This is a genomic window from Enterobacter cloacae complex sp. AR_0002 (genome assembly GCF_001922365.1).
GTDB lineage: Bacteria > Pseudomonadota > Gammaproteobacteria > Enterobacterales > Enterobacteriaceae > Enterobacter > Enterobacter hormaechei_C.
In genome coordinates this window covers 1,438,257-1,495,253 of record NZ_CP018814.1, presented here as the reverse complement: position 1 = coordinate 1,495,253, position 56,997 = coordinate 1,438,257, and the positions used below count along the sequence as shown (strand labels likewise).

At 55.3% G+C, this 56,997-nt stretch carries 54 protein-coding genes and 2 pseudogenes (2 of these 56 running past the window's edge); 19 read left to right on the top strand and 37 right to left on the bottom strand.

Annotation, left to right across the window (positions count from 1 at the left end; genetic code table 11):
* On the top strand, window positions 1–973 hold the 3' portion of the coding sequence (fumC, locus tag AM329_RS07305) for a class II fumarate hydratase (protein ID WP_023324555.1). It extends 422 nt beyond the left edge of the window; 973 of the gene's 1,395 nt are visible here — the last part of the coding sequence; the start codon falls outside the window, past its left edge; its stop codon occupies window positions 971–973.
* Here the strand turns inward: fumC and tus are convergent, their stop codons facing one another.
* The 4 genes from tus to rstA form a co-directional block, all read right to left on the bottom strand.
* Complete coding sequence (tus, locus tag AM329_RS07300; protein ID WP_023314048.1) at window positions 974–1,903, bottom strand: DNA replication terminus site-binding protein; 930 nt, start codon at window positions 1,901–1,903, stop codon at window positions 974–976.
* Window positions 1,904–1,977: 74 nt separating this feature from the next.
* The gene (gene rstB, locus AM329_RS07295; protein WP_032609073.1) at window positions 1,978–3,276 is read right to left on the bottom strand and encodes a two-component system sensor histidine kinase RstB; all 1,299 of its coding nucleotides are present in this window, start codon (window positions 3,274–3,276) and stop codon (window positions 1,978–1,980) included.
* A 324-nt stretch (window positions 3,277–3,600) separates the two neighbouring features.
* On the bottom strand, window positions 3,601–3,972 hold the full coding sequence (iraM, locus tag AM329_RS07290) for an anti-adapter protein IraM (RefSeq protein ID WP_003857554.1): 372 nt from the start codon (window positions 3,970–3,972) through the stop codon (window positions 3,601–3,603).
* Window positions 3,973–4,412: 440 nt separating this feature from the next.
* Entirely contained in the window at window positions 4,413–5,132 is a 720-nt protein-coding gene (gene rstA, locus AM329_RS07285) for a two-component system response regulator RstA (protein WP_003857553.1), read from the bottom strand.
* Between the two features lie 127 nt (window positions 5,133–5,259).
* Here rstA and AM329_RS07280 point away from each other — a divergent pair, with 127 nt between their 5' ends.
* Complete coding sequence (locus AM329_RS07280; RefSeq protein ID WP_003857551.1) at window positions 5,260–5,595, top strand: GlpM family protein; 336 nt, start codon at window positions 5,260–5,262, stop codon at window positions 5,593–5,595.
* Here AM329_RS07280 and folM read toward each other — a convergent pair.
* The 3 genes from folM to ydgH all read right to left on the bottom strand — a co-directional run bounded on the left by folM (window position 5,592) and on the right by ydgH (window position 8,866).
* On the bottom strand, window positions 5,592–6,314 hold the full coding sequence (folM, locus tag AM329_RS07275) for a dihydromonapterin reductase (protein ID WP_003857550.1): 723 nt from the start codon (window positions 6,312–6,314) through the stop codon (window positions 5,592–5,594). The genes AM329_RS07280 and folM overlap by 4 nt on opposite strands.
* A 39-nt stretch (window positions 6,315–6,353) precedes the next feature.
* Window positions 6,354–7,736, bottom strand: coding sequence for an amino acid permease (locus tag AM329_RS07270; protein ID WP_003857548.1), 1,383 nt, complete (start codon window positions 7,734–7,736; stop codon window positions 6,354–6,356).
* A gap of 185 nt (window positions 7,737–7,921) precedes the next feature.
* Window positions 7,922–8,866, bottom strand: a complete 945-nt coding sequence (gene ydgH / locus AM329_RS07265; RefSeq protein WP_000769339.1) for a DUF1471 family protein YdgH — start codon at window positions 8,864–8,866, stop codon at window positions 7,922–7,924.
* A 535-nt stretch (window positions 8,867–9,401) separates the two neighbouring features.
* On the opposite strand from ydgH, the gene pntA reads away from it, so the two are divergent.
* The 3 genes from pntA (at window position 9,402) to AM329_RS07250 (ending at window position 13,550) form a co-directional block, all read left to right on the top strand.
* Window positions 9,402–10,931, top strand: a complete 1,530-nt coding sequence (pntA, locus tag AM329_RS07260; RefSeq protein ID WP_003857543.1) for a Re/Si-specific NAD(P)(+) transhydrogenase subunit alpha — start codon at window positions 9,402–9,404, stop codon at window positions 10,929–10,931.
* Window positions 10,932–10,941: 10 nt separating this feature from the next.
* Complete coding sequence (gene pntB, locus AM329_RS07255; RefSeq protein WP_003857541.1) at window positions 10,942–12,330, top strand: Re/Si-specific NAD(P)(+) transhydrogenase subunit beta; 1,389 nt, start codon at window positions 10,942–10,944, stop codon at window positions 12,328–12,330.
* Window positions 12,331–12,437: 107 nt separating this feature from the next.
* Window positions 12,438–13,550, top strand: a complete 1,113-nt coding sequence (locus AM329_RS07250) for a mechanosensitive ion channel family protein (RefSeq protein WP_003857538.1) — start codon at window positions 12,438–12,440, stop codon at window positions 13,548–13,550.
* Between the two features lie 38 nt (window positions 13,551–13,588).
* Here AM329_RS07250 and uspE read toward each other — a convergent pair whose 3' ends face one another.
* The 6 genes from uspE to AM329_RS07220 form a co-directional block, all read right to left on the bottom strand.
* On the bottom strand, window positions 13,589–14,539 hold the full coding sequence (uspE, locus tag AM329_RS07245) for a universal stress protein UspE (protein ID WP_003857535.1): 951 nt from the start codon (window positions 14,537–14,539) through the stop codon (window positions 13,589–13,591).
* Between the two features lie 137 nt (window positions 14,540–14,676).
* Window positions 14,677–15,429 (bottom strand): fumarate/nitrate reduction transcriptional regulator Fnr, encoded by a 753-nt coding sequence (fnr, locus tag AM329_RS07240; protein ID WP_000611906.1) that lies wholly within the window; start codon window positions 15,427–15,429, stop codon window positions 14,677–14,679.
* Between the two features lie 183 nt (window positions 15,430–15,612).
* Window positions 15,613–16,128, bottom strand: a complete 516-nt coding sequence (ogt, locus tag AM329_RS07235; RefSeq protein WP_003857532.1) for a methylated-DNA--[protein]-cysteine S-methyltransferase — start codon at window positions 16,126–16,128, stop codon at window positions 15,613–15,615.
* A 9-nt stretch (window positions 16,129–16,137) separates the two neighbouring features.
* Window positions 16,138–17,664, bottom strand: coding sequence for a p-aminobenzoyl-glutamate transporter (abgT, locus tag AM329_RS07230; RefSeq protein ID WP_022651040.1), 1,527 nt, complete (start codon window positions 17,662–17,664; stop codon window positions 16,138–16,140).
* Window positions 17,665–17,708: 44 nt separating this feature from the next.
* Window positions 17,709–19,154 carry a M20 family metallopeptidase gene (locus AM329_RS07225; protein WP_023324559.1) on the bottom strand — a complete coding sequence of 482 codons (1,446 nt, stop codon included), beginning with the start codon at window positions 19,152–19,154 and terminating at the stop codon, window positions 17,709–17,711.
* The gene (locus tag AM329_RS07220; RefSeq protein ID WP_032609074.1) at window positions 19,154–20,464 is read right to left on the bottom strand and encodes a M20 family metallo-hydrolase; all 1,311 of its coding nucleotides are present in this window, start codon (window positions 20,462–20,464) and stop codon (window positions 19,154–19,156) included. Before AM329_RS07220 ends, AM329_RS07225 begins: the two co-directional genes overlap by 1 nt.
* Before the next feature lie 175 nt (window positions 20,465–20,639).
* On the opposite strand from AM329_RS07220, the gene AM329_RS07215 reads away from it, so the two are divergent.
* Window positions 20,640–21,545 (top strand): LysR family transcriptional regulator, encoded by a 906-nt coding sequence (locus tag AM329_RS07215; RefSeq protein ID WP_003857524.1) that lies wholly within the window; start codon window positions 20,640–20,642, stop codon window positions 21,543–21,545.
* Between the two features lie 348 nt (window positions 21,546–21,893).
* Window positions 21,894–22,457, top strand: coding sequence for a DNA endonuclease SmrA (gene smrA, locus AM329_RS07210; RefSeq protein ID WP_032609076.1), 564 nt, complete (start codon window positions 21,894–21,896; stop codon window positions 22,455–22,457).
* 32 nt (window positions 22,458–22,489) lie between these two features.
* Here smrA and AM329_RS07205 read toward each other — a convergent pair whose 3' ends face one another.
* Window positions 22,490–24,151: a methyl-accepting chemotaxis protein gene (locus AM329_RS07205; RefSeq protein WP_023314051.1), complete on the bottom strand. Its 1,662-nt coding sequence runs from the start codon at window positions 24,149–24,151 to the stop codon at window positions 22,490–22,492.
* Window positions 24,152–24,296: 145 nt separating this feature from the next.
* Here AM329_RS07205 and AM329_RS07200 point away from each other — a divergent pair, with 145 nt between their 5' ends.
* Entirely contained in the window at window positions 24,297–25,163 is an 867-nt protein-coding gene (locus AM329_RS07200) for an aldo/keto reductase family oxidoreductase (RefSeq protein ID WP_022651043.1), read from the top strand.
* A gap of 46 nt (window positions 25,164–25,209) precedes the next feature.
* Here the strand turns inward: AM329_RS07200 and AM329_RS07195 are convergent, their stop codons facing one another.
* Window positions 25,210–25,410, bottom strand: a complete 201-nt coding sequence (locus AM329_RS07195) for a hypothetical protein (RefSeq protein WP_003857516.1) — start codon at window positions 25,408–25,410, stop codon at window positions 25,210–25,212.
* A gap of 325 nt (window positions 25,411–25,735) precedes the next feature.
* On the opposite strand from AM329_RS07195, the gene AM329_RS07190 reads away from it, so the two are divergent.
* Together AM329_RS07190 and AM329_RS07185 are read left to right on the top strand one after the other, a co-directional pair.
* The gene (locus AM329_RS07190) at window positions 25,736–26,155 is read left to right on the top strand and encodes a translesion error-prone DNA polymerase V autoproteolytic subunit (RefSeq protein WP_003857514.1); all 420 of its coding nucleotides are present in this window, start codon (window positions 25,736–25,738) and stop codon (window positions 26,153–26,155) included.
* Between the two features lie 347 nt (window positions 26,156–26,502).
* Window positions 26,503–28,932, top strand: a complete 2,430-nt coding sequence (locus AM329_RS07185) for a glucose/quinate/shikimate family membrane-bound PQQ-dependent dehydrogenase (RefSeq protein ID WP_032609077.1) — start codon at window positions 26,503–26,505, stop codon at window positions 28,930–28,932.
* Window positions 28,933–29,018: 86 nt separating this feature from the next.
* On the opposite strand, the gene pqqF is transcribed toward AM329_RS07185, so the two are convergent.
* From pqqF to yajD, 9 genes are all read right to left on the bottom strand, one after another.
* On the bottom strand, window positions 29,019–31,295 hold the full coding sequence (gene pqqF / locus AM329_RS07180) for a pyrroloquinoline quinone biosynthesis protein PqqF (protein ID WP_032609078.1): 2,277 nt from the start codon (window positions 31,293–31,295) through the stop codon (window positions 29,019–29,021).
* Window positions 31,296–31,300: 5 nt separating this feature from the next.
* A complete protein-coding gene (pqqE, locus tag AM329_RS07175; RefSeq protein ID WP_023324563.1) occupies window positions 31,301–32,443 on the bottom strand; it encodes a pyrroloquinoline quinone biosynthesis protein PqqE in 1,143 nt (380 codons plus the stop codon).
* Window positions 32,430–32,708, bottom strand: a complete 279-nt coding sequence (gene pqqD, locus AM329_RS07170; protein ID WP_022651047.1) for a pyrroloquinoline quinone biosynthesis peptide chaperone PqqD — start codon at window positions 32,706–32,708, stop codon at window positions 32,430–32,432. The genes pqqE and pqqD overlap by 14 nt, the downstream gene beginning before the upstream one ends.
* A 2-nt stretch (window positions 32,709–32,710) precedes the next feature.
* The gene (gene pqqC / locus AM329_RS07165; RefSeq protein WP_032609079.1) at window positions 32,711–33,466 is read right to left on the bottom strand and encodes a pyrroloquinoline-quinone synthase PqqC; all 756 of its coding nucleotides are present in this window, start codon (window positions 33,464–33,466) and stop codon (window positions 32,711–32,713) included.
* Window positions 33,467–33,468: 2 nt separating this feature from the next.
* Complete coding sequence (gene pqqB, locus AM329_RS07160; RefSeq protein WP_003857504.1) at window positions 33,469–34,386, bottom strand: pyrroloquinoline quinone biosynthesis protein PqqB; 918 nt, start codon at window positions 34,384–34,386, stop codon at window positions 33,469–33,471.
* Between the two features lie 55 nt (window positions 34,387–34,441).
* The gene (gene pqqA / locus AM329_RS07155) at window positions 34,442–34,513 is read right to left on the bottom strand and encodes a pyrroloquinoline quinone precursor peptide PqqA (protein ID WP_002905689.1); all 72 of its coding nucleotides are present in this window, start codon (window positions 34,511–34,513) and stop codon (window positions 34,442–34,444) included.
* Between the two features lie 138 nt (window positions 34,514–34,651).
* The gene (locus AM329_RS07150; protein ID WP_032609081.1) at window positions 34,652–35,671 is read right to left on the bottom strand and encodes a dipeptidase; all 1,020 of its coding nucleotides are present in this window, start codon (window positions 35,669–35,671) and stop codon (window positions 34,652–34,654) included.
* Window positions 35,672–35,775: 104 nt separating this feature from the next.
* Complete coding sequence (locus AM329_RS07145; protein WP_032609083.1) at window positions 35,776–37,041, bottom strand: Y-family DNA polymerase; 1,266 nt, start codon at window positions 37,039–37,041, stop codon at window positions 35,776–35,778.
* A gap of 259 nt (window positions 37,042–37,300) precedes the next feature.
* On the bottom strand, window positions 37,301–37,648 hold the full coding sequence (gene yajD, locus AM329_RS07140) for an HNH nuclease YajD (protein WP_006808895.1): 348 nt from the start codon (window positions 37,646–37,648) through the stop codon (window positions 37,301–37,303).
* Between the two features lie 207 nt (window positions 37,649–37,855).
* On the opposite strand from yajD, the gene AM329_RS07135 reads away from it, so the two are divergent.
* Both AM329_RS07135 and AM329_RS07130 read left to right on the top strand, forming a co-directional pair.
* Window positions 37,856–38,890: an LLM class flavin-dependent oxidoreductase gene (locus tag AM329_RS07135; protein WP_032609085.1), complete on the top strand. Its 1,035-nt coding sequence runs from the start codon at window positions 37,856–37,858 to the stop codon at window positions 38,888–38,890.
* Window positions 38,883–39,830 (top strand): zinc-dependent alcohol dehydrogenase family protein, encoded by a 948-nt coding sequence (locus tag AM329_RS07130; protein WP_017384558.1) that lies wholly within the window; start codon window positions 38,883–38,885, stop codon window positions 39,828–39,830. Before AM329_RS07135 ends, AM329_RS07130 begins: the two co-directional genes overlap by 8 nt.
* On the opposite strand, the gene AM329_RS07125 is transcribed toward AM329_RS07130, so the two are convergent.
* Complete coding sequence (locus AM329_RS07125) at window positions 39,827–40,867, bottom strand: AI-2E family transporter (protein ID WP_032609090.1); 1,041 nt, start codon at window positions 40,865–40,867, stop codon at window positions 39,827–39,829. The two genes, AM329_RS07130 and AM329_RS07125, sit on opposite strands and share 4 nt — an antisense overlap.
* 421 nt (window positions 40,868–41,288) lie before the next feature.
* Between AM329_RS07125 and mdtJ the strand changes: the two genes are divergently transcribed.
* On the top strand, window positions 41,289–41,651 hold the full coding sequence (mdtJ, locus tag AM329_RS07120) for a multidrug/spermidine efflux SMR transporter subunit MdtJ (RefSeq protein WP_003857465.1): 363 nt from the start codon (window positions 41,289–41,291) through the stop codon (window positions 41,649–41,651).
* A complete protein-coding gene (gene mdtI, locus AM329_RS07115; protein ID WP_003857463.1) occupies window positions 41,638–41,967 on the top strand; it encodes a multidrug/spermidine efflux SMR transporter subunit MdtI in 330 nt (109 codons plus the stop codon). Before mdtJ ends, mdtI begins: the two co-directional genes overlap by 14 nt.
* A 5-nt stretch (window positions 41,968–41,972) precedes the next feature.
* Here the strand turns inward: mdtI and AM329_RS07110 are convergent, their stop codons facing one another.
* The 4 genes from AM329_RS07110 to AM329_RS07100 form a co-directional block, all read right to left on the bottom strand.
* Window positions 41,973–42,794: a serine protease gene (locus tag AM329_RS07110; RefSeq protein ID WP_003857461.1), complete on the bottom strand. Its 822-nt coding sequence runs from the start codon at window positions 42,792–42,794 to the stop codon at window positions 41,973–41,975.
* A gap of 102 nt (window positions 42,795–42,896) precedes the next feature.
* Window positions 42,897–42,980 (bottom strand): hypothetical protein, encoded by an 84-nt coding sequence (locus AM329_RS26330; RefSeq protein WP_057979992.1) that lies wholly within the window; start codon window positions 42,978–42,980, stop codon window positions 42,897–42,899.
* Between the two features lie 92 nt (window positions 42,981–43,072).
* Entirely contained in the window at window positions 43,073–43,378 is a 306-nt protein-coding gene (gene asr, locus AM329_RS07105) for an acid resistance repetitive basic protein Asr (RefSeq protein WP_003857459.1), read from the bottom strand.
* Window positions 43,379–43,527: 149 nt separating this feature from the next.
* Window positions 43,528–45,015, bottom strand: a complete 1,488-nt coding sequence (locus AM329_RS07100; RefSeq protein WP_032609092.1) for a carboxypeptidase M32 — start codon at window positions 45,013–45,015, stop codon at window positions 43,528–43,530.
* 264 nt (window positions 45,016–45,279) lie between these two features.
* Between AM329_RS07100 and AM329_RS25780 the strand changes: the two genes are divergently transcribed.
* On the top strand, window positions 45,280–45,870 hold the full coding sequence (locus tag AM329_RS25780; RefSeq protein ID WP_123922060.1) for a hypothetical protein: 591 nt from the start codon (window positions 45,280–45,282) through the stop codon (window positions 45,868–45,870).
* A 73-nt stretch (window positions 45,871–45,943) separates the two neighbouring features.
* Here the strand turns inward: AM329_RS25780 and AM329_RS07095 are convergent, their stop codons facing one another.
* Window positions 45,944–47,197, bottom strand: a complete 1,254-nt coding sequence (locus tag AM329_RS07095) for an MFS transporter (protein ID WP_017384556.1) — start codon at window positions 47,195–47,197, stop codon at window positions 45,944–45,946.
* Window positions 47,198–47,318: 121 nt separating this feature from the next.
* Here AM329_RS07095 and AM329_RS07090 point away from each other — a divergent pair, with 121 nt between their 5' ends.
* From AM329_RS07090 to bioD, 3 genes are all read left to right on the top strand, one after another.
* A complete protein-coding gene (locus AM329_RS07090; protein WP_017694088.1) occupies window positions 47,319–48,224 on the top strand; it encodes a LysR family transcriptional regulator in 906 nt (301 codons plus the stop codon).
* 121 nt (window positions 48,225–48,345) lie between these two features.
* Window positions 48,346–49,566, top strand: a complete 1,221-nt coding sequence (gene mlc / locus AM329_RS07085) for a sugar metabolism global transcriptional regulator Mlc (RefSeq protein ID WP_003857451.1) — start codon at window positions 48,346–48,348, stop codon at window positions 49,564–49,566.
* A 129-nt stretch (window positions 49,567–49,695) separates the two neighbouring features.
* The gene (gene bioD / locus AM329_RS07080) at window positions 49,696–50,391 is read left to right on the top strand and encodes a dethiobiotin synthase (protein WP_022651051.1); all 696 of its coding nucleotides are present in this window, start codon (window positions 49,696–49,698) and stop codon (window positions 50,389–50,391) included.
* Here the strand turns inward: bioD and clcB are convergent.
* The 7 genes and pseudogenes from clcB to AM329_RS26325 form a co-directional block, all read right to left on the bottom strand.
* Entirely contained in the window at window positions 50,326–51,636 is a 1,311-nt protein-coding gene (gene clcB / locus AM329_RS07075) for a voltage-gated ClC-type chloride channel ClcB (protein ID WP_003857448.1), read from the bottom strand. The two genes, bioD and clcB, sit on opposite strands and share 66 nt — an antisense overlap.
* 105 nt (window positions 51,637–51,741) lie before the next feature.
* The gene (osmV, locus tag AM329_RS07070) at window positions 51,742–52,890 is read right to left on the bottom strand and encodes an osmoprotectant ABC transporter ATP-binding protein OsmV (protein WP_003857446.1); all 1,149 of its coding nucleotides are present in this window, start codon (window positions 52,888–52,890) and stop codon (window positions 51,742–51,744) included.
* Window positions 52,890–53,537: an osmoprotectant ABC transporter permease OsmW gene (gene osmW, locus AM329_RS07065; protein ID WP_006808875.1), complete on the bottom strand. Its 648-nt coding sequence runs from the start codon at window positions 53,535–53,537 to the stop codon at window positions 52,890–52,892. The genes osmV and osmW overlap by 1 nt, the downstream gene beginning before the upstream one ends.
* Before the next feature lie 8 nt (window positions 53,538–53,545).
* Window positions 53,546–54,445 (bottom strand): osmoprotectant ABC transporter substrate-binding protein OsmX, encoded by a 900-nt coding sequence (gene osmX, locus AM329_RS07060; RefSeq protein WP_003857443.1) that lies wholly within the window; start codon window positions 54,443–54,445, stop codon window positions 53,546–53,548.
* 18 nt (window positions 54,446–54,463) lie between these two features.
* Window positions 54,464–55,174 carry an osmoprotectant ABC transporter permease OsmY gene (osmY, locus tag AM329_RS07055; RefSeq protein WP_003857442.1) on the bottom strand — a complete coding sequence of 237 codons (711 nt, stop codon included), beginning with the start codon at window positions 55,172–55,174 and terminating at the stop codon, window positions 54,464–54,466.
* 250 nt (window positions 55,175–55,424) lie between these two features.
* The gene (locus AM329_RS07050; protein WP_032609098.1) at window positions 55,425–56,174 is read right to left on the bottom strand and encodes a YoaK family protein; all 750 of its coding nucleotides are present in this window, start codon (window positions 56,172–56,174) and stop codon (window positions 55,425–55,427) included.
* A gap of 257 nt (window positions 56,175–56,431) precedes the next feature.
* A pseudogene (locus AM329_RS26325) lies at window positions 56,432–56,581 on the bottom strand (alpha/beta hydrolase); the annotation flags it as partial.
* 105 nt (window positions 56,582–56,686) lie between these two features.
* On the opposite strand from AM329_RS26325, the pseudogene AM329_RS25435 reads away from it, so the two are divergent.
* Window positions 56,687–56,997, top strand: a pseudogene (locus tag AM329_RS25435) (LysR substrate-binding domain-containing protein); its annotated part runs 137 nt beyond the window's last position; the annotation flags it as partial.

The following is a 56,997-nucleotide window of genomic DNA, read 5'->3' as shown; positions in this document are numbered from 1 at the left end:
CGACGTGTTTCCGACGGCCATGCACGTGGCGGCCGTCATCGCAATCCGCGAGCAGCTTATCCCGCAGCTCAACGTGCTTAAATCTACGCTTAACGAGAAAGCGCAGGCCTTCCGCGACATTGTTAAAATTGGTCGTACGCACCTTCAGGACGCCACGCCGCTGACGCTCGGCCAGGAGATCTCCGGCTGGGTGGCGATGCTGGAGCACAACCTTAAGCATATCGACAACAGCCTGCCGCATCTGGCGGAGCTGGCGCTCGGCGGAACGGCGGTGGGCACTGGGTTAAACACCCATCCCGAGTACGCGGTGCGCGTGGCCGAAGAGCTGGCGAAGATTACCGGGCAGCCGTTTGTTACCGCTCCGAATAAATTCGAAGCGCTGGCGACCTGTGATGCCCTGGTGCATACCCATGGCGCGCTGAAAGGGCTGGCGGCCTCGCTGATGAAAATCGCCAACGACGTGCGCTGGCTGGCCTCCGGCCCGCGCTGCGGCATCGGCGAAATCAGCATTCCGGAAAACGAGCCGGGCAGCTCCATTATGCCGGGCAAAGTGAACCCGACCCAGTGCGAAGCCATGACCATGCTGTGCTGTCAGGTGATGGGTAATGACGTGGCGGTTAACATGGGCGGCGCGTCGGGTAACTTCGAGCTTAACGTCTATCGACCGATGGTGATCCACAACGTACTGCAATCGATTCGTCTGCTGGCCGATGGCATGGAGAGCTTTAACGAGCACTGCGCGGTGGGCATTGAGCCTAATCGCGAGCGAATCAGCCAGCTGCTGAATGAGTCTCTGATGCTGGTAACGGCGCTAAACACCCATATCGGTTATGACAAAGCGGCCGAAATCGCTAAAAAAGCGCACAAAGAGGGGCTTACCCTGAAAGCCTCTGCGCTGGCGCTGGGCTACCTGACGGACGCCGAGTTTGATGCCTGGGTCCGACCGGAAGCGATGGTGGGCAGCCTCAGATAATCACTGCGCCACATACAGGTGCAGCCGCGGAATAATCAGCTGTAGCGGCTGCGCCTGGGGTTTATAGCGATGCTGAACGTTTTCAGCATCGTAGTTCAGCAGTTCCCCGATATCCGGCACCACCGCACCCTGATCGGCATCATAGAGCGCAATCAGCGGCGTCGGGCAGGCGTATTGCACCTGCTTTTGTTGACCGGCATACCAGACACGGGCGATAGGCTGCACCTTCACCGGACGCTTTATTTTAAGACGGGTATCAGCTGGCAGGGAGGCAATGCTGTGGTACTCCTGCTCCAGCCGTTCAATCCACTGTTCCCGCGACCACGGGGCGACCGTTCGCGGCGATTTCAGGCTTTTTTCCAGCTGCGCCAGGATCTCGTCCCGCGCGAAATTTTTAATGATGTGCTTGTTGGCCCAGCCGAAGCGCAGCGTGGCGGGATGGCGCAGTACCGTCAGCGTGCGGTAGGCATTCAGGGTGATCAGCCCCGGAAGCTGGCGATGCACCCATTCAAAACGGGCAGCCGGTGCCAGCCCGGACTCAACGGTTACAATCTTCTCAAAGGCGGCTTTCAGCGTATTGATATGCGTAATCTGCGCCTCAATTCCTTCACGCGTTGCGGCATCCGTTTGCAGGCAGATGACGCCAGGCAGGCGAACGGCGGCCTTACTGCTGCGATTTTCGGACTGCTGCTGGATGAAAAGGCGACGATAGTGCTGCAACGTCATTTCCAGCGCCGCCTTGCCAACATGCTGCGTCACCTCAATGGTGTTCAGCGGGTCGTGCTCTGCGCCTTTTGCCACCTCGGGCAGGGAAAAGACGCGGGCGGCCAGCAGGCGGCAGTCCTGAAGTTGCCCCGTGAGGGTCAGTAACGCCTGCTCTATTTCCCGAAACGTGGTGTTAAGCCTTTCGATGAGATCGTAAGTTGTCATGGCAGCCCTTAATTAGTTACAACATACTATTGATATAGCACAACACGCCGGGTCAGGCCAGCGTGCGGTTTAGGTCAGGCAGGTACGGGAAGGGGAATGTTGTGATAGATCGGCCAGCTAAAGACGAACCGGGCCCCACCCAGCTCGCTCGCTTCGCAGCGAACCGAACCGCCCATCGCCTGGGCAATAGAACGGACAATAGCCAGCCCCAGACCACAGCCGCCGGTAGCCCGGTCGCGGCTGGGATCGAGGCGCACAAACGGCTCAAAAACTTTTTCACGCTCCGCCGGCTCAATGCCGGGGCCATCGTCTTCCACACACAGAATCGCCTGGCTTCCCTGCAAATCTAAACCTATGCGCAGCGTCGTTTCGCTGTAGCGCATGGCGTTGTTCATCAGATTATCCAGCACGCGTTCCATCAGGCGCATGTCCAGTGCGCCGTACGTGCCGGGGGTAATGGCTGTCAGCAGTTTTCGCTGAGGGTTAACGCTCTGCACATCGTTAATATGCGTCTGTAGCCAGACGGGGAGATCCGGTGTACTGAGGTGCAACTCCGTCTGAGGCCGATCGAGGCGGGCATAGGTCAGCAGCTCTTCAATTAGCGCTTCAAGCTGGCCAATATCCCGATTGAGCGCCTGCGATTCCGCCCCGGTGAGGTTCTCGCTCATCTCCAGGCGATAACGCAGGCGTACCAGCGGAGTGCGCAGTTCATGCGCAATGCCATCGATCAGCTGCTTCTTGCTGGCAATCAGGGCGTTGATGTTATCGGCCATCTGGTTAAAGGCAATACCGAGCCGGTCAAAACTGGAACCACTGTCGAAATGTATGCGTTCAGTTAAATGACCCTCCCCAAAACGCTGTGCGGCGGATTCCAGTTTCAGCATGTCCTGCCAGTGCGGTCGCATCCAGATGAATACAGGGAAAGCGAGCGAGATGGCAATAAAGCCCAGCAGGGCGAGATCCAGCAGGCGCATCTGGTGCAGGTAATAGAGATAGGGCACCGGCCCGACGGCCAGGACATAATGGCTGCGCGGAATACGCTGAATGAAGGTATATTTCTCGTCCAGCGCGACGATGTCTCCATCGCGCAGACGCTGCATCGCAGGCGGCGCTAAGTCAAAATCCTTCATGGGTTCGATACGCAGATCAAACGACAGATTCAGATCCAGCTCTTTTAACGTGCGCGCCCAGTCATGAGGTGGTATTTCTCGCAACTCGCTACGCATCAGGTAGAGCGAGCTTTTCATCAGATCGTCGAGGGATTGTCTGCCCGCGCGCTCTGCGGTGAATTTGTAGACCAGCCCGACCAGCATGGTCATCACCAGAAAGCAGACAAACAGCAGAAGGTAAAACTGCACAAACAGCTTTTTCATTAATCTCACCGAAACAGGGGCTTCACTACACGTCTTTTACCAGCAGGGTCGCCATGGGCGCAAGTCAGGCATGATGAGTTGAAAAGGGTAATTGTCGAGAGGTATTTCAGCGCGGCATCGCTTTATTCCATCAATGCCCGGAAAATCCGTTTACGTTTCAGTTAAACGAGTTTATTTACGATTGCGTATTATTGATCCGTAATAACAATGACAAAGGCCACCTGCGGGTGGCTTTATTTAATGGCGTTAACCAGCGAGAGGGATCCGGCACAAACGGTGCGACAGAGATAATTAGCGTTGTAACCTGAGCATTATCGATTTTCGTTAATGTCTGGATTTAGCTGTGCTGACAATCAGTGGATTCGTGGTAAACCCATGCGGGCATTTCCGCGCGTTGCAATGCACCGCGTATGTGCATATCTCTTCTTGCTGGTTTCGGTTGTATGGGCATGCCATCTTGTTTTTAATTTCACTCCACAACATCTCGTTATAAGGTGATATGTTATATATCGATATAGGCTTGAACACACCATTAATGAAGACGCCATTTTTTGTCGGATATATTCTGTCACCGGGGTACAAATAGACATCGCTTTCATACCAAATAATGAGTTTCAAGAACTTGAGTCCCAAGATGCTTGAATAAACGATTCCCGTGTTAGGACAAATTACCGAGCTAATGACTCTCCATGACATTGCTATACCTCTTTCATTAAATAATTGAGAGAGTATAAGGTTTAGCATGAGAATTAGATATCTGCAAACACGTAAGCTATTGAAAAAGATCGATATTATTTATACGTTCGCCACTATCCCCTTTGTTTTCAAAAGGATAAGATAATGATTAAAGCAATTGTAAAGATTATTTTTAGCCCAATGTGCTTTTAAGTGACGGATTTTTGATCGATGATGGCGCCTGCACTGCTGAATATATATTGTACTACAGCACTGAAATACATTAGGAATACTTTTGTTTAGGCGAAAAATGCCCAGAGAAATAGCATACAAGGAAGGAATGAGAACAAGGGGTATTTTATAACTGACGATGCATATAATCGATAACTTTCGACGGGTACTGATAAAAATTCCGATGCATCGTGAGTTATTTTTCGAATATTCCTGTTTTGTTCCTTTTTTCAGGTTTCCCAGGCGTGCGGTGCAAACAGATAGCCCTTATTGCGTACGGTTTTAATGCGGTAAGGTTCCGTGGCGTTATCCAGCAGTTTTTTACGCAGACGCGAAATCGCCACATCAACGCTACGATCCATTCCGTCGTAACTTACGCCGCGCAGATTTTTCAGTAATGCATCCCGGTCCATAATTTGACCTGCATGGGTTGCCAGCTCCCACAGCAGGTCAAAATCTGCGGTTGAGAGCGCAATCAGCTCCCCGGAAAGCATAACCTGTCGGTTGACCGGGTCGATAGAAAGCGTGCCGAAGCGCATCGCTTTGTGCGGCGTTAAAGAGGGGGCAGACGCTTCACGCTCCGCGCCGCTGGCACGCTGACGCAGATGGAGGCGCAAACGGGCAAGCAGGACTGCCGGCGGCGTGGTTTTCAGGATGTAGTCATTCGCGCCCATCTCAAGCGACAGAATATGATTCATATCGCTGTCGAGAGAGGTCAGCAGCACGATCGGACCGTCCCACTTCGTGCGCAGATCCCGGCATAGCGTCATACCATCTTTTCCGGGCAGCATGATGTCCAGCAACACCAGGTCCGGATTTTCGCGGGTCACGACGTCTTCAGCGCGATCGCCACGAGGCTCGACAACCACTTCCATATCATGTTTACCCAGATAAGCGGCGATCAGTTGCCCCACCTCGGGTTCATCTTCAACATAAACAATCTTATTCATACAACGTCTGTCATCGCAAAAAACGTCAACATACACCGCGCAATCTTAACCTTCCATTAATCTTTCAAAATTAGCCGGACTTCCGTTATCCTGCACGGGAATGTTATTTGATTGTTAAGGGAAAAGAATGGGGCTGGTGATAAAAGCCACGCTGGGTGCGCTGGTCGTGCTGCTGATTGGGGTGCTGGCTAAAACGAAGAACTACTACATTGCCGGGCTGATCCCGCTGTTTCCCACCTTTGCGTTAATCGCGCACTATATTGTGGCCTCTGAGCGGGGTATTGAGGCGCTGCGCGCCACCATTGTGTTCGGGATGTGGTCGATCATCCCGTATTTTATCTATCTGCTGTCGCTGTGGTACTTCACCGGTTTTCTGCGTCTGCCCCTGGCGCTGGGCGGGGCGGTGGTCTGTTGGAGCCTCAGCGCCTGGGTGCTTATCTTCTTCTGGAGCCGCTTTCACTAGCGCAGCGGGCGGCCACCGTCCACGGCAAACGTTCGGCCCGTGACGTAACAGCTGGTCAGCAGATAATCGATCAGGTCGATCACCTCTTTCTCACCGGGCGCAATTTTCATTAACGACTTGTTGAGCGCCTGCTGACGATACTCGGCATCATCGCCTTCGTTAAATAAAATCATCGCCGGAGCAATCGCGTTGACCTTTACCTCGGGCGCCAGCTTGCGTGCGAAAGAGCGGGTCATATTATCCAGGGCGGCTTTGCTGGCCGCATAGGCGATGTGTTTGTCGCTTCCTCGCTCTACCACGTAATCGGTGAAATGGATAATGTCGCCTGCGGCATGACCGTGTCCGCGCAGCAGATCCTGTAGGGCATGGTTGAGCAGATAAGGCGCATTAACGTGGATCTGCATCATGCAGGCGAGCGTTTCGCTGAGCGAATGTCCTGCTTTTTCGGGAAGCCAGGTACTGGCGTTGTGAATAACCGCCCGCAGCCCGTGGGTGGTCGATTTCACTTTGTCCGCGAAGGCGAGTATACCTTCATCCGTGGAGAAATCCGCCTGAATGCAGACTGCTCCGGCATTTCGTAGACCTTCAATGGAGGGATATTCCGTGCGGTAACTGACGATAACCGGATGGCGAAGGTTGAGAAAGTGATGGGCGAGGGCGAGGCCGATGCGACGGCCTGCGCCAGTGATCAATATTGGGCGTTGCTGCGTGTGTCCCATCGTAATCTCCTTTTCAGTTCAACAATGGGACAGGCGACGCTATCCCATTAACATCCACGTTGCCGGTACGGCAGCGACTAACAGCAAACCTATCAACGCCATTTCGCGGCGCTTAAGGGCATTATCAAGCTGATGCGTACGGCGAGCGTAGATAAACACCAGCAGGCCCGGTGCGTAGAGCACCACGGACAGCAGCAGATGCATCGGTCCGGAAGCATACAACAACCATAGACCGTAAATACAGGCGCCGACACCTACCGCATAGTGTGCCGGGCGGGTCGCAATTTTTAACAGATATGCGCCCACTAAGAAATAGGGTACCAGAATCATCTCGGAGGCGATGGTCAGCAGCGTGTTATAGTCCGATCCTGTGAGCCAGATCAGCACCAGACAGACCTGCACGCTGATGTTGGTGAGCCACAAAGAGGCCGATGGCGCACTGTTTTTGTTCTGACGGGCAAACAGGCGCGGGAACGCTTTATGCGTGGCGGCCAGGAACGGCACTTCCGCTGCCATAATGGTCCAGCTCAGATAGGCGCCGCAAACGGAGACAATCAGACCCGCCGCGATAATCACGTCTCCCCAGGGACCCAACATTTTCACCATCAGCCCGGCCATGGACGGGTTACGCATCTCCGCCAGTTCAGGGCGTGCCACCACGCCGAGCGACAACAGCGTCACCAGCAGATAAACGCCCAGCGCCGCCAGTACGGCCAGCAGCGTGGCGCGTCCCACATCGCGCTTGTTACGCGCGCGGGCAGAGACCACGACGGCACCTTCAACGCCGATGAACACCCACAGGGTGATCAGCATGGTATTTTTCACCTGTTCCCAGACGGGAACGCCCAGCGCAATGCCGCTGAAATCGAGCGTAAAGACATCGAGACGGAAGGCGAGGAAGGCCAGCACGACGAACAGGCCAAGCGGCACCAGCTTGGCCAGCGTTGCCACGAGGTTAATGCTGGCCGCGGTCTGGACGCCGCGCAAAATCAGCCAGTGAACAATCCACAGCAGGACCGAGGCGCCGACGATGGACTGCCAGGTATTACCGTCGCCAAACAGGCGCAGTTCGGGCGTATCGGTAAAGAAGCTGAGCGCTGAGAAGACGATAACCAGATAGGATACGTTGGCGATCACCGCGCACAGCCAGTAACCCCAGGCGGAGCAGAAGCCGATCAGCTCGCCGAAACCTTCCCGGGCGTAAGTGAATATTCCGCCGTCCAGATCCGGTCGGATACGGGTCAGCAGCAGCATGGCGAATGCCAGCAGCAAAATCCCGACACCGGTAATGCCCCAGCCAATCAGTAATGCGGCCGGGCTGGCGACGGCCGCCATGTTCTGCGGCAAACTGAATACGCCCGCGCCCAGCATTGAGCTTAATACAAGTGCAGTTAACGCACTCAGGCCAAGTTTCTTTTCCATTGGCTTCCTGTTATGAAAAGTCCAAATCCAGAATAATTATTTCGCTAAGGCGCATAAAAATGGTGGATCACGCTAAGGCGCGGGATTTTACGGAGTGTGAAGGATGCATGCAATGACGTGTGGCAGAAATCAGAAAAAAAGTAACAAAAAAGGCGGCACTGCGCCGCCTTTATGAAACCGTTTTGTTACTTGTACAGATCGGCGCTGATGGTCAGGTTGTTACCACGTTCCTGCCACTGACGGGTGATGTGGTAATACTTCGCGCCTTTCTTCGCAGCACGCTTCGCCACCTGATAGGAGATTTCCGTCATGTTGCCATAGTTGCCCGTAAACTTGATGCTGTCGAACGGCACCATCTGCGCGGCAGTGGCTTTGTTCAGCTCTTCAATTTTCGTGCCGTCTGGTAACGTAACGGTATAACGACCGCCTTTGGTGGATTGGGTTTCAAAGAAACGGCCCACTTCAGCGCTTGGTGCCGCAGACGTTGCTACGCCCGGAATTTCCACTTTCTTCGCTTCTTCACCGCCTTTCGCTAACGCGGCACGTCCCGCATCTGAATCCGCTGGAATGGCATCCGGGCTTTGCACTACGCGTTTTTTCGCATCTTGCTTATAGATGAAAGCGGTGATGCGCTGGTTTCCGCCCTGGTTGGCATCAACCTGACGCACGATATAGAACGCGTAAGCGCCTTTTTCTCTCGCGGCTTTGGTGATGGCATCGTTAACTTCAGGCTGGCTGCGGTAGAAGCCCTGAACGGTCACGGTGTCATACGGTTCCAGCTGAACAGCCTGATCTTTCGGCAATTCAACAATGCCGTTAATCACGCGGTTTTTCTGTTCATCTGCTTTTGGGGCATTCTCTTTGTACAGCGCAATCGTCACGCGCTGGTTGCCGCTGTTGCCTTGATCGGACTGGTCAACAACGTAAAACGAGGCAGCGCCGTTTTTATCGGCGGCTTTTGATGCGGCGGCGACGGCATCGCCAATAGAGTTATAGCGACCCACAATGACCGTATGGTCAAAAGGTTTTAACGCTGCCGCTTGCTCCGGCGTCAACTCTGTCGCGGCATTCGCAGACAGGGCGGTCGCGGAAAGAAGTGCGGACGCCAGGAGTGTGTTCTTAAGCTTCATAAAAATAATCCTTCGCCTTGCGCAAACCATGTACTGGTGTTGTTGTTAATTTGAGACGGTCCCGATTATGGCATTTAACACCCATCGCTGTCTGCGGCATTTTTCACAGCCTGTGCTCACCAAAGGACCTGATTCGATAACATTTTGTGATATGTGGAAAAAACAGGCGTTTCACAAGAAAAACTGATTAAGCATATGACTTTTACAAGTTAATTTAATGTTAATGAGTTGTTCTATTATGGCGCTATATCATGTTTTTACCGCTTCGCTTGCGCGATTTATCGGTCCTGAAGGCGAATTTAAGGTAAATATCTCTGTCAGTAACCCCGATCGCTTATTTTTCACAGATAAAGTAAGAAATAGTGTTTTCTGGCTGTAGATCACGGGCGCTATTTTCAGTAGGTTATAGAAAGTTTGTTACTGTTTTATTTTCCGGGGTTAATCATTCTCCGTCGTTATCTCGATGGTGAAAATTGATACAAACCGCGGGCAATTATCGACAAACCATCATCAAAAACCGATGGAAGGGAAAACTATGCGTATTGGGGTACCAAAAGAACGGTTAGCCAATGAAACCCGCGTAGCGGCAACACCAAAAACGGTGGAGCAACTGCTTAAACTGGGTTTTACCGTCGCGATTGAAAGCGGCGCGGGCACACTGGCGAGTTTCGATGACGAGGCCTTTACTCAGGCTGGCGCGGACGTCGTGGACGGTGCTGAGGTCTGGCAATCGCCCATCATTCTGAAGGTAAACGCACCGGAAGAGAGTGAAATTGAACTGCTGAACGCGGGCACTACGCTGGTGAGCTTTGTCTGGCCAGCCCAAAACCCGGAGTTGATGGAGAAGCTGGCGGCACGCGGTGTCACCGTGATGGCGATGGACTCCGTGCCGCGTATTTCGCGCGCGCAGTCTCTGGATGCGCTGAGCTCCATGGCGAACATTGCCGGCTATCGCGCCATTGTCGAAGCTGCGCATGAGTTTGGTCGCTTCTTTACCGGTCAGATTACGGCGGCAGGTAAAGTTCCACCCGCGAAGGTGATGGTGATTGGTGCCGGTGTGGCAGGTCTTGCCGCTATCGGGGCCGCAAACAGCCTGGGCGCTATTGTTCGCGCGTTTGATACCCGGCCGGAAGTGAAGGAGCAGGTGCAGAGTATGGGCGCCGAATTCCTTGAGCTGGACTTCAAGGAAGAAGCGGGCAGCGGTGATGGTTACGCGAAGGTCATGTCTGAAGCCTTTATCAAGGCGGAAATGGCGCTCTTTGCGGCGCAGGCAAAAGAGGTAGACATCATTGTCACCACCGCGCTTATTCCGGGTAAACCGGCGCCGAAGCTGATCACCCGTGAGATGGTGGATTCCATGCAGCCGGGCAGCGTTATAGTCGATCTGGCGGCGCAAAACGGCGGTAACTGTGAGTATACCGTGCCAAATCAGGTCACGACGACCGCGAACGGCGTGAAGGTGATCGGTTATACCGACCTGCCAGGGCGTCTGCCAACCCAGTCCTCTCAGCTGTACGGTACGAACCTCGTTAACCTGCTGAAGCTGCTCTGCAAAGAGAAAGACGGCAACATTACCGTTGATTTTGATGATGTGGTGGTGCGTGGCGTTACCGTGGTGCGTGAAGGGGAAATCACCTGGCCTGCACCGCCGATTCAGGTTTCCGCTCAACCTCAGGCTGCGCCGAAAGCGGCACCAGAGCCCGCGGAGCCAGCAAAACCTGCGTCGCCGTGGCGCAAATACGCCATCATGGCGCTGGTCATAATCCTGTTTGGCTGGCTGGCGGACGTCGCGCCAAAAGAGTTCCTTGGCCACTTCACCGTCTTCGCGCTCTCCTGCGTGGTGGGTTACTACGTCGTGTGGAACGTTTCCCATGCGCTGCATACCCCGCTGATGTCGGTCACCAATGCCATCTCCGGGATTATCGTGGTCGGGGCATTGCTGCAAATTGGTCATGGCGGCTGGATCAGCTTCCTGAGCTTCATTGCGGTGCTGATCGCCAGTATCAATATTTTCGGTGGTTTCACCGTGACTCAGCGCATGCTGAAAATGTTTCGTAAAGGCTAAGGGGTAGCATATGTCTGGAGGATTAGTTACAGCCGCATACATTGTTGCTGCAATCCTGTTTATTTTCAGTCTGGCGGGGCTTTCCAAACACGAAACGTCTCAGCAGGGAAATAACTTTGGTATCGCCGGTATGGCGATTGCGCTGATTGCCACCATCTTTGGGCCGGACACCGGCAACGTGGCGTGGATCCTGGTGGCGATGATCATCGGCGGCGCGATTGGTATTCGTCTGGCGAAACGCGTTGAAATGACCGAGATGCCGGAGCTGGTTGCTATTTTGCACAGCTTCGTGGGTCTGGCGGCGGTGCTGGTGGGCTTCAACAGCTACCTGTACCACGAACCGGGCCTGGAGCCGATTCTGGTGAACATCCATCTGACCGAAGTGTTCCTCGGCATCTTCATCGGTGCGGTGACCTTCACCGGGTCGATTGTGGCGTTCGGCAAGCTGCGCGGGAAGATCTCTTCCAAACCGCTGATGCTGCCTAACCGCCACAAGCTGAATCTGGCGGCGCTGGTCGTTTCCTTTGTGCTGCTGGTGGTCTTCGTGCGTACCGAAAGCGTAGGCTTGCAGGTGCTGGCGTTACTGGTGATGACCATCATCGCGCTGGCGTTCGGCTGGCATCTGGTGGCGTCTATCGGCGGAGCAGATATGCCGGTAGTCGTTTCCATGCTGAACTCCTACTCCGGTTGGGCGGCGGCGGCGGCAGGCTTTATGCTGAGCAACGACCTGCTGATTGTCACCGGTGCGCTGGTCGGTTCTTCCGGTGCGATCCTGTCTTACATCATGTGTAAGGCGATGAACCGTTCGTTTATCAGCGTCATCGCGGGTGGCTTCGGTTCTGACGGCTCATCAACCGGTTCTGATGAGGAAGTGGGTGAACACCGTGAAATCAGCGCGGAAGACACCGCAGAGATGCTGAAAAACTCGCATTCCGTCATCATCACCCCAGGCTATGGCATGGCGGTGGCGCAGGCGCAGTATCCGGTGGCGGAAATCACCGAGAAACTCCGCGCGCGCGGTATCAAGGTTCGCTTTGGTATTCACCCGGTGGCGGGGCGTCTGCCAGGCCACATGAACGTGCTGCTGGCGGAAGCGAAGGTGCCTTACGACATCGTGCTGGAAATGGACGAGATCAACGATGATTTCGCCGACACCGACACCGTGCTGGTGATTGGCGCCAACGACACCGTTAACCCGGCGGCGCAGGACGATCCGCGTAGTCCGATTGCGGGTATGCCTGTTCTCGAAGTGTGGAAGGCGCAGAACGTTATTGTCTTCAAACGCTCTATGAACACCGGCTATGCTGGCGTGCAGAACCCGCTGTTCTTTAAAGATAACACCCACATGCTGTTTGGCGACGCCAAGGCCAGCGTGGATGCGATCCTGAAAGCGCTGTAATTTCGCTTCATCCTGACAAACCGCCCCCTGGGGCGGTTTTCTTATTTCTGCGGCCAGCTTTTCTCCTCTGTCTATACTTTACCCTTTGTGTAATACGAGGAGGTGTAATGCGATTTTTGTCCCGCTTCGACATCATCGAGCTGATGATGACGCCGTCTTTCTGGATCGGCGTCGCCACGGTGGTCTTTGTGACTCTGCTGGTGTACTGGCTGCTGACGCGCCTGATCGCCTTCGTTAAGAAAGGGATCACCACCTGGGGCGACAAGCACCCCAGCACCAACCGGATGCGCTTTATCCTGACGGATATGCTTAACCGCACCAGCCGCGTCCTGCTTTTTGTCGTGGCGCTGTTGTTCAGCCTGCGTTTCGTCGACTTACCGGATCATCTCTTTGGTACCGTGAGCCACGCCTGGTTCCTGGTCTTCGCTATCCAGGTGGCGCTGTGGATGGATCAGGGGGTGGTGTCGTGGCTTCGTCACGTCATGCTGGCGCCGGGAAGCCATAAAAACCCGGTGACGCTGGTGATCACGGGGCTTATCCTCCGTGCCATTGTCTGGTCAGTGATGCTGCTGTCTATTCTTGCTAACGCGGGCGTCAACATCACTGCTCTGGTTGCCAGCCTTGGGGTAGGGGGTATTGCTATCGCCCTCGCGGTGCAAACGATCCTGAGCGACGTGTTTGCATCGCTCTCCATCGGTTTTGATAAGCCGTTCGAAATCGGCGATTTTGTGGTGTTTAACGATGTCGCCGGGACGGTAGAGCACATTGGTCTGAAAACCACCCGTATCCGCAGCCTGAGCGGGGAGCAGATTGTCTGCGGGAACGCCATCCTGCTGCAACAGACGCTGCATAACTATAAGCGGATGCAAACGCGGCGGATTGTTTTTACCTTCGGAGTCGCCAGCGACACGGCGCCGGAAAAACTGCGTTCAGTGGGTGAGATGGTCAAACAGATCATTACCGACGTCGGGGAAACGAAGTTTGACCGCGCCCATTTCCTGGGCTTCGATCGCGATCGCCTGACCTTCGAGGTGGTTCATATTGTTAATACGGCGGATTACAACAAGTACATGGATATTCAGCAGGAGATCAATATTCGTATCCTGGAGGGGCTGAACCAGCAGGAGATCAAGCTGGCGCTACCGAGCATGGTTCTGCACGCGCCCTGGATGAATGCCGGCGACGAGGCATCTGCGCAACGGTTGAGCGAAGCGCAATAAAAAAAGCCCGCCGTTACCGGCGGGCTTTCATTTTGGGGTCAATCGTCTTCCTCATCGTCCAGCTCAACCGGCGTCTGATATTGATCCGGTTTGATGACCAGAAGGTCGCAGCGCAGATGGTCGATCACCTGCTCGGCGGTATTTCCCAGGAACGCGGCAGAAATACCGGTCCGGCCGATGGTGCCCAGCACCACAATCCCGGCCTGCAAATGCTCCGCCAGATCCGGAATAACCTCTTCCGGTAACCCTTTTTCTACGTGGGTCATGTTCTCATCGATACTGAATTTTTGGCGCAGCGCTTTCATGGCCAGCAGATGCTGACCGCGAATCGCGTCGTTATACACGCTCGGGTCAAATTCAGGCAGCTCGATGGCGATATTGATTGGCGTAACCGGATAGGCGCCCACCAGATGGACTTCAGTATGGTTAACCTGGTCTGCAAGCTGAAGCGTCTCTTTCACCAGTTTCTCGTTCAGCGAATTGTGATAATCCTCTTCGCTGGCCAGATTGACCGCCACGACGGCTTTCCCGCCCTCAGGCCACGGCTGATCTTTCACCATCCATACCGGACAAGGGCATTTGCGCAGCAGGTGCCAGTCTGTTGGAGTGAAAATCACGGATTCCAGTTTGTCATGCTGGTGCGCCATTTTCAGCAGCAGGTCATGCCCACCGGCCACCACTTCCTGAATAATGGCTTCGAAGGGGCGGTTGTGCCAGACTACTTTAATATCAATCGGTACGCCCGCTTCCAGGTAATACTTCGCCTGCTCGCGGATCCACGCGGTACGCTGGCTGATCACTCCCTGACGCATAGCGGTGCGCTCGTCAGGCGACAGAAGGGTGGTCATCTCGTATGAGAAGTCATAAATCGGCAAAAAGGCTTTAATTTTGCCACCAATCCGTTGATGTAAATACACAGCACGTCGTAATGCCGGCTGATCGTCCTGATTAGGATCGATAGCCACCAGCATGTTTTGATACTTTGCCATACAGGTCTCCTTACTACTGTCACCACAGTCTGTAAGTAAAAGAGTAACCTATATATCTTGAATGAAACAGGGGGGAAGTTTTTGCCAGATCAATAATCATGAAAATTTATCGACCTGGCATAAGATATCCGGGAGAGTTATGCCACGTTACGTGAGTGACCCGCCAGAATGGCCAGAGCTTCACCGTTTTCGATGGTGATATACTTACCTTTAACCGCCAGCATTCCGCTCTTCTGGAAGCGACCCAGCAGACGGCTGATGGTTTCCACGGTCAGGCCCAGATAGTTACCAATATCACCGCGCGTCATGGTCAGACGGAATTCACGCGGGGAGAAGCCACGTTCCGCGAAACGGCGGGAGAGGTTATAGATAAAGGCGGCCAGACGCTCTTCGGCATTCTTCTTAGAAAGCAGCAGGATCATATCCTGATCGCCTTTGATCTCACCGCTCATCAGACGCATCATCTGCTGACGCAGGTTCGGCATCTTACCGGACAGATCGTCCAGCGTCTCAAACGGAATTTCGCAGACCATAGAGGTTTCCAGCGCCTGAGCAAAGCTCGGGTGATGGCCACTGCCGATGGCGTCAAAGCCGACTAAATCGCCTGCCAGATGGAAGCCGGTGATCTGCTCGTCGCCCTGTTCGGTAATGGTGTAGCTTTTGATGGTGCCAGAACGGATAGCATAGAGCGACTTCAGTTCGTCTCCCGCCTTAAACAGCGTCTGCCCTTTCTGAATAGGCTTTTTGCGCTCGATGATATTGTCAAGCTGATCGAGTTCGTGCTCATTCAGAGTAAACGGGATACAGAGCTGGCTGATGCTGCAATCCTGGCAATGGATAGCACAACCGCCAGACTGAATGCGTCGTATAATTCGCTTTTCCGGGATCATAGGTTTGCTCAAGCCTTAATTGATATTGGTCAATTTTAACATCTTTTTGGTAAGGACGTAAGTCTGGCAAACCCCCAATAAAGACAAGAGACGGCAGCGTGTTGCCATCTCCTTGAAATTCCACAGAATGATTAAGGATTATGAACCTAACAGGAAGAAAATTAAGCACAAAAAGCCTGGGAATTACAGCAGAAAATACCCTTCGTGACGCAGCAGCCACTCTTTGCGCTGTACGCCCCCGGCATAGCCGGTGAGGGTGCCGTTGCGCCCAATCACGCGATGGCAAGGCACCACAATGCTGACGGGGTTAGAGCCATTTGCCGCACCGACCGCGCGCGCCGCGCCGGCACGACCAAGCTGTTCTGCCAGCTGACCGTAGTGCATCACCTGCCCGCAGGGAATATTACGCAGCGCCTGCCACACCTCGCGCTGGAAAGGGGTGCCCGCCGTGGCGGTTGGCAGGGTATTAATAATGCTGAGATCGCCCTCGAAGTAGGCCGTCAGTTTATCGCTCAGCCCGCCAGGATTACGGGCAGTAACACGCTCGTATCCCTCGGCGCGATAATGGATGTTGAGCAGCTCAACCATCCGGTCGCTGTGCTCTTCCCATTCAACCGCGCGCAGATTGAACGCTTCATCCGCGATAACCCACAGCGGCCCCAGCGGCGTCGCAATCTTATCTTCGAGTAATCTCAGCATCAGTACTCCTTAGTTCAGCCTCGGGTAAACACCCGGTCCAATCGGCAGGCCGACAAGATACCACGCCACCAGCATCACCAGCCATACCCCTAAGAAGATAAGCGGATAGGGCAGAACCAGCGAATAGTAGGTACCCAGCTTAGCCTCCGGTCTGTAGCGTTGCAGGAAGCCTAAAAACAGCGGAACGAAGGGTGACACGGGCGCCAGCGGGATCACCGAGGAATCGGCGACACGGAACAGGATCTGGGCGAACGCCGGATGGAAGCCGAGCATCATAAACATGGGGACAAAGATGGGCGCCAGAATCGACCAGATGGCCGACCCGCTGGCAATAAACATGCACAGCAGGGACGACAGCAGCGCCAGGCCGACAAACGCCGGAACACCGCTCAACCCCGCCGCCTCCAGCGCGTCCGTCAGGCTCACGGCCATAAACTTGCCCATGTTGCTCCAGTTAAACATGGCGACAAACTGCGCCAGCGGGAACACCATCACGATAAAACCCGCCATCTCCTTCATCGGCTCGATCATCAGGTGCGGCAGATCTCCCTGACGGCGGATTTTGCCGGTGGCGATGCCGTACGCGAGCGAAACGACGAAGAAGAAGAGAATTATCAGCGGCACAATGCCCTGAATAAACGGCGAGGGCAGTACGGTGTGTTTGATCGGATCGCGCAGCACGCCATTTTCCGGTACCACCATCAGCGCCACCACCGCAATGAACGCCAGCGAGACGATCCCGGCTACGCGCAGGCCGAACTGCTGCTCTTTGCTCAGCGTCTCCAGCTTTTCATCGCTCCGGCCTTCCCATTTACCCAGGCGCGGCTCAATGATTTTATCGGTAATCAGACCCCCGACAATCGTCAGGACAATCACTGAACTGGCCATAAAGTACCAGTTGTCGATCACGCTGACGTGCATGGTCGCATCGATGGTGCTGGCTGCCTCTGTGCTGATGCCGGAGAGCAGCACATCGGTGGTCACGATAAGCAGGTTAGCGGTAAACCCACAGCCGACGCCCGCAATCGCCGACAGCAGGCCCGCAACAGGATGACGACCAACGGCGAGGAAAATCAGCGCCCCCATCGGCGGCATGATCACCAGTGCCGCGTCGGACGAGATATGGCTGAAGAAGGCAATAAACAGCACCATATAGCTGGCATAACGCGCGCTGACGTGCGAGGCCATTTTGACCATCAGCGCGGGCAGGAGACCCACGCGCTCGGCCAGTCCCGCGCCTAACACCAGCGCCAGGATGGCGCCCAGCGGCGCAAAACCGCTGAAGTTTTTAATCACGTTCGGCAAAAACCAGTGCAACCCTTCAACGCTGAGCAGGTTTTTCACTGCCACCATGCTGCCGTCGGCCGGGCTGCGCACGCTCACCTCAAAGGCGGACAGCACGGCCGTCGCGACCATCAGGATGACAATTAAATAGATAAAAAGCAGGAAAGGGTGCGGCACTTTATTGCCGATCCTTTCAACCCAGCCATAGAGCTTACCGGATGGGGAATGCGAAGGTATGGAAGACATACTCATGGGCGTTCCTCGGGACTGTTGTTGTGTTGTTGTGTTGTGTTTTTTTATTTTAAAGGTGACGGTGTCACGCCCTGCGGGATCGGACACTCGTACGGTTTTTCTGTTATGTGTTGTTCGAACTCTTCCCGGCATTTTCGCAACAGGTCGGCATCCTGAAGCAGATGCAGCGCGGTCGCGCCCATCACTTTTCCGGCCAGCAACATGCCTTTATGGGCAATAGAGGTACGCCCCTGCGCCACTAATTGCCAGGTATGCAGCGGGGTGCCCACGGTAAAACAGGGGCTAAAGCACTGTGCGACAGGCATCTTCCAGCTGACATCCCCCACATCGGTGGAACCTGCCAGCACGTTATCGGTGATGGCATATGGGGCAACTTCATCCACCAGCAGCGTCTCCTGATGGCGTCGGGCAAACGCTTTTCCCTCTTCGGCCCCCGTTGCGGCAATGTTTTTCAGGCTGTTTTGCAGGTCGTTTGCCGTGAGCGTAGCGCGGATTTTACGGGCAAATTCGCGTTCCTCTTCCGTCCAGGCCGGCGTGCCGTAATGCTGCAATGCGCGGTACATCGCCGCTTCGAGCGTTCGGTTCGGCAGATAGCTGGAGCAGGCTTTATCAAAGCGGCACTCGACGATGGTTTCGGTCATCATCGCCGCGCCCTGGGCGATTTTCTCGATGCGCGCGTAGATCTGCTGCGCATCGGCCATCTCCGGGGCGCGGATCAGGTACAGCACCTCGGCCTGGGCCTGCACCACGTTAGGCGAAATTCCGCCGGTATCGGTGATGGCGTAATGAACGCGCGCTTTTTCAATGATGTGTTCGTTGAGGAAGTTTGTGCCGGTGGTCATCAACGTCACGGCATCCAGCGCGCTGCGTCCCAGATGTGGGGAGTTAGCGGCATGGGCGGCGATCCCCTTAAACCGCCAGGCGGCCTGAATATTGGCCAGCGTGCTGACGTTAAACATCCCGGCAAAGGCTTCCGGGTGCCATGTCACGGCAGCGTCCACGTCGTCAAATAATCCTTCACGCACCATAAAGGTTTTACCGGAGCCGCCTTCCTCGCCGGGACAGCCGTAAAAACGCACCGTTCCGCTGCCGCCGTGCTGTTCCAGCCAGCTTTTCACCGCCACCGCCCCGGCAAAGGCAGCCGTGCCTAAGAGGTTATGCCCGCAGCCGTGGCCGTTCGCCCCCGGGGTGGCGGATTGCGCCGTCGCGCAGTGTGCCTGCTGGCTTAGCCCGGCCAGGGCATCGTATTCGCCCAGAAGGGCGATAACGGGCTTGCCGCTGCCGTAGCTGGCAATAAAGGCGTTGGGAATGCCTCCGGCTTCCCGCGTCAGGGTAAAGCCCTCGGCTTCCAGCGCGCTGGCGAGGCGTTCGGCGGACCAGAACTCTTCAAAGCGCGTTTCGGGATGATCCCAGATGTCGTCGGCAATATCGGTAAACGTCTGACATCGCGTGTCGATGGCATCAGCGATAAAAGCGTAGTTCTCCTGCATTACACACCTCGCGTCCACGGGAAATTAAGCGCAGTTCGCGCCAGCGTTTCGATGGCAACGTTCATCACCTGCTCATCAAAATCGAATTTTTCGTTGTGATGTCCGGCGCTCAGCTGGGTGCCGAAAACCATATACGAGGCCATGCCGCCGTTCTGCTGCACGCGGGCCATCATTAGCGTGGCGTCTTCAGAGCCCGCAGGCGCTTTGACCTTATTAATGGCATGAGTCACACCGGGCACCTGGCTTGCCTGCTCGCGCAGATAATCGACCCAGGCCGGGGAAGGGACGCTGGAGGTCGCCGCCCCCATCAGGTTTATCCCGGCTGTTACGCCATAGAGCGCCGCCGCGCCGGTAATTACCGCCTGCGCGCGCTCAAAGACATACTGATTAATGGCCTCGCTTTCGCCGCGGGTTTCAACCTTAAGTAACGCATCAGCCGGAACCACGTTGCGTCCGCTGCCCGCCTGCATGACCCCGACGTTAACCCGGGACGCGCCTTCGCTGTGTGGCGCGATGCCATGCAGCGCGATAGCGGCCTGGGCAGCAGCAAGCAGGGCGTTACGGCCCTCTTCCGGTTTACCGCCAGCGTGTGCGGCGACTCCGGTATAGCGCACGTCAAATTTGGTGGTCGCCATGAAGTTATCGCTGCCGCAGATCACCGTCCCTTCCGGAACGCCGGTTCCGATATGAATGGCGGTAAAGTAGTCTACGCCGTCCAGCGCGCCTGCGGCGACCATAGCGCGCGCGCCGCGCGTACCCTCTTCGGCAGGCTGGAAGATCAGTTTGATGGTGCCGTTGAGCTGCGCTTCATGCTGCTTAAGCACCTGCGCGAGCCCCAGACCAATGGTGGTATGCCCGTCGTGGCCACAGGCGTGCATCATTCCCGGATTGCAGGAGGCAAACCCGTCGCGGAACGGGCGATGGCTGTCGTCGAGCGCTTCGCTTAAATCAAGGGCGTCCATGTCCACGCGAAACGCCAGGGTTGGGCCCGGGCGGCCGGTATTCAGGGTCGCGACAATGCCGGTGAACCCGCCCTCAAACGGCGCCAGCCATTTCTCCGGCGCGCCCTGCGCCCGGGCGCGGGCAAACTCTCGCGAAAGGGTGGCGTCATCGGGCAGTCCCATACGGCTTTCGGCGTCGACCACGTCGCGACCCATCGCCAGCTCGTAACCCAGTGAGGCGAGGATCTCCGCCACTTTTGCCGCAGTGCGAAACTCCACCCAACCGGATTCCGCGAAATGGTGGAAATCGCGACGCCATGCGCTCAGTTGTGGGGCTAATGTCTGGATGTACTGCGCCAGTGCGTTCATATCTTTTCCTGTCATCATTAAAATATGTGAACTGCTTCACGCTGTGATAGTTTTTACTTATCACTAATCGTTTTTTCACAGTTTTAACCGTTCAGGAATTACCCTCGCACATCCGTTTCCATTAAAGTAGATGACAGTTTCTTTACTCTGATAAACAACGGTTATCGGTCTCGTTATGTCATTTCAGATTAAATTTCATCAAATCAGGGCATTTGTCGAGGTGGCGCGTCAGGGCAGCATTCGCGGCGCCAGCCGGACGCTTAATCTTTCGCAGCCCGCGCTGACCAAATCCATTAAAGAGCTGGAGGAGGGTATGGCGGCCCAGCTATTTGTGCGCCGGAGTAAAGGCGTCGCGCTGACCGAGTGCGGGGAAGGGTTTTATCACCGCGCTAATTTGATTCTGGAAGAGCTGCGCGCGGCGCAGGATGACATCCGCCAGCGACAGGGCGAGCTTGCCGGACAGATCAATATTGGGATGGGAGCCAGCATTTCACGCAGCCTGATGCCAGCCGTCATTACGCGTTTTCATGCGCAGCATCCTCAGGTCAACGTCCGGATTATGGAAGGCCAGCTGGTGTCGATGATTAATGAATTACGTCAGGGTGAGCTGGACTTTACCATCAATACCTATTATCAGGGGCCGTACGATCACGAATTTACGTTTGAAAAGCTGTTCGAAAAGCCTTTTGCCGTATTTTGTCGGGCAGGACATCCGGCGACAGGGGCGACCTCAATTAATGAGCTTCTGCAATATAACTGGACGATGCCTACGCCCCGGGGAAGTTATTATAAGCAGTTACAGGATACTTTTAACCATCGCTCTCAAATACCGCGAATTGGCGTTGTCTGTGAGACCTTTTCCTCCTGTATTAGCCTCGTCGCACAAAGCGATTTCATCAGCATTTTACCGCAAGAGCTGGGCTGCGATCCGCTTCTGGCGCACCGTCTGATAATGCTGCCGGTTGTCGAAACCCTGCCTAAAGCGGCATATTATTTAATTCAGCGTCGTGATTCTCGCCAGACACCGCTTGCCGAATCATTAATCACGCAGTTTCGAAGAGAGGCCAGGAAATTAATTTAATAAAAATAACAACAATAAAAAATAGAGTCTGCCCGACATCAGACAGACTCCACAGAACACACAGTCGTGCATCCTTTCGCGGATCCTACATGCATTATCCATTGGGCAGGTTTATTAAGTTATAACAGCTTTTTCTTAAAAGAGAAGGACGTTGAGTGATTGATTTCACGATTTTTTAACGTATTTATTTAATTAATTACGGCTGAAATTTAAGTTAAGGTTAGATTAAATTTATTGCGTCTGCGATTATCTGTTCCTTAAGCCATTATTTGTACCCGTGCCCGGGTGATTGAGACCCGCAACGGGCGCAGGTATAGTACATCACTCAGATGTAGCCGGAGGATTTCCATGAACCCTGACGACAAATCACTTTTTCTTGACGCCATGGAGGATGTCCAGCCGCTCAAACGCTGCGCGGATATTCACTGGCAGCAGAGCCGCAACACGCGGGCGCGTCAGGAAATAGATACTGAGCAGCTCGATAACTTTCTGACGCTGGGGTTTCTGGAACTGTTGCCCCTTGACGAGCCGCTGATGTTCCAGCGTGAAGGGGTACAGCAGGGGGTATTTGATAAGCTGCGTTCCGGCAAATATTCCCGTCAGGCCAGCTTAACGCTGTTACGCCAGCCTGCGGAGCAATGCCGCCAGCTGGTCTATTCCTTTATTCGCCAGGCCGGACGTGACGGGCTACGCAACCTGATCATCGTGCATGATAAAGGGCGTGAACAGCAGTCGCACCCTAACGTAGTGCGCAGCTATCTTGCGCGCTGGTTGACCGAGTTCGACGAAGTACAGGCCTTTTGCGAAGCGCAGCCGCATCACGGCGGCAGCGGAGCATGCTATGTCTCGTTGCGTAAATCAGAGGATGCGAAGCGAGATAACTGGGAACGCCACGCCAAGCGCAGCCGCTAATCAGGCAGGCGGGCGATATGCCCGCCTGTCACTCAGAAGGTTTCCCAGTTCGCGTCAGCTGTATTCGCGCCTGCCGCTGACGGGCGCAGCAGTACGGGCGTTTTCACGTTTTTAGGGCGAGCCGCCGGCGATGCCTGAGCGTTCAGCCGGAATGCCGCCACGGCCTGACGCAGCTGTTCAGACTGATCTTCCAGCGCCGCCGCCGCCGTTGCCGACTCCTGTACCAGCGCGGCGTTTTGCTGCGTGACGCTGTCCATCTGCGAGACTGCCAGGCTGACCTGCTCTATACCGCGGCTCTGCTCGTCAGACGCCGAGGAAATCTCAGCCATAATATCGGTTACGCGCGTCACGGCCGCGACGATCTCTTTCATGGTCGCACCCGCCTCGCTCACCTGTTCCGAGCCGGTATTCACCCGGCTGACAGAGTTCTCGATAAGCCCTTTGATCTCTTTTGCCGCCTGCGCGCTGCGGCTGGCCAGCGTCCGTACTTCACCTGCCACGACCGCAAAGCCGCGACCTTGTTCCCCGGCACGGGCGGCTTCAACCGCCGCGTTGAGCGCGAGAATATTGGTCTGGAAGGCAATGCTATCGATAACGCCGGTGATATGCGCAATTTGCTGAGAACTGTCGGCAATGTCATTCATGGTACGCACCACGTTATCCACCACCTGACCGCCGCGTGCGGCGGTTTCAGACGCATTCTTCGCCAGCAGCGTCGCCTGGCGGGCGTTATCCGAGTTCTGTTTCACCGTGGCAGTCAGCTCTTCCATGCTGGCGGCGGTCTCTTCCAGCGAGGCTGCCTGCTGCTCGGTTCGGGCGGAAAGGTCGTTACTTCCGGCGGCAATTTCTCCTGCGCCCGTGTAGATAGAATCTGTGCTGCCGCGCACGGCGCTGACGGTGCTCACCAGCGACTGCTGCATCTCGTGCAGACCAGCAGCCAGCTGGCCCATCTCGTTGCGCCCGGTAATCGCGACATTTTGCGTCAGATCGCCGCTCGCGATGGTGCGAATATGGTTCATGATGGCGTTGAGCGGTTTCAGGAGCAGGTGCTGTAAACCCTGCCAGATCACCACCAGCACGGCGATCACGGTCAGGAAGATCGCCGCCAGCGTCCACTGCATCTGGGTAAAGCTGCTCTGGTTCTCTTCGGCGGCGGCTTTCAGCAGAACGTTGTTTTCAGCGCGCCAGCGGGTATAGACCGCCTCCATCTCATCCTGCGCCTGCTGGGCGTCCAGGTCGCCATAGGCCTGATAGTTATCTGCGCGCAGATACTCAATGGACAAGCGCATCACCTCGTGCATTTGCTTCCAGGCTTTCTGCATCTCTTCGGTGAGCGCGGCATTCTGGCCCTTCACCTGCGGAATAACCAGCCAGTTTTTGTAATAGTCTTCGGCTTTGGCCAGCGAACCGTTGGCGGTGCCCAGCAGCGTGTTGATCGCCGCGAGAGAGGCCGGATCGCGCTGGTTTTTCAGGTAGCGGATCGCCACGCGGGTAACGGTAACGCGCGTTTTCACCAGCGTGTTAACGCTGTCGCTCAGGCTTTCCTGTTGGGCATTGAGTAACCCGGAGTTCTGAAAGTTGTGACGATCGTTGTTAACGGCAGAGTAGAACAACCCTCCCGTGACAACTTGCAGCAGACAGAATATGGTGAGGGCAAAGATAATACCGGTAATCACGTGCAGATTTTTCAGCATGGCGGTCATCCGTAAGAGAAGAGGCAGGGTTACATCAATACTATCGTCGTAGCGAATTTAAACTTTAATTTTACTATTGCTTAACTAATGGTTTCGTTGCGGAACCTGTTGTAAATCCGGATCATTTTTTATGAGGAAGGTCAGCATGAGCAGCATAGATAAAAGCGGAACGTTCACGCTCGGAACGCGTACGGTTAAACGATTTGGCTATGGCGCGATGCAGCTTGCCGGGCCTGGCGTTTTTGGTCCGCCAAAAGATAAAAATGCGGCGCTGGCAGTGCTGCGTGAAGCGGTGGCGTTGGGTGTGAATCACATTGATACCAGCGATTTTTACGGACCTCATGTGACCAACCAGCTTATCTGCGAGGCGCTTCATCCGTACCGGGACGACCTTACGATTGTGACCAAGATCGGAGCCCGACGCGGCGAGGATGCCTCCTGGCTGCCGGCGTTTTCCGCGCAGGAGCTGACGCAGGCGGTGCATGATAACCTGCGTAACCTGAAGCGGGATGTGCTGGACGTGGTTAACCTGCGGATCATGTTTAGCGCCCACGGACCGGCGGAAGGCTCGATTGCCGCGCCGCTGAGCACCCTTGCGGAGCTGCAACAGCAGGGGCTGGTTCGTCATATTGGGCTGAGCAACGTCACCGCTTCGCAGGTTGCTGAAGCGCAGAAGATGGTTTCCGTGGTGTGCGTACAGAACATGTACAACGTTGTGAATCGCGGTGACGATGCGCTGGTTGATTCGCTGGCGCAGCAGGGGATTGCCTGGGTGCCGTTCTTCCCGCTGGGTGGTTTCACGCCACTGCAATCTTCCGGACTACAGGCGGTGGCGGATTCACTGGGCGCGACGCCGATGCAGGTGGCGCTGGCATGGCTGCTGCAACGCTCGCCAAATATCCTCTTGATCCCGGGAACCTCATCGGTGGCGCATCTGCGTGAAAACCTGGCGGCAGTCGATCTGGTATTGCCGCCTGAGGCGCTGGAGACGTTAAATTCTCTGGTGGGGTAATCCCGATACCAGCAAAAGCCCGGAGGATTTTTCGGGCTTTTGCTGTTTATGATCCAATCTGACTTCTTTGGCGGTGAAGCGCTAACGCTTCTGCCACGATTTCCTGCTTACTTTTCCGTGTTTCATACGCAGTAATGCGGATGTACTCCATCAGCGCAGGATCGATGCGCGCACTTAACATCCTGAGTTCGGCCTCCTTTGCGACACCGCGAGCAACACGCTTATCGGGATAATCACGGGCGGGCATAGAAAACGTCCTCCAAAAATTGTCTTGTTAATTTGTGCTGTAAAATATGCGCTAGTCTAAATAGAAAGTCAACGTACAGTGTAGGTGGAGTGACTTGTTGTTAATTTGTTTTGTTTTTATAGTCATTTGAAAGTCATTGCGTAGTGATGTTTTATGACGCGTTACACTTGTCTGTGCGTAAAAATTTACAAAACAAATAATCTTCATTGCTATAGGGGGTTATAAGCGAAGCGGTTAAGGCGTAGCCAGCCGCTTACGCTGACATGGCTTGATCGATACCTCAGTTAAAACTACTGTATATAAAAACAGTATGGAGGTGTTTATCATGATCTTTTTCAGACCCGCAGAGTTGCGTGAAATCGTTGCTATTCCACTTTTCAGCGACTTAGTACAGTGCGGCTTCCCCAGCCCGGCAGCGGATTATGTAGAGCGGCGTATCGATTTAAACGAGTTATTAGTGGCCCATCCCAGCTCCACTTACTTTGTCAAAGCCGCCGGTGACTCGATGATAGAAGGGGGGATCAATAACGGTGATTTGCTGGTGGTGGACAGTTCCCGCAAGCCTGAGCATGGCGATATCGTGATTGCGGCGGTAGAGGGCGAATTTACCGTGAAGCGCCTCCAGCTGCGTCCCAATATTCAACTCAACCCCATGAACAGCGCCTATTCACCGATTATTGTCGGCAGCGACGATACGCTCGATATCTTTGGTGTAGTGACGTATATCGTGAAATCCGCGAGCTGATCGTGTTTGTGAAGCTTAATTAATAGGCAATAAGTTAATTCTCATCATGCAAAAATCTTACGTCACCTGGGCTGTCTTGTCGGCAAACCTGATATTCATCGCATAAGCCGGAACTGACTGGTCAAATATTCTGGTATTGGCGAATTACAGAGTGATATCCCATTTTTTTTATTTTGTTATGTTCCTGCACTTTAGTGAGTTTTCTTTTCTTCCGACAGAATACATTTTGTCTACATTATAATTTTAATTTATGATTCGCACACGAACAATTGATGTTACGCAGGGTTTTAGCATCGTGGCAGTCAATAAAACCCTGCTGTTATAAAGTAATCAGGAGATTCATTTTTATGTCAGACAATAATCCCCGCCCATCCGGCTGGTTAGGCCCGTGGTGCCTGCTGGTGGGTGTGATACTTCTTGTAACGGGGCTCTTTTTTGCTATCGGCGGTTTTAAACTGGTTTCCCTGGGGGGGAGTTGGTATTTTCTCATCGCCGGGGTTATCACTCTGCTCTCTGCGATTCAGTTCTTCCGCCGCAAGTCCTCTGCCGTGGGGCTGTTTGCCCTGGTGTTTCTTGGCACCCTGATTTGGGCATTTTTCGATGCCGGGCTCGACTTCTGGCCGCTGGTTTCCCGTTTAATGGTACCCGCCGGGCTGATGGTGCTGGCAGCTGCCACCTGGCCTGCATTGCGTAAACGTGAAGGAAAACCGTCCTGCGCAAAAGGGGCCCTGGGGGTCTGCGCGGTCCTTATTATCGCCATGGGCGTCACCTTTGTTCAGATGTTTCAACCCCATCCGACCGTGCCGTTTAGCGGTGAAAAACGTCCGCTGGTACCGGTAAAAGATGATGCGAAACAGCAGAACTGGGATCACTACGGTAATACGGCCGGCGGTAGTCGCTTTGTGGCGCTGGACCAGATAACCCGTGACAACGTGAAAAACCTGAAACCGGTCTGGACCTACCATACCGGTGACGTACCGGAAAGTCCGGACGGCAATGGCGCAGAAGATCAGCAAACGCCGCTACAGGTTGGCGATCGTGTCTTCCTCTGTACGCCGCATAACAACGTGATCGCCGTGGATGCCGATAGTGGGAAAGAGATCTGGAAAGCGGAAATCAACGCCAAATCTGCAATCTGGATGCGCTGCCGTGGCCTGGCATACTTTGATGCCACCAAACCGCTGGCGCAGCCAACGGTAGCGGGCTCCACGCCGGTTCTGCCAGCGCAGGTCGCACCGGGCGCTGCATGCCAGCGCCGTATCCTGATGAATACCATTGACGGTAAGCTGATCGCGTTAGACGCCGATAACGGCAAATTCTGTCCGGACTTCGGTACTAACGGCAGCGTTAACCTGCATGAAGGGATGGGCGACGCGTCAGATCCCACCTACGTGCTGACGTCGGCCCCGACGCTGGCGGGTACGACGGTTGTCGTTGGTGGCCGCGTTGCGGATAACGTCAGCACCGATATGCCGGGAGGCGTTATACGTGGTTATGACGTGATCACCGGCCAGCTGCGCTGGGCGTTCGACTCGCGTAATCCGGATCCGAACTATGTTCTGAAGCCGGGCGAACACTACAAACGTAGCTCTGCAAACTCCTGGGCCCCTATGTCCTGGGATGCGTCGATGAATACCGTGTTTATCCCGATGGGGAGTTCCTCCGTCGACCTGTGGGGCGCTGACCGTATTCCGGAAGATCATAAATACGCCACCTCAATCCTCGCGCTGGATGCGACTACCGGGAAAGAGAAGTGGGTATACCAGACCGTGCATAACGACCTCTGGGATTTCGATATCCCGATGCAGCCGAGCCTGGTTGATTTCCCGACAAAAGAGGGCAACAAGCCCGCGGTGGTGGTGGGCACCAAAGCGGGGCAAATTTATGTTCTTGATCGCCTGACGGGTAAACCGCTCACTGAAGTGAAAGAGGTTCCGGTAAAACCAGCGGATATTCCACGTGAACAGTACCCGGCAACGCAGCCGCGCTCTGTGGGGATGCCGCAGATTGGCGCGGAAACCCTGAAAGAATCGGATATGTGGGGGGCGACGCCGTTTGACCAGCTGGCCTGTCGTATCAGCTTCAAATCAATGCGTTATGACGGTCTGTACACGATGCCGGGAACCGATATTTCCCTGAGCTTCCCGGGCTCGCTGGGGGGAATGAACTGGGGTAGTCTGTCCACGGATCCGAACAACCAGTACATCTTCGTCAACGACATGCGTCTGGGTCTGTGGGTCCAGCTGATTAAACAAGATCCGCAAAGCGCAGTGGCAAACACGGGCGGTGAAGCCGTGAACGCCGGTATGGGCGCTGTTCCGATGAAAGGAACGCCGTATTCGGTCAACAAAAACCGTTTCATGTCACCGCTGGGTATTCCGTGCCAGAAACCACCGTTTGGCTCTCTCTCTGCGATTGACCTGAAAACACAGAAAATCGTCTGGCAGGTGCCGGTCGGTACCGTTCAGGATACCGGTCCGTTTGGGGTAAAAATGCGTATGCAGATGCCTGTCGGTATGCCGACGCTGGGCGGTACGCTGGCCACGCAGGGCGGTCTGGTCTTCATTGCGGGAACCCAGGATTACTACCTGCGCGCCTTTGATTCCTCTACGGGGGAAGAAGTGTGGAAAGCGCGTCTCCCGGTGGGTAGCCAGGGCGGACCTATCAGCTATGTATCACCGAAAACCGGCAAACAGTACATTCTGATCTCTGCTGGCGGTGCACGCCAGTCGCCGGATCGTGGTGACTACGTGATTGCCTACGCGCTGGATAAATAACAGCGAAATAAACAGCCTGGCCCCGTCGTAGTACGGGGCTTTTTTTTGACTGAAAACCACGCACAGGAAGAAAGCTGCGGTTCCGGTCAGCCCGTGAAAAGCACCCGCCAGCGTCGGCGACGGCGAGTCATCTCGCGCCATAGCGCGACTATCTCGTCAGGTTGCAGGGCATCAATAGCCTGCGGCGTTAACACCGGCAAACCATAGCGCTGGCGCAGGGCGGCCACTGCCGTGGCGCTGGCATCCATCGGTGAGCGGATCTGCGTCGCCAGCTGCTGTCGCAATAGGCTGAACTCGGATTCATCGCACAGCGTCAGCTCTCGCAAAAATCGTTTGCAGCAACCCAACAGGTTCACGGGAGAACGATCAGGCGACTGTAACGCCAGCAGCAGGCCATCGCGATCGGCAATACGCTGATAACGACAGCTGACCACGTAGCCAATCTGCTGTTCCACGCGCAGGCGCTGGAAAAATCGCGGTTCGCAGCATAACGCCAGCAGCCGCAGCGCGGCGAGCGACGCACCCGGCGGCAGGGGAATAAACACCAGCAGCGCCGAATCCTCGCTGGCGTGCGGAATGTGTTCGACCCCGCCGGGACAATCGCTTAACGGCAACGGCTTAGCGTTAACCGGCGCCCGGAGCAGGCCAAGCTGCCGGGCTAACCCGTGCGCGTGTCCGGCGCTGCCGCCAGCTAACGCCGCCAGCCAGCCATTCCGTGACGGTTCCGATGCCAGTCGTTCAGGCAATTGCTTAAGCAACTGACGGATCGCAATGCCATCTGGCGCAGGCGTAATAGCCGGTGTGGGGCGGGAGAGGCGATCGATTATCGCCCCGATGATGGGTTCCGCCATCACCACGGCGTCAGGAAGCCGCAGGGTTAGCTGCCAGCTACCGTCAACCGTTTGCCACTCGCCGCTGCTGCCGATATGGCGCATTTCAGCTAGAAGAGGGCGTAATTGTTTGCCGATCGCCACCCCCTGTGACTCGCTTACGCGCGAATAAAAAGGCCTGCGGAGGATCAGCGTCGGCGCTTGTGCCTGCGCCGGTAAATGCAGCAGCGGAACGGCTTCTGGCGTCAGGGCTGGGGCAGAATATTGGGTAGCCTGCGGGTAGAAGGAAAACGCGATGGGGCTCTCATCCGCAACCGGCTGGCGACGCCAGTGGCTAAGCGGCAGGGCAAATCCCTGGCTGGCGATAATTTCAGCGGTTTCCATTTTTTTGCAGGCCAGATACGAGGTGGGCGCCGCCAGTAAGTCGGCACAGAAGGCGGAAAAATCAACCGGCGCCGCGCCGGGCGCAAAACCAAACGCCCGCTGGCGAAGCTGGTCAAGGGGCGACAGGGCGCTAAAGCGCTGCTGTGCCAGCCTATAATAATGCCGCTGTTGCTCTTGCGTCGTTTGCTGTAGGGCCCGCAGCCAGCGCGTGATTTGCGCGTCTATGGCCTCGGGCCGTTCGCCGTCAAGCGTTAGCGCCAGCCAGCCGTAATCGTCATCCTGATAAAGCCAGTCCAGCGATACCTCTTCTGCCAGCCCGCGCGCCCGCAGCCCGTCAATCAGGCTTCCGGGGGCCTCGTCCAGCAAAAATTCCCGAAGCAAGGTGACGTTGTCACTTTTTCGGATCAACGGACAGCGCCACAGCGCGGGTCGCTCCGTCACTGCCAGCTGATAATCTGCTTCAGCGCTAAGGCGTAACGGGGGGGCGGCTTCAGGCACGCCACCTGAAGCAAAACCTGTCGCAAACGTATGGGCAAGCTCGGCTAACGCATCCAGCGTTTGCGGTCCCTGTAGCCACAATTGCAGGTGTCTGGCCCCATAATAGCGGCGATGAAATCCGCGCAACGCGGCGTGCAGCGATCCCGTGTCTTGCCCCAGAGAATCATGGCTACCCACCTGAAAACGGCGAAAAACCTCCGGTTGTTCCATCGCGTGGCGCGCCGCGGCTTCGCGCCGGGCGGGATCATGCTGCTGGATAAGCCGGTTTTCCGCATCAATGACCGCCACTTCGCGCTGGATGTCCTGCCGGGAAAGCAGCGGCGCCTGCAACATATCCCGCAGTCGCGCGACGCCGTCGGACAGGTTATCGGCGGCAACGTCGAAGAAAAAAGCGCTGTGGCGAGCCAGCGTGGTGGCATTGACGTTGCCGCCCTGGCGCTGGACCCAGGCCATGAGTCGATCATCGCCCTGATAGCGCTGGCTACCGCGGAACAGCAGGTGCTCAAGCAAATGCGCGAGACCGGCGAATCGCGGTGGCTCGTGATGGCTTCCGGCACTCACGCGCGCCAGCGCCGCCGCGCGTGTCGCCTGCGGCTGATGCACCAGCGTTGCGCGTAAACCGCCTGCCAGTTCCACGATGCGGATGGTCATTATCGTTACAGTTCCCGGGTTTTATAGATAAGCTGAGAACGGGTTCGGTTGCGAAACTGAAGCTGACCGATCTTCATATCACTACAGGCTGCTTCGCGTCGCGCCTCGAGGATTTTATGATGATGCGGCGATTTGCTGCACACCGGATCGGCGTTATCCGCATTCCCGGTGAGCATAAAGGCCTGGCAGCGGCAGCCGCCGAAGTCTTTCTCTTTTTCATCGCAGGAGCGGCACGGCTCCGGCATCCAGTCAAATCCGCGATAGCGGTTGAAGCCGAAAGAGTCATACCAGATGGATTCCAGGCTCTGCTCAAGCACCGAGGGGAATTCCACCGGCAGCTGGCGCGCGCTGTGGCAGGGCAGCGCCGTGCCTTCCGGGGTCACGCTGAGGAAAATCGACCCCCAGCCGCCCATGCAGCCTTTGGGCCGCTCCTCGTAATAATCGGGAGTGACAAACAGCAGGTTGGTCAGATTGCCGCTGGCGGCCATTTTTTGCCGATATTCGGCAACCACGCGTTCCGCGTGGGCAATCTGTTCCCGCGTCGGCAGAAGCCCCTGACGATTAAGGAACGCCCAACCGTAGAACTGGCAGGTGGCAAGTTCGACGTCGTCGGCGTCCAGCTCGATGCACAGTTCGATGATTTTATCGATCTGATCGATATTATGCCGGTGCAGGACGAAATTCAGCACCATCGGGTAATCGCGCGCTTTAACCGCTTTGGCCATCGCCAGCTTCTGCTGGAAGGCTTTTTTATTCCCCGCCAGCGCAGCGTTGAGCACTTCATCGCTGGCCTGGAAGCTAATCTGGATATGGTCCAGACCGGCCTCGCTGAATGCGTCGAGCTTGCTTTCCGTCAGGCCAATTCCCGAGGTGATCAGGTTGGTATAAAAACCGAGATCGCGGGCGGCGCGGATCAGCTCCGGCAGATCTTTACGCGTCAACGGTTCGCCGCCGGAAAAACCTATCTGCACGCTGCCCATCGCCCGCGCCTGGCGGAAAACCTCAATCCACTGTTCAGTGGTCAGCTCCTGATCCTGCCGGGCGAAGTCCAGCGGGTTAGAGCAGTAAGGACACTGTAGCGGACAGCGATAGGTCAGCTCCGCCAGCAGCCACAGCGGTGGATTGACGGCAGGTTTATTCTGGCTCACGGAAAATAACCCACTTCTGTTGATAAGCGATTTGCAGGAATTCTACGACGTCGTCATCCACGCCGCCGGCTTCCGGGAACCGTTCGTTGAGTATGGCAATGATGGCCGCCGCGTCGCGTTGGCCATCGACCAGTTCGAGGATCGCGGCGGCGGTCTCATTGAGTTTAGCCATGCCTTCCGGATAGAGGATGACATGGCTGTCCTGAGCGGCTTCCCATTGCAGGCGATAGCCGCGACGAAAGGCGACGATGGAGTTTTTTTGCATGCTTATACCAGTCGGGTTGTGTGCCAGGCCGCTTTGTCGGTGACCGTGTGATAAGGCGGACGCTGTAGCGCGTAGGCCATGGTCATCGCGTCGAGCATCGACCACAGGATATCGAGTTTGAACTGAAGGATCTCCAGCATCCGATTCTGCTTTTCCGCGCTATCGCAATAACGCTTCGCCAGCTCCAGACCGTGTTCAACGTCACGGCTGGCCTGGCTGAGGCGGCTGCGGAAATAAAAATAGCCTTCCTCTTTGATCCACGGGTAGTGCTGTGGCCAGCTGTCGAGACGCGACTGATGGATTTGCGGGGCGAACAGTTCGGTGAGCGAACTGGATGCAGCCTCCTGCCAGTTGGCGCGGCGGGCGAAGTTAACGTAAGCGTCGACGGCGAAACGGACGCCGGGCAGCACGTGGCGCTCGCTGATTAAGTCCTCGCGGCTGAGCCCCACGGCTTCGCCCAGCTGTAGCCAGGCTTCGATACCGCCGTCATGACCGTTGCTGCCGTCGTGATCGAGGATCCGCTGCACCCATTTGCGACGCGTGTTCGGATCCGGGCAGTTCGCCATAATTGCCGCGTCTTTCAGTGGGATCGTCGTCTGGTAGTAAAACCGGTTCGCCACCCAGCCCTGGATCTGCTCGCGGCTGGCCTCGCCGTTATGCATCGCGATATGGTACGGATGGTGAATATGATAGTAGGCGCCTTTCGCCCGAAGGGCGTGCTCAAACTCTTGCGGCGAGAGCGTTTCGCGAATGTGCATAGTTAGTCCTGAAGCGTGATGTTCATCCCGTCCCAGCTCACTTCTATTCCCTGCTGCGCAAGGGCGTGACGCTGCGGCGACTGCTCGTTAAGGATCGGGTTGGTGTTATTAATGTGGATCAGAATCTTGCGCTTTGCCGGCAGCGAGGCCAGCAGCGCCATCATGCCGTGTTCATCGCCGAGCGCCAGATGGCCCATGTCGCGGCCGGTATTGCGCCCGACGCCGGTGGCCTGGAGTTCATCGTCCTGCCAGACGGTGCCGTCAATCAGCAGACAGTCCGCCTTTTTGAGCCACGGCAGGATAGCGTCATCGGGTTCACCGAGACCCGGTGCGTAGAACAGCGTCTGACCGTTGCGGCGGTTTTCGATAAACAGCGCCACGTTATGCCCCGGCAGCGGGCGGTCGCGCCACGGCGAATAGGGCGGTGCGTTACTGGCGATGGGGACAGCGGTAAACTGCAAATCAGGGCAGGCTTCCACGCTAAAGGCGGTGAGCGGCGCAATCGGGTGATGAATCAGGCCGCCGTTCCAGTGCCGGAGCATGGTAAAAATCGGGAATCCGCTGGAAAGATCTTCATGCACCTCCGGCGTACACCATACCTGATGTGGGCACCCTTCGCGCAGGCTGAGCAGCCCGGTGGTGTGGTCAATCTGGCTATCGGTGAGAATAATGCCGCCAATATGCGTGCCGCGCAGAACCTCTTTCTTATTCAGTTCTGGCGTATGGGCAATCTGCTGGCTGATATCGGGGGAGGCGTTACACAGCACCCACTCTTTGCCGTTATCACTGACGATGATCGACGACTGGGTGCGAGGGGTCGCCTGAAGGGTACCGTCGCGCAAACCCTGACAGTTGGCGCAGTTACAGTTCCACTGGGGGAAACCACCGCCAGCGGCGGAACCGAGGACTTTAATAAACATGAAGATGGGCCAGGTAGTCAAACAAAAATGCCCGCACGGATGGCGGGCAGAGCGATTAGCGGTTGGAAATGTACAGGGTCACTTCCAGGCCAAGACGTAAATCAATAAAAGCAGGTTTCTTCCACATCGTTTTTTCCTCTTTAAAAATGCAGCACCAACGCCATTGTTTGTGCCAGTTTTGTGATGGTCATCAAATAATGCGTCACAGGAGGGCAAAGCTCAACCCGAAAGATGTAAGGAATTAACTTAATGTTTACAACGTAACCTATTGTTGCCAAACATTTTGCAATACCTTTTGCCAGTTACCCCACAGCAGCTTATTCAGCACAAATTGATCATAGCCGCTGTCACGCAACGCGCTGATTAGCCGTGGTAAACCACTCACATCGTGTAAGTCATCAGGCAACGTAATACCGTCAAAATCGGAGCCCAGCGCGACATGATCGTCACCCATGATGTTAATAAGATAGTCGATATGGCGAACAATCGTACTCAGCGGGGTATCGCTATCGCGTTTACCGTCGGCGCGCAGAAACGCGTTGCCGAAATTGACGCCAGCCACGCCGCCGCTGTCGCGGATAGCCAGCAGCTGCCGATCGGTCAGATTGCGCGGTTGCGGGCACAGCGTATGGGCGTTGGAGTGGGTGGCGACCAGCGGTGATGAGGAATGACGAGCGGTATCCCAGAACGCCTTTTCATTCATATGCGAAACGTCAATCAGCATGTTCAGGGCGTTAGCGTGCTTAATGAGGGCGATACCCTCTGCGGTAAGCCCTGGGCCGCTGTCCGGGCTGCCGGGAAACACCCCGTTAACGCCGGTGCCAAAACGGTTAGCAATGTTCCAGAAAGGCCCAATGCTACGCACCCCGGTGGCATAGAAAGCCTGTAGATCGCCTCCCTCGCCGTCAAAACCGCCCGCGCCCTCAATATGCGCTACCATCGCCAGCACCTTATCCTGACGGCAGCGTTCGATATCCGCCGCGCTCAGGCACAATCGCGCCCGGCCGTCGGAGTGGGCGACAAGCTGCTTAAGGATCGTCAGCTGCTGCCAGAGAATGTCGACCGGCTGCCACGGCTCGCTGGCGTATTGTGGCGCCATGCGGGCGATATACTCCTGCGGCGGCACGAACAGCGCGAACAGCCCGCCGGAAAATCCGCCTTGCTGCATGCGTGGATAATCGAGGTGTCCCTTCTCAATGCCGGAGAAGAAGGCCGTTACCGGATCCTGGCGATGGTGAAGCCATAAATTAAGCAACAGGTCATTGTGACCATCAAAAATCGCCATAGCGCATCCCACTGTCTTTTATTGCTGCGAAAGTTGCCTGGCACGATAACCGATTTGTCCGGTCCGGCAAGGGGAAAATTACAACTTAGCAGCAATTGTTAATATCACTTAACAGTGAGGAGATCCGCAAAGCGGGTGGTGTAGCGGGGTGAAAGCATTTCCCGTTTCATCTGCCACGGCTGCTGTATACCCTGTCCCGCGAAGTAAAGCGTGCCACGGCCATTTTCAGCATTCAGATGGTCTAATACATCCATTAACTTTTGGCTGTTTTTCCTGGGTGCGTTGTCGTCAAACAGATTAAGTTGCGCGACGCCCTGGCTATAAAAATCTCCCAGCATCACTCCGGCTTTCTGGTACCGATGGCCGTTCTTCCAGACCGCATCCAGACAACGAACTGATGCGCCGATAATATCCCGGCTATCCTGGGTTGGGGTGAGCAGTTTTACCGACGCGCTATTGCCATAATATGGCTCGTTAAGCGCGAAGGGCGAGGTTTTAACAAATACGGAGATAAAGCGGCAATGCTGATGCTCATTGCGAAGTTTTTCTGCTGCCCGGGCGGCATAACTACAGATGGCCTGGCGTACATCGTCATATTCGGTGATGCGTTCGCCAAACGAGCGCGAACAGACGATTTCTTGCTTTACCGGGGCAAACTCTTCCAGTTCAAGACACGATTCGCCCCGTAATTCACGCACCGTTCTCTCCAGCACGACATTGAAATGTTTTCTTATGAACCGGATATCGGTGTCTGCCAGTTGCAGGACGGTCTTAATCCCCATCATCTCAAGCTTCTTCGCTATGCGACGTCCTACCCCCCAAACGTCTTCGACGGGTAGCGCCGCCATCAGCTTTCTCTGACGATCTACATTGGATAAATCAACAACGCCTCCCGTCTGGCGCTGCCAGCGTTTCGCCGCGTGATTTGCCAGTTTCGCCAGCGTCTTTGTGGGTGCGATGCCCACCCCGACGGTCAGATGGGTGCGTTGCAGTACGGTCGCTCTCATTTCATGCCCAAAATCGGAAAGATCGCGACAATTACGCACGCCGGTAAGATCGCAAAAGATCTCATCAATTGAGTATATTTCGCTACGAGGCGACATCTCTTCAAGCGTGTTCATTACCCGGTTGGACATATCCGCGTAAAGTTCATAATTACTGCTGAAACAAACCACGCCATGATGCCTGAAGAGATCTTTCTGTTTGAAGTACGGTTCACCCATTTTCACAAAGGGTTTGGCTTCAGCGGAGCGAGAGATGACGCACCCATCGTTATTGGACAAGACGACCACTGGTCGTCCCTTCAGGTCCGGGCGAAAAACCGTTTCACAGGAAGCATAGAAAGCGTTCACATCACACAGTGCAAACATGGTCAGCTCGCTCTGGTATCGCCAGGAGGGGTGAAAAACTGCATTATGATCACCGTTAATTAAGACTGTATTTATATACAGTATTGTATGTTGATAGCAAAGATCAAGGGGGAACGAGGAGTGACGTCGTACGGGTGCAGGAGGGAGAGGGTTATGTTCAGAATGGCGGCGAGGCAAATCTGGCGGAAAGGGTATTTAATGAAATGTTTAAGGAATATAAGTGCCCATACGACAGGTATGGGCAGTGAAGCCGTCGATATTACTTCTTCTTGTTCATCATCGCCTTGAGATCGGCAAAGGGGTTAAACGTGGCGACACCCACGTCTTTTTGCGCATCCTCACCCGCGACAACGGTGGTGCCATACTGATCCGCTTCGGTGTACTTTGAGTGTTCGTGATCGTGACAAAACAGGCACAACAGCTCCCAGTTACTGCCATCTTCCGGGTTATTGGTGTGATCGTGGTCGATATGGTGCACCGTGAGTTCACGAAGATTTGAATAAACAAACTCACGCGAGCAGCGTCCACAAACCCAGGGGTAGATTTTTAGCGCTTTTTCACGGTAGCCGCTTTCCAGCCGTGCGTAGTTTTTGGGGATCAGAGCCATTGCTGATGTTACCTGTTAAAAAGAGAATAATTCACACTATATCCCATTATGAGATGTCAGGAGAATGCCTCCTCTGCGGGAAGGCAGCGTGCGATTTGCGTATTTCTGTCAGTTTATTTGAAGCATTCCGTTAAATAATCACCATTTATTCTCATTCGTTAATGCGTAGAGTAGGGATAACGCAATGCTTTATCAGGATACTCCACTATGAAAAAGATCGGATTTTTGTCGTTTGGTCACTGGACGCCGTCACCCCAGTCCGGCACGCGAACCGCGGCTGACACGCTGCTACAGTCCATCGATCTGGCGGTCGCCGCCGAAGAGCTGGGCGCGGACGGGGCTTATTTCCGTGTGCATCACTTTGCCCGCCAGCTCAGTTCGCCATTCCCCTTGCTGGCTGCAATAGGCGCGAAAACCAAACGCATCGAAATCGGGACGGGCGTGATCGACATGCGGTATGAAAATCCGCTGTATATGGCGGAAGATGCTGGCGCGGCAGATCTCATCTCCGGCGGGCGATTACAGCTTGGTATCAGCCGGGGTTCCCCGGAGCAGGTGATTGATGGCTGGCGTTATTTTGGTTACGTGCCGCAGGAAGGGGAAAACGAATCAGATATGGCGCGCCGCCACACTGAGGTACTGCTTGATGTATTACGCGGTGAAGGGTTTGCAAAGCCTAACCCACAGCCGATGTTCCCAAACCCGCCGGGATTGTTGCGTCTGGAGCCGCATTCAGAAGGCTTACGCGATCGTATCTGGTGGGGGGCTGGCTCTAATGCAACGGCAGTATGGGCGGCAAAACTGGGGATGAACCTGCAAAGCTCAACGCTGAAAGATGATGAAACCGGCGAGCCGTTCCATATTCAGCAGGCAAAACAGATCCGTGCCTACCGACAGGCCTGGGCTGAGGCAGGGCATACCCGTCAGCCACGCGTTTCGGTCAGCCGCAGTATTTTTGCCCTGATGGACGATCGCGACCGGATGTATTTCGGTTCAAGCCGCAATGAAAGCGACAGCGTGGGCTATCTGGATGAGAAAACGCGGGCCATTTTCGGACGCAGCTATGCCGCAGAGCCAGACAAGCTGATTGAACAGTTGAAAAAGGATGAAGCGATCGCGGAAGCGGATACGCTGTTACTTACCGTGCCGAATCAGCTGGGCGTGGAATACAACGCACATGTGATCGAGTCCATCCTGAAACATGTCGCACCGGAAATGGGATGGCGCGATCGCAATGCTTAATCTGGCCCTCTGGTATCGCCGGTTTGGTGAGCCTGAATCGGTACTGCAAGCGGAAACCACACCATTGTCCCCGCGACAGCCGGGAGAGATACGTGTGCGCATGCTTTTTTCCCCGGTGAACGCCTCCGATCTCATCCCCATCACCGGGGCATATCGCCATCGCACGCCGCTGCCTGCGATAGCCGGTTATGAAGGGGTCGGAATAGTGACCGAAACGCCCGCCGCTTATCCGGCGCTGCTGGGCAAGCGGGTCCTGCCGTTACGGGGGCAGGGAACCTGGCAGCGCTATGTCGACTGCCCGGCGGCGTATGCGGTTCCCGTCCCGGACGACGTCGACTCGCTACTTGCCGCGCGGGCGTATATCAACCCGCTTGCCGCACAGATGATGCTGGACCGCTATCCTCCGGTCGGGAAAACGGTGCTGCTCACCGCTGCCGGTTCTGACTGCGCCGTTCTGCTCGGGCAATGGGCACGCCAGGCGGGTGCGGAGGCGGTTTACGGGATCCATCGTTCGCCCGTGCACGCTCAACGTCTGGCTGAAATGGGGATCGTCCCGATTGCGCAACATGATACGACCGCCGTCAACGCTGCCGCCGCGCAAGCGGAGGTGGTGTACGACGCCACGGGCGGCAGTCTGGCGGAGACGATCCTGAGCGTGATGCCCGAAACCGGCACCTTTGTCTGCTACGGGCTACTCTCCGGGCAGACCTTCCGGCAGCAGCGGCCGTTGCCGCGCGTGGCGTGGTTTCACATTCGTAACTATCTGGACGCGCTGAGCGCTGAGGCGTGGCAGGCGGAGTTTCGGCGCATCTGGCCTAAACTGCGCGCCAGCCAGTGCAGCGATGTCACCCTCTACCCGCTGTCGGAATGGCAGCGGGCAGTGGGCAACTATCGCGAAGCGGGAAGAACGGGTAAGCCCATGCTGTCGATGGACAATTAATCGGCCTTATGGCTCATGTCGCTCAGCAGTACAGCGATACTTTGTCCACCGGCGGTCTGCTCCAGGCCAATTTTGACAATAATTGTCAGCGGAACGGAGAGCAGCATGCCGACAGGCCCGAGCAGCCAGCCCCAGAAAATCAGGGACAGGAACACAACAAGGGTTGAAAGCCCCAGCCCGCGTCCCATTATCCGTGGTTCGAGAATGTTCCCGAAGACAAGGTTAATCACCAGATAGCCTGCCAGCAGAATCAGGGCATCATACAAACCGCTGAAAACCAGCACCTGAAGGATAGGGGGGATCGCCGCCAGCACGGAGCCGATGTTAGGAATATAGTTGAGCGCAAAGGCCAGCAGCCCCCAGACGAAGGCAAAACGCACATCCAGCGCGGCGAGCATCCCCCAGACCACTAATCCCGTCACCAGGCTGATGGCCGTTTTCAGCACCAGATAGCGTGAAACGCTGTCGAGCGCGCGCTGAATGGCGCCCATTCCCTCTACCGGACGCACCATGATGTGCTGGAGCTTTGCAGGCAGCTGTGGAACTTCCAGCAGCATAAACACAACCGTCAGGAACAGCAGGAAAATCGAGGTCATGGCGTTGGAGAGTTGTGCCAGCAGGCTGGTGACAATCGTCATGGCGGCATTCGGATCGATGTATTTAAGCAGTTCCTCAACCGAGACTTCGATACCCGCGCGTTGCAGCCAGGGTTCAATTTGCAGCAGCGGGGTCGCCAGGGAAGAGCGGTATGTCGGTAGCGTCCGCGCCAGCTCGTTCAGGGAGGTTCCCAGATAGGCGACTAACAGCACCATCGCAACGATAATAATACTGATAAGCAGGCTTATCGCCAGCACACGCGGGATGCGCAGCCGCGCCATTCGCTGCACCAGTGGATTGAGGATCACCGCGATAAAAAGCGCCAGGATAAAAGGCACGATGATATCGGCCGCAAAACGAACGCCGGTCAGAATGATCACCAGCATGCCCAGCATGATGACGATCTTAAGCCCGTTGAGGGTGATAATAGGTTTGGCCATGGACGTTCCTGAACAGTTTTTTATTTATAATAGAGGGGAAAGCGGATTAAAAAAACTAACCAAAATCAAACAGACTGGGTAAAGAAATGAAAAGGCTTTGAGTAAATTCCCGGCTTATGATACAAATCAGGCGTGTTCAACTACCGAGGACAATTTTCATCCGCAAAGACGAGAAGCAACACCGCGGATAATTGTAATTTTATGGACAATTTGTTCAGGACGTATTTTTCAAACAACTCTGCTCTGTTTTCAACCTCCCTCTGCCTGCTTTCTGGTGAGCAACACTGGCGTTCCGCCCTATAGTCACGTCTTCTGCCTGAGCTGGCGCTATGCGCTTAGCTAACTGATTTAATTCCCAATTTTTTGGTTTGCTGTCCGCAGTGAGCCTCGATGGATTATATTCTCAAGCAGGAGAAAAAACATGTTTTACTGGATTTTATTAGCTCTGGCGATCGTCGCTGAAATTACCGGCACCTTGTCGATGAAATGGGCGAGCGTGAGTGATGGCAGCACCGGTTTTATTTTGATGCTGGTCATGATTACGCTTTCCTATATTTTCCTCTCTTTCGCGGTTAAAAAAATCGCGCTGGGCGTGGCATACGCATTGTGGGAAGGTGTTGGTATTTTATTGATTACGCTGTTTAGCGTCATGTTATTTGATGAAACCCTGACGACAATGAAAATTGCCGGGCTGACGACCCTGGTCGCGGGTATCGTGCTGATTAAATCGGGTACACGCAAACCGGCAAAACAGCAGAAGGAGCAGACCCATGCAGCAGTTTGAATGGATCCACGCGGCCTGGCTGGCTTTCGCCATCGTTCTGGAAATTATTGCGAACGTCTTTCTGAAGTTCTCCGACGGTTTTCGTCGCAAAGCCTACGGCCTGTTATCGATTGCCGCGGTTCTGGGGGCGTTTAGCGCCCTGTCGCAGGCGGTGAAAGGCATCGATCTGTCCGTGGCCTATGCGCTGTGGGGTGGCTTCGGTATTGCCGCCACCCTGGCGGCAGGCTGGATTATGTTCGGGCAGCGTTTAAACAATAAAGGCTGGATAGGGCTGGTATTACTGCTCGCCGGCATGATCATGATTAAACTGGCCTGAGTGACCTACTGCTGCGCCAGGGCTTCCAGCCGGTCGCGAAAACCGGTCACCGACAACGCCCGGTTATCGGCGCGCCAGCGGTCTTTCGCCGCTGGCGCAGAACTTTGAACGCCAATCAGCTGCCAGCCGTTATCGGTTTTTAACATCAGCGGCGATCCGCTATCACCCGGTAGCGTATCGCACTGATGCGACAGCACGCTGTTTTGCGCCCAACCCGTCACCACGCAGTCCGTATGGGTGTACAGCGAATCGAGGTGATCAACAGGGTAGCCTGACTGCGTTACTTTTCGATCGGCGGCTTTCAGGGCGGCGGTGAGCGCGGCTTTATCGCCATCAAAGAGCGGCAGCGGGGTGATCCCGGACGGCGGATAACGTAAAACGATCAGCCCGAAATCCCAGGAGGCCGCCCCGGGCGGCACAATCCAGCCATCACCATCCGGTTTCAGGCGTTTGCCAAGCGACGGATCCACCCGCCCCTCAATACCGTGAATTTCGTAGCGCCATATTCCTTTTTGCGACACAAAGCGCAGGGCGATCGCTTTATCCGGTTTGCCTTCAGGCGGCATTAACAGGCAATGACCCGCCGTCAGCGCAAGGCGTGGCGTAATGAGGGTTGCAGTACATAAATTGCCGCTGGCGGTTTCCAGTTGCCCGATGGCATCCCAGGGCGATTCGGTAGGATCGGTGACACGCGTACGATCGTCATGACCAAAAAACAGCGTCTTTACCTCTTTGGCGCTAATGGCGTCATCGTCGCCATCATCCGCATGTGAAAAGCCAGCAAAAAGGCTAAACGTTCCCAGTAACAACACAACAGATTTACGCATATCACACTCTGGTGGGGGTAATTATGATTATTAAAAGTGATCCCTATAAAAATACTATAGACGCGACGGCGAGAAAGTGGGAGTAAAATCAGCGTGCTACATTCAGGAAAGATAAAAGTGGCTGGCGATGAGCGCGCATAAAATTAGCAGGATAAGAATGAACTCAAACCGATAGCGCCGCAGCATACGCCCTCCGGATAAAAAAACGGCGCTGACCGCAAACCCGTTCAGCGCCGGTTTACCAACGTGCCCCGAAGGGCACGGTTAAGCTTGTACTCTTACGCTGCTGGCTGTGCAGCAGGTTTAGCCGCTTCGTGTTTTGCTGCTTTTTTGTGATGCTTTTTAGCCGCCTGGGCTTTCTGCTCTACCGCTGGTTTTGCCGCTTTTTTGTGGTGTTTTTTAGCGGCCTGCGCTTTTTGTTCTGCCGCTGGTTTAGCCGCTTTGTGATGTTTTTTATGGTGAACCGTTTTGGCCGGAGCAGCAGTGGAAGCCGCAGGCGCTGCGGTGGCGGTAGTTTCAGCCGCGAATGCAGCGGAAGACAGACCCATAGCAGCGGCAACAACCAGAGCTAATACTTTTTTCATTTTCATACCCTCGAATTTGGTTTCTCATTTAACCCCACTGCGGGGCCGTTGAAATAACTATATCCCTGTAAATTCGGGGTTTCCGTGAGTGATTGGTATCGGCGTGTAACCGTATGTACAACGCCGGGGCAGATCCCCGGCGCATTCGGTTACAGGTAGCGGGATGTCAGGTGTTCGCGGAAGTAGCGGATATTCAGATCTTCACCCGTGGCCTGGGTGATGAGCTGCGATGTGCTGAAACGGCTGCCGTGCTGCCAGATATTCTGACGCAGCCAGTCAAACAGCGCCGAGAAATCGCCCCCGGCGATGGATGCCTGCAACCCGGGCAGCGCAGTTTTGGCGGCATGGAACAGCTGTGCCGCATACATTGCTCCCAGCGTGTAAGACGGGAAGTAGCCAAAACCGCCGTCGGTCCAGTGGATATCCTGCATACAGCCGTTGCGGTAGTTATCTTTGGTGGATAACCCAAGCCAGGCCTGCATTTTCTCATCCCATAACGCGGGAATATCATCGACTTCAATTTCGCCATTGATTAGCGCGCGCTCGATCTCATAGCGCAGCACCACATGCGCCGGATAGCTCACTTCATCCGCATCAACGCGGATGTAGCCCGGCTTCACGCGCTGGTTCCAGGCAATGAAATTCTCTTCGCTGAATGCCGCCTGGCTGCCGAAACGGGCATGAACCGCCGGAAGCAGATGCTTCAGGAAAGCGTCGCTGCGGCCTAGCTGCATTTCAAAGAACAAGCTCTGGGATTCATGGATCGCCGTAGAGCGCGCCAGCGCAACGGGCTGACCGGCCCATGCTCGCGGAAGGTTTTGCTCGTAGCGGGCATGTCCGGTTTCGTGGATCACGCCGAAAAGCGCGCTGAGCAGTTCATCTTCATCGTAACGCGTGGTGATACGCACATCTTCCGGCACGCCGCCGCAGAACGGGTGGGCGCTAACGTCCAGACGACCGCCGTTAAAATCGAAGCCAAGCATTTTCATCGCTTCCAGGCCCAGCTCGCGCTGCGTGGCGGTCGGGAAGGGACCCTGTGGCGGAACGAACGATCGTTGAGCCTGTTTTTCCACAACCTTTGCCAGCAACTCCGGTAGCCAGGACTTCAGATCGCCGAACAGCACATCCAGGCGAGCGCTGGTCATGTCGGGTTCAAAGATATCCAGCAGCGCGTCGTAAGGCGTGCAGCCTTTAGCTTCAGCGCGCAGGCGGGCTTCTTCACGACTGAGTTTCACCACCTCTTTCAGGTTGGCTGAAAAGCCCTGCCAGTCGTTGGCCGGACGCTGAGTGCGCCACGCGTGTTCACACCTGCTGCCCGCCAGCGATTTGGCCTCCACCAGCGATTCCGGCAGTAAAGTTGCCTGCTGGTAGTGGCGCGTCATTTCACGCAGGTTGGCCAGCTCAACGTCGTTCAGATCTTCGTCTGCCGCCGCCGCCAGCCATTCACCCACTTTTTTATCGGTCAGGATCTGATGTTGCAGGACGCTCATCTCCGCCAGCGCTTCACCGCGCGCGGCGCTGCCGCCTGGCGGCATCATGGTGAACATGTCCCAGCTGGCGATGGAGGAGAGGTGAGAGAAGCGGGAGAGGCGCTGGAAGGTTTTTGTAAGAGATTGATAAAAATGGTTATTTTTCATTCTGTGCTCTCGTTGTGTTTGAATGTCATAACGAGCATACAGAGGTTCATATCTGATTAAAACATATGTTACTTATTCAAATGACGTTGATATTCTATGTTATCGAATAATCTGCGCAAATAAATATTGTTGTTTATATTGATTGGGTGAATTATTTGAATGTTGAAAATAGCTCTCATAGTCAAATATAGAAGAGTGTATAGGAATATTCTTACCTGGCGCGATATTCAATGCGTCAAAGTCAATTAATAGGCAACTCTTATAATGAATAAATTTATTTTCTGCGCGATTGCAGCGCCTTTGCTAAGTGGCTGCGCGATGCAACCCGTTCCTTCTCAGTATAGAAATGCCACAATTACCCTTATTGGGCATAGTAAGGCAGAAGCAATGACTGATTTAGGGATACCAACACGTACAATGCCCATCAATGGCAGTCAGACGATGTATCAGTGGGATAGTAATCAGGGGACAACGTCTGTCGGTTCTTTTAGCACTGATACTAATGCTGTGACGGTGAGTGGTTCCAGTTATCAGGGATATGGTAACGGTTTTTCTGGGGGGGCGGTTGGAACATCTGACACCACTGGAAATTATGGCAGTGCTACGGCAACCCATATTTGTGCATTGTCATTATCAATAGATAATAAAACTGATAAAGTACTTTCGGGCACCTTCAATGGAACTGTTGATGAAGCTTGCATGAATCATTTTAGCAATGTTATTACATTGGACCCTAACGCGGTTAATGCTAATAAAGCAGCAATAATGCATAACCAGCATGTAAAAGAGGCTAAAGCAGTGGTGGGTGTATTGGCTATTGTTGGCGCAGGTATTGCCGCTTATAATACTCGTTGATTTAAGTCATTTAAAAAGAAAGGCCATCAAATTTGGCCTTTCGTAATATGCAATATCGTCAGTGCAATTAAATTTAATGCAGTCGTTTATGCAGGCTCGCGCCCACCAGCAGTGCCGCGCACAGCATCAGCGCAATAAATCCGCCCACGCCGTTCCAGCCGTAGTTATGCCAGAACACCCCGCCGAGCGTACCGGCTATGCTGGAACCAAGATAGTAACTGAACAGATACAGTGACGAAGCCTGACCTTTAGCGCGGCGCGCGCGTGGGCCAATCCAGCTGCTGGCAACGGAATGCGCGGCAAAGAAGCCCGCAGAGAAGAGCAGCATTCCGGCAAAAATCAGCCACAGGGAAGAGAAAAGCGTCATCAGCAGTCCGAACAGCATCACGGCGGTGGATACCAGCATCACCGGACCACGGCCGAAGCGCGCGGTCATGGCGCCCGCTTTTGGCGAACTCCATGTCCCGGTGAGATATGCCACAGAGAGCAAACCCACTAATGCCTGGCTAAGATGCCACGGTGAAAGCATCAGACGATAGCCAATGTAGTTGAACAGCGTCACGAACGAGCCCATCAGCAGGAAACCGGTCAGGAACAAACGGGGCAGCCCTTGATCGCGCCAGTGCAGGCGAAAGTTGATAAATAACGTTTTCGGACGCAGGGAGGTCGGGCGGAAATGGCGCGATTCCGGCAGGATTTTCCAGAACATCAGCGCCGAAGCGAGGGCGAAGCAGCCGATAACGGCCAGCGCAATGCGCCAGTTAAAGAAATCAGTAAACACACCGCTGAGCAGGCGTCCGCTCATCCCGCCGATAGAGTTCCCGCTAATGTACAGCCCCATGGAGAAGGCCACGAAGCTCGGGTGGATCTCCTCGCTGAGATAGGTCATCCCGACCGCCGCCACGCCGCTCAGGGATAACCCAATCAGCGCGCGCATGACCAGAATGCCGTGCCAGCTGGTCATCATGGTGGACAGCAAGGTACACACGGAGGCCAGCATTAACGCCGTTACCATAACCTGCTTACGCCCGATGGCATCCGAAAGTGGCCCGGTGAACAGCAGACCGATCGCCAGCATCCCGGTTGAAATGGAGAGCGAAATACTGCTGCTGGCTGGCGACACGCCAAATTCATGCGACAGGACCGGCAGGATCGGCTGAACGCAGTAGAGCAGGGCGAAAGTGGCGAGACCCGCTGAGAAGAGCGCCAGCGTGACGCGCATAAACTGGGGGGTACCACGTTTAATAAACTGAACCGGCTGCGGTGCTGCGGGTAAATCATCAATGTCGCTGGCCGGCGCGATATCAACGGTCGTTGTACGGCTCACACATAATCCTTGCTTAAACATCCCCGTGGTTTCTGGTGACGGGTATGACCACAAGATTAGGGTAGGAAAATGTAAATATTCTGTCTAATATATTAATAATCTCAAATGATACTTTAAAAATATGAATATCGAGCTGCGCCATCTACGCTATTTTGTCGCCGTCGCCGAAGAGCTGCATTTTGGTCGTGCGGCGGCAAGGCTGAATATCTCTCAGCCACCGCTAAGCCAGCAGATACAGATCCTGGAGCAGCAGGTCGGGGCGCGTCTGCTGGCGCGAACCAACCGCAGCGTGAGCCTGACGGCGGCGGGAAAACAGTTTCTTGCCGATAGCCGACAGATCCTGAGTATGGTGGAGGACGCCGCCGCCAGAGCGGAACGGCTTTATCTCGGGGAGACGGGAGAGCTGCGCATCGGGTTTACCTCATCGGCCCCCTTTATCAGCGCTGTTTCACAAACGCTATCCTCGTTTCGCCGTAACTTTCCGGATGTGCATATTCAGACGCGCGAAATAAATACCCGGGAGCAGATATCGCCGCTTAACGAAGGATCGCTCGACCTGGGGCTGATGCGTAACACGCAGTTGCCTGATACCCTGGCGTGGCAGGTGATCCTCCGCGAACCGCTGATGGCGATGATCCCCCGGGATCATCCGCTCGCCGCGCAGCACAGCGTCACGCTGGCTGAACTGGCGAAAGAGCCGTTTGTCTTTTTTGACCCACAGGTGGGTACCGGGTTGTATGACGATATTCTTGGTCTGATGCGGCGATATGGCCTTGTCCCGACTATCGCGCAGGAGGTGGGGGAAGCCATGACGATCATTGGTCTCGTTGCCGCAGGGCTTGGCGTATCGATTCTCCCGGCCTCATTTAAACGGGTACAACTGGCGGAAATGCGCTGGGTGAAGATAGCCGAGCAGGATGCAGTCTCAGAGATGTGGCTGGTGTGGTCTAAACATCATGAACAGAGCCATGCGGCACAGCGTTTCAAAGAACAATTAATTACCGCTTCTCGCGGGCATTATTTATAGGGAAAAGTGGGCGAAAATGTGCAGTAAATCACATGGCTAAGTAAAAATTTGACGTCAGCCATTGAAGTGCTTCACCATAGCCCTCAGTTTATTTCGAAGCTCGAAAATAAGGGAGTACGAGGTGGTTGCTGATAGTCAGCCAGGGCATATCGATCAGATCAAGCAGACCAACGCGGGTGCCGTTTATCGCCTGATTGATCAGCTTGGTCCGGTTTCGCGTATCGATCTTTCGCGCCTGGCACAACTGGCACCCGCCAGTATTACCAAGATTGTCCGCGAAATGCTGGAAGCCCATCTGGTTCAGGAGACAGAAATTCAGGAGCCGGGCAGTCGTGGCCGTCCGGCGGTAGGGCTGGTGGTGGAAACGGAAGCCTGGCACTACCTGTCGCTGCGGATTAGCCGCGGGGAAATCTTCCTCGCGCTGCGCGACCTCAGCAGCAAGCTGGTGGTGGAAGACCGGCTGGAACTCCCGCTTAATGCAGAGCAACCACTTCTCGATGCCATTCTGACCCACATCGACCAGTTCTTTATTCGTCACCAGCAGCGTCTTGAACGTTTAACGGCGATTGCGATCACCCTGCCGGGAATTATTGATACCGAAAATGGCATTGTGCACCGCATGCCGTTTTATGAAAACGTCAAAGAGATGCCGCTGGGCGACGTGCTGGAAAACCACACCGGTGTACCGGTCTACATTCAGCATGATATCAGCGCCTGGACGATGGCGGAGGCGTTGTTTGGCGCTTCCCGGGGCGCGCGCGACGTGATTCAGGTGGTGATTGATCATAACGTTGGCGCTGGTGTGATTACCGACGGGCGTCTGTTGCATGCTGGCAGCAGTAGCCTGGTGGAGATCGGCCATACGCAGGTCGATCCGTACGGAAAACGCTGCTACTGCGGTAACCATGGCTGTCTGGAGACGATTGCCAGCGTCGAAAGCGTGCTGGAGCTGGCGCAAGTGCGGCTCAGCCAGTCGATGAGCTCCACGCTGCACGGTCAACCGTTAAGCGTCGAGGCACTGTGCGCTGCGGCAAGGCAGGGCGATCTGCTGGCGAAGGACATTATTACCGGCGTGGGCAATAATGTCGGGCGCATTCTGGCCATTATGGTGAATCTGTTTAACCCGCAAAAAATACTGATCGGCTCCCCGCTCAGCCAGGCGGCGGATATCCTCTTTCCGGCGATTTCCGCCTGCATCAATCAGCAGGCGCTTCCCGCGTACAGTAAAAACATCGTGGTCGAAAGTACGCAATTTTCCAACCAGGGCACCATGGCCGGCGCCGCGCTGGTAAAAGATGCGATGTACAACGGCTCGTTACTGATTCGTTTGCTACAGGGCTAACTCTTTTCCAGAGATGTACGAAAAATTGCGCTATCTCAAGCCCGGTAGCGCACGCATCCCGTAGACTTTCCCCACTGAATTATTTACCTGGTTTATATTTTGAAGCATACCCAAGAGGTGGAATGAGTCATGCTTAAGCGTTTCTTTATTACTGGTACGGATACGTCTGTCGGGAAGACAGTCGTATCCCGCGCGTTACTCCAGGCCCTGGCGGCAAGCGGTAAACGCGTTGCAGGATACAAGCCGGTTGCAAAAGGCAGTAAAGAGACGCCAGAAGGGCTGCGCAATAAGGACGCCCTGGTTCTGCAAAGCGTCTCGTCTCTGGAACTGCCTTATGATGCCGTCAATCCTATCGCGTTAAGCGAAGAGGAAAGCAGCGTCGCTCACAGTGGGCTTATCAACTACAGCCTGCTTTCTGATGGCCTGGCAAATCTGAGTGAAAAGGTTGACCACGTTGTCGTTGAAGGGACCGGTGGCTGGCGCAGCCTGATGAACGATTTACGTCCCCTTTCCGAATGGGTGGTGCAGGAGCAATTGCCGGTGATTATGGTCGTGGGCATCCAGGAAGGGTGCATCAACCATGCCTTGCTGACGGCGCAGGCTATCGCTAATGACGGCCTGCCGCTGATTGGTTGGGTGGCGAATCGTATTAACCCGGGCCTTGCGCACTACGCTGAAATCATCGACGTGCTGAGCAAAAAGCTGCCTGGCCCGCTGGTAGGCGAACTGCCTTATCTGCCCCGCGCAGAGCAGCGCGAATTAGCGCACTATATCGATCTCTCGGCTTTCGGCGGTATGCTGGCCATAGATCGAGTCGTGGCGTAGCGTTCTCGACAATACCGATGCCACAACACAGGCAACCAGCAAACCGGGAAGTAAAAAATACTGCCCGGTCATCTCACAGACCATCAAGGCCGACATGATTGGCGCATGCGTTGTGGCGGCGAGCAGCGTCGCCATTCCCGCCAGCCCAAGCAGGATCGCCGTCTCAGAGCCAGGAAACCACAGCGCAAAGATCTGCGCAAACAGCATTCCCGTTGCCATACCAACGAACAAGGTTGGCGTGAACACGCCTCCCGGCGCGCCGGACCCGCTGCTTGCCAGTACCGCCAGCAGCTTGCAAATAAAGACGCCGGCAATCACCGACAGCAGCGGCGGCGACTGCAAAAACGCCTGAACCACGCTATAGCCATTCCCCCATACTTTCGGCGTCAGCAGCGACAGCAGCCCGACGATCAGACCACCCAGCGCCAGCTGCCACGGCGGTGAGAGTTTGAGACGCAGAAACAGCCTGTGGCTGGCCGCCATCAGCCACATCAGCAGCGGGCCGCAAACGCCAGCCAGCAGGCCCACGCCAACGATCAGGAAATAATCCACCGCCGTAAGCATCTCGCTGAGATGGACATCATATAGCGTATTCGCGCCGGGACTTAACAGGCGGGTGGTCAGCAGGGCCACTACAGCGGCAATCACCACCGGGCCGAGGGAGGCCAGCATCAGCGTGCCAAACAGGATCTCTGCGATAAACAGGCTGCCCGCCAGCGGCGCATGATAGGCGCTGGCCATCCCGGCGGCGGCACCGCAGGCGATCCACAGTTTCCATTCGGATTTTGGCGTACAACGTTGTGCAAAAAAGGAGGCGGCGAGGGCGGCGAGCAGGATCATGGCACCTTCACGGCCGATGGCGCTGCCGCTGGCGACCACCAGCAACGACGCGAGGGATTTCACCAGGCTGGCGCCGTAATCAAACTGGCCGTCACCTGTTTCCAGCGCTTCCATATAATCGGTGGGGGCGTGGGGACGTTGTGCCGTCATGCGCTGCCATCCCCACAGTAGCACTCCCGCGGCCAGACCACCTAGCGCAGGCGTCAGCGCCCGCCGCCAGGGCGATAACGCGGCTGCGGCGTTCACCAGACTTCCGCTTTCGTTGCTGAGAAATAGCCACTCCAGCAGATACATGCTGTGGCGGAACACCGCAACGGCCAGCGCCGCCAGCACGCCGGTGACGGTAGCAATCAGGAGACGGCGAAACATCGCGCGGATGTCGGGGTAAGCGTGAAGACGTTGCATGAAGTCGTGATTTAACGGGGACGATACAATATTGTGGCGGGAAATCGGGAGGTTAGCAAAAGGTATGCGTGCGGAAAATGGCCGGGCAGTACCCGGCCTGAATGCTTAACTCTCGCTATGAATATTTAATGCCCGGCGCGTACGCCCTGAACTCAAATACTCCGCAATATAATCCTGGGATATCTCGCCGTTATAGCGTCCGTCCTCGTCCACAATCGGCATCCAGCTGGTGTTGCTCTCATACAGGCGAGAAAGCACCACGCGCAGGTTATCCTCGGCCTTACCGGTCATACGGAACGGATGCAGAATATCCCCGCAGCTGCCGCTGGCGTTACGCGCTTCGCGGCGCTTCACAAAGCCGAGCGGTTTGCCGTGCTCATCAACCACGGTAATGGCGCGAATATCGTTGTCATCCATGGTGGCGAAGGCCTCCGGCAGCGGCGTCGATTCGCGTACCGTAATGGTAGGCTGCTGGTCGGTGACGTCGCCCGCCGATACCAGCAGCAGGCGTTTCAACGTCCGGTCCTGACCAACAAACGAGCCAACAAACTCATTCGCGGGTTTCGCCAGCAGCTCGTCCGGGCTGGCGCACTGCACGATACGCCCCTGACGGAAGACGGCAATACGGTCGCCCAGCTTCAGCGCTTCGTCAATATCGTGGCTCACCAGCATCACGGTCTTTTTCAGCTTGCGCTGCATCTCAAGGAATTGGTTCTGGATCACCTCACGGTTGATCGGGTCGACTGCACCGAACGGTTCATCCATCAGCAGGACCGGAGGATCGGCTGCCAGCGCGCGGATGACGCCGATACGCTGCTGCTGCCCGCCGGACATTTCGCGCGGATAGCGGTGAAGGAATTTATGCGGATCCATTGCCACCATATCCATCAGCTCTTCGGCACGGGATTTACAGCGTGCCTTGTCCCAGCCCAGCATGCGCGGCACGACGGTAATGTTCTCTTCGATGGTCATGTTCGGGAACAGGCCAATCTGCTGGATCACGTAGCCAATGTTGCGGCGCAGGGTCACGGTGTCCATTCCGCTGGTGTCTTCGCCGTTAATCAGGATTGTCCCGCTACTTGGCGTAATGAGACGGTTGATCATCTTCAGGGTAGTGGTTTTCCCGCAGCCGGACGGGCCGAGCAGCACGCACATTTCCCCTTCAGGCACGTTCAGGTTGACGTTGTCGACGGCCTTAAACGTCTGGCCGTGTTTCTGTGAAAATTGTTTGGTGAGGTTTTCCAGTTTTATCATTATCGAATCCCCTTCGGAGTCAGTACCACCTGCAAACGGTGCAGCAACCAGTCGAGCACAATCGCTAAAAGACAAATCATCAGCGCGCCCGCAATCAACATACGAATATCACTCCCGCCAATACCGTTAAGCAGCAGCAGGCCCAGCCCGCCCGCACCGATCACGGCGGCAATCGCCATGACGCCGATGTTCATTACCACGGCGGTGCGGATGCCGCCAAAAATCACCGGCAGCGCCATCGGGATTTCCACCCAGCGCAGACGCTGCCAGAAGGTCATGCCGATGCCGCGTCCCGCTTCTCGCAGGCCGGGGGGCAGGCTGTCGAGCGCCGTATGGGTGTTACGCACAATCGGCAGCAGCGAATAGAGGAACACCGCAGTAATCGCGGGCAGGGCGCCAATGCCCTGACCGATCAGCGAAAAGAGCGGGATCATCAGGCCGAAAAGCGCAATTGACGGGATGGTGAGCACAATGGTGGCAATCCCCAGCACCGGCGTTGCCAGCCATTTATGGCGGACAATTAAAATGCCCAGCGGCACGCCAATAATAATCGCCAGGCCGACGGCGAGTGCCACCAGCCACAGGTGTTGCAGCGTCAGGGTTAAGAGATAGTCCCAGTTGTCGAGAATATAGTGAATCGTCTCCATAGCGCCTCCTACAGCAACTGTTTGCTACGCAGGAAATCACGGGCGACCTGCTGCGGTGACTGATGGTCGATATCAACCTTCTTATTCAGGTCGGTGATAACGTCGTTATTGAGCTGGGCTGAGAGGGTGTTCAGCGCCTCCTCCAGCCCCGGGTTAGCCTCCAGCGTGTCTTTTCGAACAACTGGCGTCACGGCATAACTCGGGAAGAAGCCTTTATCGTCTTCCAGCACTTTAAGATCGAAGCCCTTTACGCGCCCGTCGGTGGTGTAGATCAGCCCCGCATCGACAAACCCGTCGCGCACCGCGTTATAGACCAGGCCCGGATCCATCTGGCGGATCTGCGGGCGGTCCAGCTCCATCTTGTAGGCCGCCTGCAACGGTTTCATCCCGTCGCTGCGTCCGGCAAATTCCAGGTCAAGGCCCAGCAGCCAGTTGTTATCCGGATCGGTTTTACGGATCTGCTCAATCTTTGCCACCATCTCAGACATGGTATTGATATGTTCAGCCTCGGCGCGCTTGCGCTGCATGGCAAAGGCATAGGTATTGTTCATATCGGCAGGTTTAAGCCACACCAGACCGTGCTTCGCGTCGAGGCGTTTCACCGTCTCGTATGACTCCTGCGGCGACATGCGTTTGTTGATGTGGTTGAAGATGATCAGCGACGTGCCGGTGTACTCCCAGGTCATATCAATCTGCTTGTTGATCATCGCGTTACGGGAAATCACCGTTGCAATATTGGTCTGCGGCTGCACCTGAAACCCTTTCTTTTGCAGATACTGCACGGTCATGGCCGAGAGAATGTGCTGCTCGGTAAAGCTCTTGGTTGCCAGGATCAGCGGCGCGGCGAGCGCCTGGCTGGTGAAGAGCGCGGCGGCGCATAGCGCCGTCAGGCCGGAAAACAGTCTCATAGAAGCTCCTTGTTATAATTATCGCGCGAGATGCGGGCTCAGTAGTCGACCCAGTGCCGCCAGCAGCGTATCCAGAATCAGGGCGAACAGGGCGGTGGCCGCCGCGCCCAGGATCAGCGTCGGGAAGTCATTCAGGTAGATCCCAGGGAAAATCAGCTCGCCGTAGCTGCTGGCGCCAATCAGGAATGCCAGCGGTGCGGTACCGACGTTAATCGCAGTGGCAATGCGAATACCAGAAAGCATCACCGGCCACGCGTTAGGGATCTCAACCTGACGCAGGCGCTGCCATTTGGTCATGCCGATACCGTTTGCCGCTTCCAGCAACGACGCGGGAACAGAGCACAGCCCGGCATAGGTGTTACGCACAATCGGCAGCAGAGAGGCCAGAAAGAGGGCGATAATGGCCGGTTTATCACCGATGCCAATCACCACCATCGCCAGCGCCAGAACGGCCAGCGGCGGCAGGGTGTTACCCACGTTAAAGATTTGCATCACATATTCGGCGATACCACGCGCGGCTGGACGGCTCAGCAAAATACCGCTTGGAATGCCCACCAGCAGGGCAAAGAACATTGATGAAAAGACCAGAATCAGGTGCTGTTGCCCGAGGTAGATCAGGTCAACCTGGCGCGCCTTAATCGTCTCCAGTCCAATTCCCCAGGTGAGGAGAGCGAGAACCACGATAATCGCGCCGACAAAAAGCAGCGAACGTTTAAGTAATGGGTGCATTGCGGTGTGTCTCCCTGTGCGCATGCGTTATAGCAACCACCGGTTGCCTGTTGTTATGCCATGTTTCGGCAGGGGTACTTCACCTATAGCAAGCGAAACGGAAGGGTTCCAGCGAAGGGGGTAAAACAGTAACCCTATGAAATTAGTGACAACCTGGGTGAAGCCTTATGGCATAAGGGCTGTCAGTGGGCAGGCAGAATAGTCTTAAAGAAGCACGCCTTACGTGACAATGTCACGTAAGGCGTGCTGATTAAACCTGTCGACTAAGCGCGGCGCGCACTTTTCGTACCCGCCACGAGATGCGGACGATAGAGAAGGCGGCGACGACTACCAGCATCAGGCCCAGCGCCAGCATCGCGTGGAATCCAAACTCTCTGAACAGGATCAGCCCCGCGATACCTCCGCTGATAAAGGAGAAAAGGGTAGTTAAATGGGTTTTGAGCTGACTCTTTAGCGCGGCCGTATCTTTGGAATAATCCCGGCGCATCATGGCGATCATAACGGAGGCCAGCGAAATGCCCGCATCGGTCAGCGTGCCGGTGATGTGTGTGGATCTTACCCGTCCACCGGATAGCTGAGTGGAGGTGGAATTATGAATTCCCATCAACCCGCACAGGAAAATAATAATCTCCTGATTCGTGGCAAAGGAGTGAAAATACATTTCGTACAGGGATACCCCTGCCAGTAATAGCCCTTCAACAAACAGAACCTGGCTGAATACCAGCCTGATGTTATGGATAATCCCCCAGATAACAATAATCCGCGCAGCGATGGCACCTGAGACAAACGAAAGAATAATGGCGCCGAAGAAAAGAATATCGCTGAGATCGGTGGAGGAAACTTCGCTGGATAGCTGCGAGGTATTGCCCGTCATATGCGAGGGAAAAAAGCCGAATGCGCCCAGCGCAATGGCATTCAGCAGTCCCGCGGAGGTCGCCAGCCAGAGGGCAAGACGACGATCCTCCTGATGCGTTCGTTCTTTCTTTAATTTAATCAGCAAAGAATACCTCCGGTTTGAGCTTTGCCTGAACGCTCAAGCTAACAAAGCGATGTCGCTGGCTGACCAGGATATTGCTTAATTATTATTTCAACGGGAGGAGTGCGAGGTTTTGTAATTAAATAAAATAACCTTGTTAATATAATGCTTTATTGCTGATGACGCGAGCAGACTGGCGGGCATAAATACCGGCCCAGTATGCATGCTCGCTGGAGCGGGATGAGATTTGATTCAGTGTAGACATAGGTGTAATTCACAACGACGAGAAGAGAAGCCAGCATCTGGTCGCCGATGTTCCTGGGAATGTACAGATCGCCAGCCAGGGTGATCCCGTATCGGTTCTCGAACGTCACCTTGCGGTGGTCGACTTTATCGCTCTCGGCGAAGGTCTTATCCCAGGTTGTCACCATCGAAACGCGGGCGTCAGGATTTCGTGTTTCTTACTAATTCATTGTTTTAACTCAACTTAATGATGCGCATAGCAGCACGGCGGACAGTTTGGGTGAATGTTTTCATTCGACGCTGGCGTCCGGCTGGGGCCGGATGATTGCCGTGCGCATCACGCCCGATATGGAGATGGCTGTGGTTGCCGCTCCGGCGCATTTTCGGCGCTATGGTTTTCCGCAGACGCCCGCCGATCTGGATGCTCATCCCTGCATTGCCTACCAGTTCGCCGACGGTAACCACTATCAATGGGAGCTTGTGCAGGATGGGAAGCGAGTGACTCACCGCCCGGAGGGGCAATGGGCCTTTTCCGACAGCTACATGGAGGCCGAAACGGCCCGGCTGGGACTCGGGCTGGCCTATGTCCTGGTTGAGCTGGTGG

Bases quoted from the DNA above. Each gene is read 5' to 3' on its own strand.
- tus (WP_023314048.1), bottom strand. From the start codon at position 1,903: ATGACAACTTACGATCTCATCGAAAGGCTTAACACCACGTTTCGGGAA.
- rstB (WP_032609073.1), bottom strand. From the start codon at position 3,276: ATGAAAAAGCTGTTTGTGCAGTTTTACCTTCTGCTGTTTGTCTGCTTT.
- iraM (WP_003857554.1), bottom strand. From the start codon at position 3,972: ATGTCATGGAGAGTCATTAGCTCGGTAATTTGTCCTAACACGGGAATC.
- rstA (WP_003857553.1), bottom strand. From the start codon at position 5,132: ATGAATAAGATTGTTTATGTTGAAGATGAACCCGAGGTGGGGCAACTG.
- AM329_RS07280 (WP_003857551.1), top strand. From the start codon at position 5,260: ATGGGGCTGGTGATAAAAGCCACGCTGGGTGCGCTGGTCGTGCTGCTG.
- folM (WP_003857550.1), bottom strand. From the start codon at position 6,314: ATGGGACACACGCAGCAACGCCCAATATTGATCACTGGCGCAGGCCGT.
- AM329_RS07270 (WP_003857548.1), bottom strand. From the start codon at position 7,736: ATGGAAAAGAAACTTGGCCTGAGTGCGTTAACTGCACTTGTATTAAGC.
- ydgH (WP_000769339.1), bottom strand. From the start codon at position 8,866: ATGAAGCTTAAGAACACACTCCTGGCGTCCGCACTTCTTTCCGCGACC.
- pntA (WP_003857543.1), top strand. From the start codon at position 9,402: ATGCGTATTGGGGTACCAAAAGAACGGTTAGCCAATGAAACCCGCGTA.
- pntB (WP_003857541.1), top strand. From the start codon at position 10,942: ATGTCTGGAGGATTAGTTACAGCCGCATACATTGTTGCTGCAATCCTG.
- AM329_RS07250 (WP_003857538.1), top strand. From the start codon at position 12,438: ATGCGATTTTTGTCCCGCTTCGACATCATCGAGCTGATGATGACGCCG.
- uspE (WP_003857535.1), bottom strand. From the start codon at position 14,539: ATGGCAAAGTATCAAAACATGCTGGTGGCTATCGATCCTAATCAGGAC.
- fnr (WP_000611906.1), bottom strand. From the start codon at position 15,429: ATGATCCCGGAAAAGCGAATTATACGACGCATTCAGTCTGGCGGTTGT.
- ogt (WP_003857532.1), bottom strand. From the start codon at position 16,128: ATGCTGAGATTACTCGAAGATAAGATTGCGACGCCGCTGGGGCCGCTG.
- abgT (WP_022651040.1), bottom strand. From the start codon at position 17,664: ATGAGTATGTCTTCCATACCTTCGCATTCCCCATCCGGTAAGCTCTAT.
- AM329_RS07225 (WP_023324559.1), bottom strand. From the start codon at position 19,154: ATGCAGGAGAACTACGCTTTTATCGCTGATGCCATCGACACGCGATGT.
- AM329_RS07220 (WP_032609074.1), bottom strand. From the start codon at position 20,464: ATGAACGCACTGGCGCAGTACATCCAGACATTAGCCCCACAACTGAGC.
- AM329_RS07215 (WP_003857524.1), top strand. From the start codon at position 20,640: ATGTCATTTCAGATTAAATTTCATCAAATCAGGGCATTTGTCGAGGTG.
- smrA (WP_032609076.1), top strand. From the start codon at position 21,894: ATGAACCCTGACGACAAATCACTTTTTCTTGACGCCATGGAGGATGTC.
- AM329_RS07205 (WP_023314051.1), bottom strand. From the start codon at position 24,151: ATGCTGAAAAATCTGCACGTGATTACCGGTATTATCTTTGCCCTCACC.
- AM329_RS07200 (WP_022651043.1), top strand. From the start codon at position 24,297: ATGAGCAGCATAGATAAAAGCGGAACGTTCACGCTCGGAACGCGTACG.
- AM329_RS07195 (WP_003857516.1), bottom strand. From the start codon at position 25,410: ATGCCCGCCCGTGATTATCCCGATAAGCGTGTTGCTCGCGGTGTCGCA.
- AM329_RS07190 (WP_003857514.1), top strand. From the start codon at position 25,736: ATGATCTTTTTCAGACCCGCAGAGTTGCGTGAAATCGTTGCTATTCCA.
- AM329_RS07185 (WP_032609077.1), top strand. From the start codon at position 26,503: ATGTCAGACAATAATCCCCGCCCATCCGGCTGGTTAGGCCCGTGGTGC.
- pqqF (WP_032609078.1), bottom strand. From the start codon at position 31,295: ATGACCATCCGCATCGTGGAACTGGCAGGCGGTTTACGCGCAACGCTG.
- pqqD (WP_022651047.1), bottom strand. From the start codon at position 32,708: ATGCAAAAAAACTCCATCGTCGCCTTTCGTCGCGGCTATCGCCTGCAA.
- pqqC (WP_032609079.1), bottom strand. From the start codon at position 33,466: ATGCACATTCGCGAAACGCTCTCGCCGCAAGAGTTTGAGCACGCCCTT.
- pqqB (WP_003857504.1), bottom strand. From the start codon at position 34,386: ATGTTTATTAAAGTCCTCGGTTCCGCCGCTGGCGGTGGTTTCCCCCAG.
- AM329_RS07150 (WP_032609081.1), bottom strand. From the start codon at position 35,671: ATGGCGATTTTTGATGGTCACAATGACCTGTTGCTTAATTTATGGCTT.
- AM329_RS07145 (WP_032609083.1), bottom strand. From the start codon at position 37,041: ATGTTTGCACTGTGTGATGTGAACGCTTTCTATGCTTCCTGTGAAACG.
- yajD (WP_006808895.1), bottom strand. From the start codon at position 37,648: ATGGCTCTGATCCCCAAAAACTACGCACGGCTGGAAAGCGGCTACCGT.
- AM329_RS07135 (WP_032609085.1), top strand. From the start codon at position 37,856: ATGAAAAAGATCGGATTTTTGTCGTTTGGTCACTGGACGCCGTCACCC.
- AM329_RS07130 (WP_017384558.1), top strand. From the start codon at position 38,883: ATGCTTAATCTGGCCCTCTGGTATCGCCGGTTTGGTGAGCCTGAATCG.
- AM329_RS07125 (WP_032609090.1), bottom strand. From the start codon at position 40,867: ATGGCCAAACCTATTATCACCCTCAACGGGCTTAAGATCGTCATCATG.
- mdtJ (WP_003857465.1), top strand. From the start codon at position 41,289: ATGTTTTACTGGATTTTATTAGCTCTGGCGATCGTCGCTGAAATTACC.
- mdtI (WP_003857463.1), top strand. From the start codon at position 41,638: ATGCAGCAGTTTGAATGGATCCACGCGGCCTGGCTGGCTTTCGCCATC.
- AM329_RS07110 (WP_003857461.1), bottom strand. From the start codon at position 42,794: ATGCGTAAATCTGTTGTGTTGTTACTGGGAACGTTTAGCCTTTTTGCT.
- AM329_RS26330 (WP_057979992.1), bottom strand. From the start codon at position 42,980: ATGCTGCGGCGCTATCGGTTTGAGTTCATTCTTATCCTGCTAATTTTA.
- asr (WP_003857459.1), bottom strand. From the start codon at position 43,378: ATGAAAAAAGTATTAGCTCTGGTTGTTGCCGCTGCTATGGGTCTGTCT.
- AM329_RS07100 (WP_032609092.1), bottom strand. From the start codon at position 45,015: ATGAAAAATAACCATTTTTATCAATCTCTTACAAAAACCTTCCAGCGC.
- AM329_RS25780 (WP_123922060.1), top strand. From the start codon at position 45,280: ATGAATAAATTTATTTTCTGCGCGATTGCAGCGCCTTTGCTAAGTGGC.
- AM329_RS07090 (WP_017694088.1), top strand. From the start codon at position 47,319: ATGAATATCGAGCTGCGCCATCTACGCTATTTTGTCGCCGTCGCCGAA.
- bioD (WP_022651051.1), top strand. From the start codon at position 49,696: ATGCTTAAGCGTTTCTTTATTACTGGTACGGATACGTCTGTCGGGAAG.
- clcB (WP_003857448.1), bottom strand. From the start codon at position 51,636: ATGCAACGTCTTCACGCTTACCCCGACATCCGCGCGATGTTTCGCCGT.
- osmV (WP_003857446.1), bottom strand. From the start codon at position 52,890: ATGATAAAACTGGAAAACCTCACCAAACAATTTTCACAGAAACACGGC.
- osmW (WP_006808875.1), bottom strand. From the start codon at position 53,537: ATGGAGACGATTCACTATATTCTCGACAACTGGGACTATCTCTTAACC.
- osmX (WP_003857443.1), bottom strand. From the start codon at position 54,445: ATGAGACTGTTTTCCGGCCTGACGGCGCTATGCGCCGCCGCGCTCTTC.
- osmY (WP_003857442.1), bottom strand. From the start codon at position 55,174: ATGCACCCATTACTTAAACGTTCGCTGCTTTTTGTCGGCGCGATTATC.